At 73.6% G+C, this 55,222-nt stretch carries 55 protein-coding genes, 1 pseudogene and 1 riboswitch (1 of these 57 cut by a window edge); of the genes and pseudogenes, 33 read left to right on the plus strand and 23 right to left on the minus strand.

The annotated features are described in order from the left end of the window. The first annotated feature begins 136 nt into the window (after positions 1 to 136). Genes ACFT5B_RS14615 through ACFT5B_RS14625 form a run of 3 tightly spaced genes read left to right on the plus strand, consistent with a single transcriptional unit; the run spans position 137 to position 2,744 of the window. Complete coding sequence (locus ACFT5B_RS14615; protein ID WP_386799454.1) at positions 137 to 1,285, plus strand: methionine ABC transporter ATP-binding protein; 1,149 nt, start codon at positions 137 to 139, stop codon at positions 1,283 to 1,285. Next, positions 1,285 to 1,965, plus strand: coding sequence for a methionine ABC transporter permease (locus ACFT5B_RS14620; RefSeq protein ID WP_386799457.1), 681 nt, complete (start codon positions 1,285 to 1,287; stop codon positions 1,963 to 1,965). The genes ACFT5B_RS14615 and ACFT5B_RS14620 overlap by 1 nt, the downstream gene beginning before the upstream one ends. Beyond that, the gene (locus tag ACFT5B_RS14625) at positions 1,962 to 2,744 is read left to right on the plus strand and encodes a methyltransferase domain-containing protein (protein ID WP_386799459.1); all 783 of its coding nucleotides are present in this window, start codon (positions 1,962 to 1,964) and stop codon (positions 2,742 to 2,744) included. Before ACFT5B_RS14620 ends, ACFT5B_RS14625 begins: the two co-directional genes overlap by 4 nt. A gap of 9 nt (positions 2,745 to 2,753) precedes the next feature. Here ACFT5B_RS14625 and ACFT5B_RS14630 read toward each other — a convergent pair whose 3' ends face one another. The 3 genes from ACFT5B_RS14630 to pgi form a co-directional block, all read right to left on the minus strand. After that, positions 2,754 to 3,194, minus strand: a complete 441-nt coding sequence (locus ACFT5B_RS14630) for a YdeI/OmpD-associated family protein (RefSeq protein WP_386799461.1) — start codon at positions 3,192 to 3,194, stop codon at positions 2,754 to 2,756. Between the two features lie 94 nt (positions 3,195 to 3,288). Further along, on the minus strand, positions 3,289 to 4,386 hold the full coding sequence (locus ACFT5B_RS14635) for a fatty acid desaturase family protein (protein ID WP_386799463.1): 1,098 nt from the start codon (positions 4,384 to 4,386) through the stop codon (positions 3,289 to 3,291). Between the two features lie 295 nt (positions 4,387 to 4,681). Then, positions 4,682 to 6,433, minus strand: a complete 1,752-nt coding sequence (gene pgi / locus ACFT5B_RS14640) for a glucose-6-phosphate isomerase (protein ID WP_386799465.1) — start codon at positions 6,431 to 6,433, stop codon at positions 4,682 to 4,684. Positions 6,434 to 6,517: 84 nt separating this feature from the next. On the opposite strand from pgi, the gene ACFT5B_RS14645 reads away from it, so the two are divergent. Next, positions 6,518 to 7,882: a glycoside hydrolase family 15 gene (locus ACFT5B_RS14645; protein WP_386799467.1), complete on the plus strand. Its 1,365-nt coding sequence runs from the start codon at positions 6,518 to 6,520 to the stop codon at positions 7,880 to 7,882. Between the two features lie 136 nt (positions 7,883 to 8,018). Here the strand turns inward: ACFT5B_RS14645 and ACFT5B_RS14650 are convergent, their stop codons facing one another. Beyond that, positions 8,019 to 8,801: a VOC family protein gene (locus ACFT5B_RS14650; RefSeq protein ID WP_386799469.1), complete on the minus strand. Its 783-nt coding sequence runs from the start codon at positions 8,799 to 8,801 to the stop codon at positions 8,019 to 8,021. A gap of 102 nt (positions 8,802 to 8,903) precedes the next feature. Here ACFT5B_RS14650 and ACFT5B_RS14655 point away from each other — a divergent pair, with 102 nt between their 5' ends. Continuing rightward, positions 8,904 to 9,347, plus strand: a complete 444-nt coding sequence (locus ACFT5B_RS14655; protein ID WP_386799471.1) for a VOC family protein — start codon at positions 8,904 to 8,906, stop codon at positions 9,345 to 9,347. A gap of 196 nt (positions 9,348 to 9,543) precedes the next feature. Next, positions 9,544 to 10,455: a phosphotransferase gene (locus tag ACFT5B_RS14660; RefSeq protein ID WP_386799473.1), complete on the plus strand. Its 912-nt coding sequence runs from the start codon at positions 9,544 to 9,546 to the stop codon at positions 10,453 to 10,455. Between the two features lie 48 nt (positions 10,456 to 10,503). On the opposite strand, the gene ACFT5B_RS14665 is transcribed toward ACFT5B_RS14660, so the two are convergent. Further along, positions 10,504 to 11,490: a 5'-3' exonuclease H3TH domain-containing protein gene (locus tag ACFT5B_RS14665; RefSeq protein WP_386799475.1), complete on the minus strand. Its 987-nt coding sequence runs from the start codon at positions 11,488 to 11,490 to the stop codon at positions 10,504 to 10,506. Between the two features lie 125 nt (positions 11,491 to 11,615). Here ACFT5B_RS14665 and ACFT5B_RS14670 point away from each other — a divergent pair, with 125 nt between their 5' ends. The 4 genes from ACFT5B_RS14670 (at position 11,616) to ACFT5B_RS14685 (ending at position 14,752) form a co-directional block, all read left to right on the plus strand. Continuing rightward, positions 11,616 to 11,981 (plus strand): hypothetical protein, encoded by a 366-nt coding sequence (locus tag ACFT5B_RS14670; RefSeq protein ID WP_386799477.1) that lies wholly within the window; start codon positions 11,616 to 11,618, stop codon positions 11,979 to 11,981. Between the two features lie 137 nt (positions 11,982 to 12,118). After that, positions 12,119 to 13,606, plus strand: a complete 1,488-nt coding sequence (locus tag ACFT5B_RS14675; RefSeq protein ID WP_386799479.1) for a sensor histidine kinase — start codon at positions 12,119 to 12,121, stop codon at positions 13,604 to 13,606. Then, the gene (locus ACFT5B_RS14680) at positions 13,603 to 14,301 is read left to right on the plus strand and encodes a response regulator (RefSeq protein ID WP_386799481.1); all 699 of its coding nucleotides are present in this window, start codon (positions 13,603 to 13,605) and stop codon (positions 14,299 to 14,301) included. The genes ACFT5B_RS14675 and ACFT5B_RS14680 overlap by 4 nt, the downstream gene beginning before the upstream one ends. Before the next feature lie 148 nt (positions 14,302 to 14,449). Further along, a complete protein-coding gene (locus ACFT5B_RS14685) occupies positions 14,450 to 14,752 on the plus strand; it encodes an SHOCT domain-containing protein (protein WP_386799484.1) in 303 nt (100 codons plus the stop codon). Here the strand turns inward: ACFT5B_RS14685 and ACFT5B_RS14690 are convergent. From ACFT5B_RS14690 to ACFT5B_RS14715, 6 genes are all read right to left on the minus strand, one after another. Continuing rightward, the gene (locus tag ACFT5B_RS14690; protein ID WP_386799486.1) at positions 14,736 to 15,077 is read right to left on the minus strand and encodes a hypothetical protein; all 342 of its coding nucleotides are present in this window, start codon (positions 15,075 to 15,077) and stop codon (positions 14,736 to 14,738) included. The two genes, ACFT5B_RS14685 and ACFT5B_RS14690, sit on opposite strands and share 17 nt — an antisense overlap. 526 nt (positions 15,078 to 15,603) lie before the next feature. Next, positions 15,604 to 16,371 carry a respiratory nitrate reductase subunit gamma gene (gene narI / locus ACFT5B_RS14695; RefSeq protein WP_386799488.1) on the minus strand — a complete coding sequence of 256 codons (768 nt, stop codon included), beginning with the start codon at positions 16,369 to 16,371 and terminating at the stop codon, positions 15,604 to 15,606. Next, positions 16,368 to 17,108, minus strand: coding sequence for a nitrate reductase molybdenum cofactor assembly chaperone (gene narJ / locus ACFT5B_RS14700; RefSeq protein ID WP_386799491.1), 741 nt, complete (start codon positions 17,106 to 17,108; stop codon positions 16,368 to 16,370). Before narJ ends, narI begins: the two co-directional genes overlap by 4 nt. After that, a complete protein-coding gene (gene narH, locus ACFT5B_RS14705; protein WP_386799493.1) occupies positions 17,108 to 18,817 on the minus strand; it encodes a nitrate reductase subunit beta in 1,710 nt (569 codons plus the stop codon). The genes narJ and narH overlap by 1 nt, the downstream gene beginning before the upstream one ends. A 14-nt stretch (positions 18,818 to 18,831) precedes the next feature. After that, positions 18,832 to 22,635 (minus strand): nitrate reductase subunit alpha, encoded by a 3,804-nt coding sequence (locus tag ACFT5B_RS14710; protein ID WP_386799495.1) that lies wholly within the window; start codon positions 22,633 to 22,635, stop codon positions 18,832 to 18,834. After that, positions 22,632 to 23,927 carry a nitrate/nitrite transporter gene (locus tag ACFT5B_RS14715; RefSeq protein ID WP_386799497.1) on the minus strand — a complete coding sequence of 432 codons (1,296 nt, stop codon included), beginning with the start codon at positions 23,925 to 23,927 and terminating at the stop codon, positions 22,632 to 22,634. The genes ACFT5B_RS14710 and ACFT5B_RS14715 overlap by 4 nt, the downstream gene beginning before the upstream one ends. 126 nt (positions 23,928 to 24,053) lie before the next feature. Between ACFT5B_RS14715 and ACFT5B_RS14720 the strand changes: the two genes are divergently transcribed. The 3 genes from ACFT5B_RS14720 to ACFT5B_RS14730 all read left to right on the plus strand — a co-directional run bounded on the left by ACFT5B_RS14720 (position 24,054) and on the right by ACFT5B_RS14730 (position 26,481). Beyond that, positions 24,054 to 24,548, plus strand: coding sequence for a hypothetical protein (locus tag ACFT5B_RS14720; protein ID WP_386799500.1), 495 nt, complete (start codon positions 24,054 to 24,056; stop codon positions 24,546 to 24,548). 230 nt (positions 24,549 to 24,778) lie between these two features. Beyond that, entirely contained in the window at positions 24,779 to 25,603 is an 825-nt protein-coding gene (locus ACFT5B_RS14725; protein ID WP_386799502.1) for a hypothetical protein, read from the plus strand. A gap of 32 nt (positions 25,604 to 25,635) precedes the next feature. Beyond that, positions 25,636 to 26,481 (plus strand): phosphotransferase, encoded by an 846-nt coding sequence (locus tag ACFT5B_RS14730; RefSeq protein WP_386799504.1) that lies wholly within the window; start codon positions 25,636 to 25,638, stop codon positions 26,479 to 26,481. Positions 26,482 to 26,500: 19 nt separating this feature from the next. Here the strand turns inward: ACFT5B_RS14730 and ACFT5B_RS14735 are convergent, their stop codons facing one another. Continuing rightward, positions 26,501 to 27,211, minus strand: a complete 711-nt coding sequence (locus ACFT5B_RS14735) for an SDR family NAD(P)-dependent oxidoreductase (RefSeq protein ID WP_386799506.1) — start codon at positions 27,209 to 27,211, stop codon at positions 26,501 to 26,503. A 114-nt stretch (positions 27,212 to 27,325) separates the two neighbouring features. On the opposite strand from ACFT5B_RS14735, the gene ACFT5B_RS14740 reads away from it, so the two are divergent. After that, positions 27,326 to 28,186, plus strand: a complete 861-nt coding sequence (locus ACFT5B_RS14740) for a helix-turn-helix transcriptional regulator (protein ID WP_386799508.1) — start codon at positions 27,326 to 27,328, stop codon at positions 28,184 to 28,186. Positions 28,187 to 28,192: 6 nt separating this feature from the next. Here the strand turns inward: ACFT5B_RS14740 and ACFT5B_RS14745 are convergent, their stop codons facing one another. Then, positions 28,193 to 29,527 (minus strand): RNA polymerase sigma factor, encoded by a 1,335-nt coding sequence (locus ACFT5B_RS14745; RefSeq protein WP_386799510.1) that lies wholly within the window; start codon positions 29,525 to 29,527, stop codon positions 28,193 to 28,195. Then, complete coding sequence (locus ACFT5B_RS14750; protein WP_386799512.1) at positions 29,524 to 29,868, minus strand: YciI family protein; 345 nt, start codon at positions 29,866 to 29,868, stop codon at positions 29,524 to 29,526. The genes ACFT5B_RS14745 and ACFT5B_RS14750 overlap by 4 nt, the downstream gene beginning before the upstream one ends. A 107-nt stretch (positions 29,869 to 29,975) precedes the next feature. Here ACFT5B_RS14750 and ACFT5B_RS14755 point away from each other — a divergent pair, with 107 nt between their 5' ends. Then, positions 29,976 to 31,262, plus strand: coding sequence for an amidohydrolase (locus tag ACFT5B_RS14755; RefSeq protein ID WP_386799514.1), 1,287 nt, complete (start codon positions 29,976 to 29,978; stop codon positions 31,260 to 31,262). 542 nt (positions 31,263 to 31,804) lie between these two features. Beyond that, positions 31,805 to 32,461 carry a GNAT family N-acetyltransferase gene (locus ACFT5B_RS14760; RefSeq protein WP_386799516.1) on the plus strand — a complete coding sequence of 219 codons (657 nt, stop codon included), beginning with the start codon at positions 31,805 to 31,807 and terminating at the stop codon, positions 32,459 to 32,461. A gap of 81 nt (positions 32,462 to 32,542) precedes the next feature. On the opposite strand, the gene ACFT5B_RS14765 is transcribed toward ACFT5B_RS14760, so the two are convergent. Continuing rightward, the gene (locus ACFT5B_RS14765) at positions 32,543 to 34,009 is read right to left on the minus strand and encodes a dicarboxylate/amino acid:cation symporter (RefSeq protein ID WP_386799518.1); all 1,467 of its coding nucleotides are present in this window, start codon (positions 34,007 to 34,009) and stop codon (positions 32,543 to 32,545) included. A 477-nt stretch (positions 34,010 to 34,486) separates the two neighbouring features. Here ACFT5B_RS14765 and ACFT5B_RS14770 point away from each other — a divergent pair, with 477 nt between their 5' ends. Further along, positions 34,487 to 35,275, plus strand: coding sequence for a TetR/AcrR family transcriptional regulator (locus ACFT5B_RS14770; RefSeq protein WP_386799520.1), 789 nt, complete (start codon positions 34,487 to 34,489; stop codon positions 35,273 to 35,275). A 62-nt stretch (positions 35,276 to 35,337) separates the two neighbouring features. Further along, positions 35,338 to 36,081 (plus strand): glucose 1-dehydrogenase, encoded by a 744-nt coding sequence (locus ACFT5B_RS14775; RefSeq protein WP_386799522.1) that lies wholly within the window; start codon positions 35,338 to 35,340, stop codon positions 36,079 to 36,081. A 7-nt stretch (positions 36,082 to 36,088) separates the two neighbouring features. Here ACFT5B_RS14775 and ACFT5B_RS14780 read toward each other — a convergent pair whose 3' ends face one another. Then, positions 36,089 to 36,445, minus strand: coding sequence for a TraR/DksA family transcriptional regulator (locus tag ACFT5B_RS14780; protein WP_386799524.1), 357 nt, complete (start codon positions 36,443 to 36,445; stop codon positions 36,089 to 36,091). Positions 36,446 to 36,896: 451 nt separating this feature from the next. Here ACFT5B_RS14780 and ACFT5B_RS14785 point away from each other — a divergent pair, with 451 nt between their 5' ends. From ACFT5B_RS14785 to ACFT5B_RS14820, 8 genes are all read left to right on the plus strand, one after another. Beyond that, a complete protein-coding gene (locus ACFT5B_RS14785) occupies positions 36,897 to 37,742 on the plus strand; it encodes a hypothetical protein (protein ID WP_386799526.1) in 846 nt (281 codons plus the stop codon). A gap of 265 nt (positions 37,743 to 38,007) precedes the next feature. Continuing rightward, positions 38,008 to 38,805, plus strand: coding sequence for an alpha/beta fold hydrolase (locus tag ACFT5B_RS14790; protein ID WP_386799528.1), 798 nt, complete (start codon positions 38,008 to 38,010; stop codon positions 38,803 to 38,805). 121 nt (positions 38,806 to 38,926) lie between these two features. Next, positions 38,927 to 39,625 carry a hypothetical protein gene (locus tag ACFT5B_RS14795; RefSeq protein WP_386799530.1) on the plus strand — a complete coding sequence of 233 codons (699 nt, stop codon included), beginning with the start codon at positions 38,927 to 38,929 and terminating at the stop codon, positions 39,623 to 39,625. A 95-nt stretch (positions 39,626 to 39,720) separates the two neighbouring features. Then, positions 39,721 to 40,905 carry a MalY/PatB family protein gene (locus ACFT5B_RS14800; RefSeq protein WP_386799532.1) on the plus strand — a complete coding sequence of 395 codons (1,185 nt, stop codon included), beginning with the start codon at positions 39,721 to 39,723 and terminating at the stop codon, positions 40,903 to 40,905. Between the two features lie 67 nt (positions 40,906 to 40,972). Further along, complete coding sequence (locus ACFT5B_RS14805) at positions 40,973 to 41,248, plus strand: type B 50S ribosomal protein L31 (protein ID WP_386799535.1); 276 nt, start codon at positions 40,973 to 40,975, stop codon at positions 41,246 to 41,248. A 118-nt stretch (positions 41,249 to 41,366) separates the two neighbouring features. After that, positions 41,367 to 41,537 (plus strand): 50S ribosomal protein L33, encoded by a 171-nt coding sequence (gene rpmG, locus ACFT5B_RS14810; protein ID WP_386799537.1) that lies wholly within the window; start codon positions 41,367 to 41,369, stop codon positions 41,535 to 41,537. Continuing rightward, on the plus strand, positions 41,537 to 41,842 hold the full coding sequence (gene rpsN, locus ACFT5B_RS14815; protein WP_386799539.1) for a 30S ribosomal protein S14: 306 nt from the start codon (positions 41,537 to 41,539) through the stop codon (positions 41,840 to 41,842). The genes rpmG and rpsN overlap by 1 nt, the downstream gene beginning before the upstream one ends. Before the next feature lie 28 nt (positions 41,843 to 41,870). Beyond that, positions 41,871 to 41,993 carry a ribosomal protein bL36 gene (locus ACFT5B_RS14820; protein ID WP_386799542.1) on the plus strand — a complete coding sequence of 41 codons (123 nt, stop codon included), beginning with the start codon at positions 41,871 to 41,873 and terminating at the stop codon, positions 41,991 to 41,993. Between the two features lie 87 nt (positions 41,994 to 42,080). On the opposite strand, the gene ACFT5B_RS14825 is transcribed toward ACFT5B_RS14820, so the two are convergent. From ACFT5B_RS14825 to ACFT5B_RS14835, 3 genes are read right to left on the minus strand one after another with little or no spacing between them, the layout of a single operon-like run. Continuing rightward, positions 42,081 to 42,980, minus strand: coding sequence for a metal ABC transporter permease (locus ACFT5B_RS14825; protein WP_386799544.1), 900 nt, complete (start codon positions 42,978 to 42,980; stop codon positions 42,081 to 42,083). A gap of 2 nt (positions 42,981 to 42,982) precedes the next feature. Continuing rightward, positions 42,983 to 43,822, minus strand: coding sequence for a metal ABC transporter ATP-binding protein (locus tag ACFT5B_RS14830; protein WP_386799546.1), 840 nt, complete (start codon positions 43,820 to 43,822; stop codon positions 42,983 to 42,985). Further along, the gene (locus tag ACFT5B_RS14835; protein WP_386799548.1) at positions 43,809 to 44,762 is read right to left on the minus strand and encodes a metal ABC transporter solute-binding protein, Zn/Mn family; all 954 of its coding nucleotides are present in this window, start codon (positions 44,760 to 44,762) and stop codon (positions 43,809 to 43,811) included. The genes ACFT5B_RS14830 and ACFT5B_RS14835 overlap by 14 nt, the downstream gene beginning before the upstream one ends. A 182-nt stretch (positions 44,763 to 44,944) precedes the next feature. Between ACFT5B_RS14835 and ACFT5B_RS14840 the strand changes: the two genes are divergently transcribed. From ACFT5B_RS14840 to crcB (ACFT5B_RS14855), 4 genes and pseudogenes are all read left to right on the plus strand, one after another. Then, complete coding sequence (locus ACFT5B_RS14840; protein ID WP_386799550.1) at positions 44,945 to 45,226, plus strand: HU family DNA-binding protein; 282 nt, start codon at positions 44,945 to 44,947, stop codon at positions 45,224 to 45,226. Positions 45,227 to 46,057: 831 nt separating this feature from the next. After that, positions 46,058 to 46,672 (plus strand): annotated as a pseudogene (locus ACFT5B_RS14845) (YibE/F family protein); the annotation flags it as partial. A gap of 146 nt (positions 46,673 to 46,818) precedes the next feature. Then, positions 46,819 to 46,948: riboswitch (Fluoride riboswitch) on the plus strand. A 23-nt stretch (positions 46,949 to 46,971) separates the two neighbouring features. Continuing rightward, positions 46,972 to 47,442 carry a fluoride efflux transporter CrcB gene (gene crcB, locus ACFT5B_RS14850; protein WP_386799552.1) on the plus strand — a complete coding sequence of 157 codons (471 nt, stop codon included), beginning with the start codon at positions 46,972 to 46,974 and terminating at the stop codon, positions 47,440 to 47,442. Further along, positions 47,439 to 47,822: a fluoride efflux transporter CrcB gene (gene crcB / locus ACFT5B_RS14855; protein WP_386799554.1), complete on the plus strand. Its 384-nt coding sequence runs from the start codon at positions 47,439 to 47,441 to the stop codon at positions 47,820 to 47,822. Before crcB (ACFT5B_RS14850) ends, crcB (ACFT5B_RS14855) begins: the two co-directional genes overlap by 4 nt. Before the next feature lie 33 nt (positions 47,823 to 47,855). Here crcB (ACFT5B_RS14855) and ACFT5B_RS14860 read toward each other — a convergent pair whose 3' ends face one another. Continuing rightward, the gene (locus ACFT5B_RS14860) at positions 47,856 to 48,758 is read right to left on the minus strand and encodes an alpha/beta hydrolase (protein WP_386799556.1); all 903 of its coding nucleotides are present in this window, start codon (positions 48,756 to 48,758) and stop codon (positions 47,856 to 47,858) included. Positions 48,759 to 48,826: 68 nt separating this feature from the next. Here ACFT5B_RS14860 and ACFT5B_RS14865 point away from each other — a divergent pair, with 68 nt between their 5' ends. Further along, complete coding sequence (locus tag ACFT5B_RS14865) at positions 48,827 to 49,297, plus strand: MarR family winged helix-turn-helix transcriptional regulator (RefSeq protein ID WP_386799558.1); 471 nt, start codon at positions 48,827 to 48,829, stop codon at positions 49,295 to 49,297. Between the two features lie 111 nt (positions 49,298 to 49,408). On the opposite strand, the gene ACFT5B_RS14870 is transcribed toward ACFT5B_RS14865, so the two are convergent. After that, a complete protein-coding gene (locus ACFT5B_RS14870) occupies positions 49,409 to 49,906 on the minus strand; it encodes a MarR family winged helix-turn-helix transcriptional regulator (protein WP_386799560.1) in 498 nt (165 codons plus the stop codon). A gap of 52 nt (positions 49,907 to 49,958) precedes the next feature. On the opposite strand from ACFT5B_RS14870, the gene ACFT5B_RS14875 reads away from it, so the two are divergent. Beyond that, a complete protein-coding gene (locus tag ACFT5B_RS14875) occupies positions 49,959 to 50,732 on the plus strand; it encodes an alpha/beta fold hydrolase (protein WP_386799563.1) in 774 nt (257 codons plus the stop codon). 73 nt (positions 50,733 to 50,805) lie between these two features. On the opposite strand, the gene ACFT5B_RS14880 is transcribed toward ACFT5B_RS14875, so the two are convergent. Then, entirely contained in the window at positions 50,806 to 53,385 is a 2,580-nt protein-coding gene (locus ACFT5B_RS14880; protein ID WP_386799565.1) for a YbhN family protein, read from the minus strand. A gap of 135 nt (positions 53,386 to 53,520) precedes the next feature. Here ACFT5B_RS14880 and ACFT5B_RS14885 point away from each other — a divergent pair, with 135 nt between their 5' ends. Continuing rightward, a complete protein-coding gene (locus ACFT5B_RS14885) occupies positions 53,521 to 54,516 on the plus strand; it encodes an HdeD family acid-resistance protein (RefSeq protein ID WP_386799567.1) in 996 nt (331 codons plus the stop codon). 33 nt (positions 54,517 to 54,549) lie between these two features. Here the strand turns inward: ACFT5B_RS14885 and ACFT5B_RS14890 are convergent, their stop codons facing one another. Next, positions 54,550 to 55,222 carry the 3' portion of a LacI family DNA-binding transcriptional regulator gene (locus ACFT5B_RS14890; protein WP_386799569.1) on the minus strand. It continues 338 nt past the right edge of the window, so the window shows 673 of its 1,011 coding nt (coding positions 339-1,011); the start codon falls outside the window, past its right edge; it ends in the stop codon at positions 54,550 to 54,552.

The following is a 55,222-nucleotide window of genomic DNA, read 5'->3' on the forward strand; positions in this document are numbered from 1 at the left end:
CCCGCATACCTCGCGAGGTATGCGGGATGCCGGGGTACTTCGCGGGGCAGGACGGCGGTCGGGGTGGTGTGATCGTTCGCGGGGGCGTGAGAAGGCGAGACGTGGGCAGGCGAGCCGAGGAGGCAGCGGGAGCCGCATGAGTGCAGCACCAGGAACGACGGGAGAGCGCGCCCGGAGCGGCGCGGGGGCCGACCCGATCATCGTGCTCGACGGCGTGTCCAAGTTCTTCGCCGGCCGCGGCCGGGGCGAGGCGCGGGCCGCGCGGGGCGTGCGTGCCGTCGACGACGTGAGCCTCCGGATCGGGCGCGGCGAGGTCTTCGGGGTCGTGGGGTACTCGGGCGCGGGGAAGTCGACGCTCGTCCGGCTGATCAACGCGCTCGAGCACGCCGACTCCGGCACGATCGACGTCGACGGGCGCCGCGTGACCGAGCTGGGGGAGCGGGGGCTGCGCGAGCTGCGCGCGAACATCGGGATGGTGTTCCAGCAGTTCAACCTGTTCGGCGCCCGGACCGTCGCGCGCAACGTCGAGTACCCGCTGCGGCTCGCCGGCTGGCCGCGTGACAAGCGCCGCGCCCGGGTCGCTGAGCTGCTGGAGTTCGTCGGGCTGACCGAGAAGGCCCGCTCGTACCCGGCCCAGCTCTCGGGCGGTCAGAAGCAGCGCGTCGGGATTGCTCGCGCGCTCGCGACGTCGCCGCACATCCTGCTCGCCGACGAGGCCACCAGCGCGCTCGACCCCGAGACCACGCGCGACGTCCTCGACCTGCTCCGTCGCGTGAACCGCGAGCTCGGCGTGACGATCGTCGTCATCACGCACGAGATGAGCGTCGTGCAGTACGTGTGCCACCGGGTCGCGGTCATGGAGCAGGGGAAGGTCGTCGAGCACGGCGACGTCTACCAGGTCTTCGCCGACCCGCAGACGCCCGCGACCCGGCGCTTCATCCAGACCGCACTCAAGGACCGCCCGGCGCCCGACGTCGTCGCGCGGCTGCGCGAGCGCCATCCCGACCGGCTCGTCGTCGTGACCCTCCCCGACACGGGCCGCGGCTTCGACGTCACCGCCTTCACCAGCGGGCTCGACGCGCGGGCCTCGGTCGTCTACGGCGGCGTCACCGAGGTCGGGGACCGGCCCTTCGGCAGCCTCACCCTCGAGCTCACGGGAGCCCAGGCGGACGAGGCGTTCGAGCGGCTGCGCGCCGCGGCGCCCGTCGTCGACCTCGGGACGGCGGCCGAACCCCGCGACGACGACCGCTGGGTCGCCACCACGCCCGGGAAGGAGGACGCCTGATGATCGTCCACGCCACCAACGAGTGGACCTGGGACTACTACGGTCCGCTGCTGCGCCAGGCCATCGGCGAGACCCTCCAGATGGTCCTCACCGCCCTGGTGATCGGCGGGATCCTCGGCCTCGTCTACGGGCTGGGCCTCTACGCGACCCGGCGTGGCGGGCTCTACCAGAGCCGCTGGGCGTACGGGGTGCTGAGCTTCGTGGTGAACCTCGTCCGGCCGATCCCGTTCATCATCTTCCTCACGGCCGTGCGCCCCGCGACCATCGCGATCACGGGCACCTCGCTCGGGGTGAAGGCCGCGATCTTCCCGATGACGGTCGTGACGATCGTCGCGACCGCGCGGCTCGTCGAGCAGAACCTCGTCTCCGCCGACCCGGGGGTGATCGAGGCGGCCCGTGCGATGGGCGCCTCCAAGGTGAACGCGCTGGTCCGGGTGCTCGTCCCCGAGGCGCTCGCGCCCCTCATCCTCGGGTACGCGTTCCTGTTCGTCGGCGTGCTCGACATGTCGGCCGTCGCCGGCGCGGTCGGCGCGGGTGGACTCGGGAACTTCGCGATCTCCTACGGCTACAACCGCTACAACGACGTCGTCACCTGGGTCGCGGTCGCCGTCATCATCGTCATGGTGCAGCTCGCCCAGATGCTCGGGAACACCCTCGCGCGGAGGGTGCTCCACCGGTGAGCGCGCGGCCGGCCGACTGGGATCCCGCGCACTACCTGCGGTTCTCCGACGAGCGCAGCCGGCCGTTCCACGACCTGCTCGCGCGCGTCCCCGGGGACCCGCACACCGTGCTCGACCTGGGCGTGGGCCCCGGCCACCTGGTCGCCGCGATCCACGCCCGCTGGCCGGGCGCCGTCGTGACCGGTGTCGACTCGTCGCCCGCGATGGTCGAGCAGGCACGGGCCGAGCACGGAGCGGAGGCGACCTTCGTCCTCGCCGACCTCGCGACGTACGTGCCCGACGGCGTCCCCGACCTGGTCGTCAGCAACGCCGCCCTGCAATGGGTACCCGGGCACCTGGACGTGCTCGCCCGCTGGCGGGACGTCGTCGGGCGGGGCGCCGGTGGGACGCTCGCGGTCCAGGTGCCCGCGAACCAGGACGCTCCGAGCCACACGATCCTCAACGAGCTCGCGGCGGCCGACCCGTACGCGCGGTGGACGCAGGGCACCGCGCGCGTGCACGTGCACCGCGCCGAGGAGTACCTCGAGGTCCTCGCCGGGCCCGGCTGGACCGTGGACGCCTGGGAGACGACGTACCTGCACGTCCTCCAGGGCTCCGACGCGGTCTTCACCTGGATCTCCGCGACGGGCGCACGCCCCGTCCTCGCCGCCCTGCCCGACGACGTCCGGCCGGGCTTCGAGGAGGAGTACAAGGCGCGGCTCCACGCCGCATACCCCGAGCGGTCGTACGGGACGGTGCTCCCGTTCCGCCGGACGTTCGTCGTCGTGACGCGCGACTGACCGCCTCGGTCAGCGGGACGTGAGGTCCGCCACCGCCTTGGCGATGCGGCGCTCGCGCGTCTCGGGCGCCTTGGCCTGCACGACCGGGTCGACGTAGCGCCGCTTCCCGCTGAACGACAGGGCGTCGAACGCGGCCCGCGCGCCCGGCTCGGCGTCGAGCGCCTGCGACAGGTCGCCCGGGACCTCGAGCTCGCGCGGCGCGTCGTCGCGCTCGATCTCGACGTCGACGACGTCGCCCGCGGCGATCCCCGCCCGGGCCCGGTTCTCCGCGCTCACGGGGATCAGGGCGCGCCCGTCCATCGCGCCGATCGTCGTGCGGTACGTGTGGTCGCCGATGGCCACCGTGACCGCGGGACGCCGGCCGCCGCCGAGCGCCTCGACGACGTCCGGCGGCACCTCGATCCCGGTGGCCGTCCTCCCGTTGAGCTCGAGCGTCGCGCGGAACCTCATTCGTCTCCCCTGCCCTCCGTCGGGTGCGCCGCTTCGATCCTCGCGCGCACCGGACGACCGCACAACGCCACGGGCGTGAGCCCGGGCGCGTCCCTCACTGGCGGCGGAGCGTCCTGAACGTCGGGCAGTCGAACGGGTCGCGTGCGGCGAGGCCCACCCGGTTGAGGTACTTCACGACGATGCCGTAGGACCGCAGCGTCGTCGTCTCCGTGTAGGGGACGCCGATGCGCGCGCAGTGCTCGCGGACGATCTCTCGTGCCCGCGCGAGGTGCGGCCGCGGCATGCTCGGGAACAGGTGGTGCTCGACCTGGAAGTTCAGACCGCCGTACACCGCGGTGAGCCCCCGGTCCGTGACGAGCCGGCCGCCCACGATGTTCCGCGACGTCAGCACCTGGCGCGACAGGAAGTCGAGCTTCGAGTCGTGGGGGATGATCGCCATGCCCTTGTGGTTCGGGGCGAACGATGCGCCCATGTAGACGCCGAACACCGCGAGGTGGACCCCGACGAACGCCGCCGCGATCCCGGGCGGCAGCAGCCAGAACACGACACCCAGGTACACGGCGAGCCGGACGGCGATCGTCACGACCTCGCGGACCCAGCCCTCGCGACGGTCCGTCACGAGGCTCTTGATCGACGCGACGTGCAGGTTCAGCCCCTCGAGCGTGAGGAGCGGGAAGAACATCCAGCCCTGACGCCGCGTGAGCACGGCCCGCCAGCCGGTCTGCCTCGCGGCCTGCTCCTCGGTGAAGGAGATCGTGTCGAACTCGATGTCCGGGTCCTTGCCGAGCTTGTTCGGGTTCGCGTGGTGACGGGTGTGCTTGTTCATCCACCACGAGTACGAGATCCCGACGACGCCGTTCGCGAGCCAGCGGCCGACGCGGTCGTTGACGGGACCCGACGTGAAGATCTGACGGTGCGAGGCCTCGTGGCCGAGGAACGCGAACTGCGTCAGCACGACGCCGAGGACGCCCGCGAGGGCGAGCTGCCACCAGGTGTCGCCCAGCAGCACCACCCCGACGAAGACGCCGGCGAAGACGGCGCCGAGGACACCCGCCGTGGTGCCGTAGAACCCCAGGGTGCGGCGCAGGAGGCCCGCGTCGCGCACGGTCCGCAGCAGCGATGCATACGTGCCGGTCGCCGCTTCCTTGGGGGACGTCGCCAGGGCCGGGACGGTGGGGATGAGTGCGGTCACGCTGCCTCGCAGGTGCTCGGGTCGACTTCCCAGCCTGGAGTTGAGCGGACGCTCGTGGTGCGGATCACCCGCACTCTACGTGGTGGACCTGAACTATGGCTGGGTCCGGGGTGGCTGGGTGCGGGGCGGGGAGCGGCGGCCTGCCCGACGACGCTCGGGCTTCCATCCGCCTCGCTCGTTCCTCGCTCGGCTCCCGCCAGGCCCACCACGCCCTTCGCCGCCGTCGGGCAGGCCGCCGCTCCCCGCCCCTTCGCCGTCGGCTCGCCCCCCGCGAGTGGCGGGGGGCGAGGGGCCGTCAGGACTCGCGCAGCTCCAGGTACTTCGCGATGAGCGCCTTCGTCGACGGGTCCTGGGCGTCGAGCGCGGCGGTGTCGCCCTCGACGGCCGGCGCGATCTCGAGCGCGAGCTTCTTGCCCAGCTCGACGCCCCACTGGTCGAACGAGTCGATGCCCCAGACCGTGCCCTCGACGAAGGTGATGTGCTCGTACAGCGCGATGAGCTGCCCGACGACGGACGGCGTGAGCGCGGGCGCCAGGATCGACGTCGTCGGGCGGTTCCCGGAGAACACGCGGGCCGGCACGATCGCCTCGGCCGTGCCCTCGGCGCGGACCTCGTCGGCGGTCTTGCCGAACGCGAGCGCCTTGGTCTGCGCGAAGAAGTTCGCGAGGAAGAGCGCGTGCACGTCGGCGCCCGCGGCCACGGCCCCGCCGTCGCCCGTGCCGTCCTTGAGCGGGCGGGCGGGGTTGGCGACGGCGATGAAGTCCGCGGGGATCAGACGCGTGCCCTGGTGGATGAGCTGGTAAAAGGCGTGCTGGCCGTTCGTGCCGGGCTCGCCCCAGAAGACCTCGCCGGTCTCGGTCGTCACGGGCGTGCCGTCCCAGCGGACCGACTTGCCGTTGGACTCCATGGTCAGCTGCTGCAGGTACGCGGGGAAGCGGTGCAGGTACTGGGCGTAGGGCAGGACGGCGTGCGTGTGCGCGTCGAGGAAGTTCGTGTACCAGACGTTGAGCAGGCCCATGAGGACGGGCACGTTCTGCTCGAGCGGCGTGGTCCGGACGTGCTCGTCGATCGCGTGGAACCCGGCGAGGAACTCCTCGAAGGCGTCCGGCCCGACGGCGATCGCGACCGACGTGCCGATCGCCGAGTCCACCGAGTAGCGGCCGCCGACCCAGTCCCAGAACCCGAAGGCGTTCGCGGGGTCGATGCCGAACGCGGCGACCTTGTCGAGCGCCGTCGAGACGGCGACGAAGTGCTTGCCGACGGCGGCGGTGCGGGCCTCGTCGGTGTCCTCGATCGCACCCTGCTCGACGAGCTTCTCCCACAGCCACTGGCGGGCCAGGCGCGCGTTGGTCAGGGTCTCGAGCGTGCCGAACGTCTTCGACGCCACGATGAACAGCGTCGTCTCGGGGTCGAGGTCGGCCGTCTTCTCGTACACGTCGGACGGGTCGATGTTCGACACGAACCGCGCCTCGAGGCCCGGCTGTACGTACGGCTTGAGGGCCTCGTAGACCATGACCGGCCCGAGGTCCGACCCGCCGATGCCGATGTTCACGACCGTCTCGACGCGCTTGCCCGTGACGCCCGTCCACTCGCCCGAGCGCACCTTGTCCGCGAACTCGTACACGCGGCCGAGGACCTCGTGGACGTCGTCATCGACGTGCTGGCCGTCGACCACCAGCGGCGTCTCGGCGGCGTCGTCCTCGGGTGCAGGGCGGCGCAGGGCGGTGTGCAGGACGGCGCGGTCCTCGGTCACGTTGATGTGGTCGCCGCGGAGCATGGCCGCGTACCGGCCGGGCACGTCGACGTCGCGCGCGAGGGCCACGAGCTGGGCGAGGACCTCGTCGGTCACGAGGTTCTTCGACAGGTCGACGGTGAGGTCGCCGGCCTCGAGCGTGAGGCGCTCGGCGCGGCCCGGGTCGGCGGCGAACCAGCCGCGCAGGTCCGGGGCGAAGCCGTCGCGGAGGCCGGTCAGGGCCGTCCACGACGCGGTGGTCGTGGCGTCCACGGGGGCGGCGGGGGAAGCAGGCGCGGAGGAGTTCTCGGTCACGGTTCGACGATAGCCGGACGCGAGTTCGTACGTGGCCCTGCGTTGGGCTGCGGAGTAGCCCTCCGACGGGCGTAGGGTTCGTCGGTGGCCAGTGCGCGTCGAGCGGGTGAACGGCGGTGGTGGCGCCCCGAGCTCGCGCTCGTCGTCGGCGCCGCGCTCGTCGTGACGCTCGGCGTCGCGGGCACCAACCACCTGGGCCGCACGCCCTACTCCGACCGGCCCCTCTACCTCGCGACCATGGCGCTCGACGCGGACGGCAGTCTCGTCCGAGTCGACGTCGACGGCGACGCCGACGACCTCAGCCTCCTACCCGGCACGCGCGCGGTCGCCGGGGCCACGACGGAGGCCGCGGAGCAGCGGGCGTGGGTCGCGTCCGGGGACGTCCCCGGGGCGGGTACCCGCTGGGAGGGCATGGCCCGCGACGCCCTCCTCGACCTGCGCACCATGACCCTCGACGACGGCGCCGTCCTCGCCGCCGGTTCCGGCCCCTGGCGGTACGCGTGGCCGCGCGACGGGGCGTTCGTCGCCGTCGCGTACGCCCGCACCGGGCACCTGGACGACGCCCGACGCGTCCTCGCCTTCTACCAGCGCGCGCAGGCCGCCGACGGCACCGTCGAGGCCCGCTACCTGCCCGACGGCAGCGGCCCGCCCGACGGCCGCGCGCCGCAGACCGACGGCATCGGCTGGCTCCTGTGGGCCCTCGGCCAGACCGTCGACGCGGCCCCGGCCGCCGACCGCCCCGCCGTCCTCGCGCAGTTCCAGCCCCTCCTCGACCGTGCCACGAACGCCGCGGTCCGCGCCGTCGGACCGACCGGCCTGCCCGCGCCGTCGCCGGACTACTGGGAGAAGCGCGAGTCCGCGGTCACGCTCGGCACCGCTGCGCCGCTGCTCGCGGGGCTCCGCGCCGCCGCGCACCTGTACGGCCTCCTCGACGACGGCGGCGGTGTGTCTGCCGCGAGCGCGTCCGCGCAGCGGCTCGACGCCGCGATCGAGGCCGGGTTCGCGCCGTCGTACGGGCGGTACCCGGGCAGCGGCGCGCGCGACGCCGCCGTCGCCTTCCTCCTGCCGCCGTTCGTCCCTGCGAGCGACGCGGCCGCCGCCGGCTACGGCGGCGTCGACGTCGACGAGGCCGAGGTGCGGGACGCGCTGCACGCCGCCGCCCAGCAGATGGCCCGGCCGGGCGGCGGGCTCGCTCCGGGGGCGCACTGGCCGCAGGACGGCGTGAGCTGGACCCCGGAGACGGCGCTCGTCGCGCTCGGGGCGGCGTCGGGCGGCGCTGCCGACCGGGCGTTCGCGACGCGCCTGCTCGACTGGCTCGACGACCACCGCACCGTCGCCGGGTCGTTCCCCGAGAAGGTCCTGCACGACGGCAGCCCCGCCGGGACCGCGCCGCTCGTGTGGACCAGCGCGACCGTCCTGCTCACGCTCGCCACGCTCGCGGCGCGCTGACCACCGCCGCGTGCTGCGCCGTCGGGCATGCGACCCCGTGCGCCGACGTAGCGCTTCTCGCCCGAGGTAGCGCGGACTCCGTGCTACCTCGGGCGAGAAGCGCTACCTCGCGGCGGGTGGGTCCGCGACGGCGTCGTCAGCCCTGAGGCGTCTCGCCGATGTTCGGGCCGATCGCGGAGAACTCGGAGCCGCGCGGGTCCCTCGCGTTGACGAGCCGCCCGTACGGGGTGTCCTCGGGGCCGCGGACGACCGTCCCGCCGAGCTCGGTGATCCGGGCGGCGGTCGCGTCGGCGTCGTCGGTGCCGAAGTACGTGAGCCAGTACGACGGCCCCGGGATGCCCGAGCGCGGGTCGTCCATGATGCCGGCGAACTGATGGTCGTCGACCTCGTCGACGGCGTACCGGAACTGCGGCTCGTCGGACATGAGCTGGGTCGTCCAGCCGAGCGCGTCGTAGAAGGGCAGCACTTCGTCGAACCCCTGCGTGTGCAGCTCGTGCCAGCCGGGCGCGCCGTGCTCGGCGACGACCTCGAATCCCTGGTGCGTCCCGGGCTGCCACAGCGAGAACGCCGCGCCGGCCGGGTCGACGACGACTGCCTGCTTGCCGAGGCCCATGACGTCCAGGGCGTCCATGAGCACCGTGCCGCCGGCGCTCCGTGCGGCATCGACCGCGGCCGCGATGTCAGGCGCGTGCAGGTGCACCGACCACACGAGCGGCTGCTCGGGGCTCATGGGCGGCATCACGCCCGCGACGGGCTTGCCGTCGAGCGAGAACGTGCCGTAGTTCCCGTACTCCTCGCCGTGGCCCTCGTGGGTCCAACCGAAGAGTCCGGCGTAGAACGCGACGGTGGCGTCGAGGTCGTCCGTCGTGAGGTCGTTCCAGATCGGGGCGCCCGCGGGCACCGGTCCACGTGCAGGCATGATCACTCCTGGGTGTGCGGATGGGGTTGTGCCTGTTACGACTGTGCCCCCGCGTGGAACTCATCGCGCGTCGGTGCGAGGCTCGACGCGGAGGTGGTACCGATGAGCGAGAGCAGCACGACGACGCCCGCGCCCGTCCCGCGTATCCGGCAGGTCGTCCTCGACACGACCGACGCGCGCCGGCTGGCCGAGTTCTACCGACAGTTCTTCGACCTCGAGTACCGGCGGGGCGACGAGCCGCCCCCACCGGGCGAGCCGGACCCGAACGGAGCCGACTGGCTGGTGCTGCACCGGCCGGGCGAGGACTTCGGGCTCGCGTTCCAGCAGGTCGAGTCGTTGCCGCGGTCCACGTGGCCGGACGCCGCGGTGCCCCAGCAGCTCCACCTCGACACGACCGTCCCGGACGTGGCGACGCTCGACGCCCAGCACGAGCGGGCGCTCGCGCTCGGCGCGACCCTGCTCCTCGACCGCACCGACGACCCGGACGAGCCGCTGCGCGTCTACGCCGACGCCGACGGGCACCCGTTCTGCGTGTTCGTCGGCTGAGGGTGGCGCCGAACTGACCCAGATCGTCGCGCCGCCGGGGGGAGAACGACGATCTCGGTCAGTTCGATCGCGCCGCCCCGCTCCTCGCCCGACGCCGCCCGCGCGCGAGCGTGCGGCGTGCCTGTCATGTGAGGGTTTCGTCGGGCCTCCGGTGCCGCCCTCCCCACCTGGCCGGCCGGCCCGTAGGTTGCTCCGCATGACGCACACCGACACCGCAGTCACTGAGGAGCTCGTCCGCGACCTGCTGCGGGACCAGCACCCTGATCTGGCGGAGCTGCCGCTGCGCGAGGTCGACGGCGGCTGGGGGAACCAGATGTGGCGTCTCGGCGACGACCTGGCCGTGCGGGTCCAGCGCATGGACCCCTGGCCCGCCGCCCAGCTCAAGGAGCGCCGCTGGCTTCCGGTGCTCGCGCCGCGCCTGCCGCTGCCGGTGCCCGTCCCGGTGCGCAGCGGTGTGCCGTCCGAGCGTTTCCCCAAGACGTGGACCGTCATGACGTGGGTTCCGGGACGCCCGTTGGACCTGGGCACGATCACACGCGCCGACGACGCTTCTGACGCGCTCGCCGCCTTCCTCCGCGCGCTGCACGTCGAGGCGCCCGCCGACGCCCCGGCCGACACCGGCCGCGGCGCGCACCCGCGCGACAGCCAGCAGGGCTTCGACCACTTCCTCGGCTCGCTCGACGCAGCAGCCATCGGTCCCGACGCGGCGGCCGTCCGCGAGATCTGGGACGACGCCGTCGCGGCCCCCGCGTGGGACGGGCCGCCCGTGTGGGTCCACGGCGACCTGCACCCCGCGAACGTCGTCGTCGCGGACGGCACGCTCGCGGGCGTCGTCGACTTCGGCGACCTGTTCGCCGGCGACCCCGCCGTGGACCTCGCGGCCGCGTGGGTGCTGCTGCCCGCGGGCGCCGGCGAGCGCTTCTTCGCCGCTTACGGCGACGTCGACCAGGCGACGCTGCGCCGGGCTCGGGCGCACGCCGCGGTGAAGAGCCTGTTCCTCCTGGTCATGGGCCAGAACGGGGAGCGCGGACTGCCCGGCGGCAAGCCGGCGTGGGGTCCGGCGGGACGCGCGGCGCTCGACCGGGTCCTGGCCGGTCGCACGCGCTGAGCCCAGCGGCGTTCGGTGATCCTGCGCGTCGTTCGGCCGGCGGCGGGCTCAGGCCGGGGCCGCGAACGCCTCGGTGACCCGTCGCACGCTGGACGCCAGCCCCCACCGCTCGACGAGCGCCGCGAGAGCCTCGGGGTCCGCTGGGGCGCCCGGGACGTCGTCGGGCACGGGGTGGGCCGCGGTGGGCGACGGGAGCGCGACGGGCGCGGTCCGCACGACGCGCACGACGCCGGGGGCGACGTCGAGGTAGTCGGAGGCCTCGGTGAGCCGGCGGCGCTGCGCGGCGGTGAGGCCTGGGTCGACCCCGTCGCGGGCCGCGAGGATGCCGTCGAGCGTGCCGTACCGGCCGATGAGGGTCGCGGCGGTCTTCTCGCCGATCCCCGCGACACCCGGGAGGCCGTCGGACGGGTCCCCGCGCAGGATCGCCATGTCCGCGTACGCGGCCCCGCTGGGGACGCCGTACTTCTCGCGCAGCACCGTCTGGTCGACGGCGAGCAGGTCCTTGACGCCCTTGACGGGGTAGAGGACGCGGACGCCGGCGTCGTCGTCGACGAGCTGGAAGAGGTCGCGGTCGCCCGTGACGACGTCGACGAGGTCGCGCTCCGCGGCCGGCCGCGCGACCTCACGGGCGGTGAGCGTGCCGATGACGTCGTCGGCCTCGTACCCCGGCGCCCCGACGCGCGCGATCCCGAGCGCCGCGAGCGCCTCGACGATCACGGGGACCTGCGCCACGAGCGCGGGCGGCACCTCCTCGACCCAGTGCGCGTCGCCGTCCGGCCCGACGACCTCCGCCTGGACGCGGTGCGCCTTGTACGAGGGGATCGCGGCGACGCGGAACGCGGGGCGCCACGCGTCGTCCCAGCACGCCACCAGGCGGGTCGGCCGGTGGTCCGTGACGAGCGTCGCGATCATGTCGAGCAGCCCGCGCACCGCGTTGACAGGCGTGCCGTCGGGCGCGCGGACGGAGTCCGGGACCCCGAAGTACGCGCGGAAGTAGAGGCTCGCGGTGTCGAGGAGGAGCAGGCGGCCGGTCATGCGCCCATCCTGCCCGGTCGGTACCGACACCACGACCCGCGGACATGGAGGAGGCAAGGGGCGTCGAGAAGTGCCGAGCGGACGTGGCGAGGCGGACGGACACTGGCTCGGTGCAGTCGGACGCTGTGGCGAGCGGGCTCCTCATCGGTCTGTCCGTGGGCGGCGGCCAGGCCTTCGCACGGCAGCGCTTTCGGCCTCGGCCCCCGCCGCCGCGCCGCCCGCTCGTCTTCCTGACGAGCGTCGTCGCGGGCTGGCTGGCTGTGCTCACGTTTGTGTGGTGGTTGGTGCCCGGCGACCTCTGGAAGGCGTGCGTCATCGCCAGCGTGTGGGGGTTCGTCGCGGGGGTCCTCGTGCGCGCCGTGGTGCCGCCGAAGCGGGACCTCGTCGAGGAACGGGCATCCTGGCGAGACCAACGCACGACGGTCTCGGTCGTGCGCGTGCTCCTGGTGCTTGCGTTGGCACTGACGATCACCGCGTTGCTGGCGAGGTAGTGGAGGCTCGGGGTGGCGGAAGGACGGCACGAGGCCACGGCGCGGGCAGGCGCCCCGCCGCGCCAGCACCCGGGTACCGCTCCGGGTAGTACCGCGGTCCGACGCGCCGCGCCCGACCCGCCAATACGGTGGGGGACATGACCGCGGCGGGCACGACGAGCCCGGGCGCGCCGGCGACACCCGGCCCGCTCGACCGCCGCCGCCCCCGGGTGTTCTTCGCGATCCTGCTCGCGTTCGTGGCCGTCGTCGGGACGGTGGGGGCGTCGCACCGCTTCCCGCACGGGGCGCGGGCGCTCGACCTCGGGGCCTTCCTGCTGCTCGCCGTCGCGCCGCTCGTCGTGGGGTTCGCGCTGCGGCGGCGCGTGACCGCCGTCGTCGTCACCGTGGCCGCGCTGACCGCGTACGTGCTCGCGGGCTACCCGCTGGGCCCGGTGTTCGGGTCGACCGAGGGCGTGCTCGTCGCCCTCGTGCTGAGCGGGCCCGCGCGGTCCGGGCGGATCGCCGCCTGGTCCGGCCTCGGGGCGCTCGCGGTAGCCGTGCCCCTCGCGTTCACGGCCCGTGACGAGGGATTCCCGTCGCCGGCCGCCATCGCGGGTGGGCTTGCGTGGTCGTGCGTGCTGCTGCTGCTCGCGGGCGCGATCCGCGGTCGGTACGACCGGCTCGCCGAGCGGCGCGGCCGTGCCCGCGAGGCGGCCGCCCGTCGCGAGCACGACGCCGTCACCGCCGAACGCCTCCGCATCGCCCGCGAGCTCCACGACGTCCTCGCGCACTCGCTCTCCGCGATCTCCGTGCAGGCGGGCGTGGGCCTGCACCTGCTGGACCGCGACGTCGAGCAGGCGCGCTCCGCATTGACCCAGATCCGCGCGACCAGCAGCGAGGCGCTCGGCGAGGTCCGCGCGGTCCTAGGGATCGTCCGGGCCGACGACGGCACGTCCGCGGGCGGACACGCGGCACCGGGTGCGGGGCAGGGTGGGGGCCAGGTGGCCGACCCGTCAGCGGGCGACCCCGACGACCCTGCGGACGCCCCCCGTGCGCCCCGGACACCGTCGTGGACGCTCGACGCGCTCCCGCGTCTCGTGGACGAGTTCACGGTGCCCGGCGGGCCTGTCGCGACGCTCGACCTTGCCCTGGACCCCGGGGTCCGGGCGCACGTGCCGCCGCACGTCGCGGGTGTCGTGTTCCGGGTGGTGCAGGAGGCGCTCACGAACGCGCGCCGCCACGCGGCCGGGGCGACGCGCGTCGAGGTGCGGGTCGCTGGGGACGCCGGGGCGCGGGAGCTCGTGGTGCGCGTCCGCGACGACGGTGTCGGCGCTCGGACAGATGCCGCGCCCGGGGCGACCTCGGATGCGGGGGAGGGCGCGCCGTCGTCGGGGTACGGGCTGCGGGGGATGCGCGAGCGGGTCGAGGCCGCGGGCGGCGTCGTTCGGGCGGGGGCCCGTGGCGACGGTGCGAGGGGCTTCGAGGTCGAGGCCCGCGTCCCCCTCGCGCCCCCGGACCTGTCAGAACGTGGCGGCACTCTGCTGCCGCGAGCTTCTGACAAGCCGGCGGAGCAAACCGAGTTGTCAGAACATGGCGGCACTCTGCTGCCGCGAGCTTCTGACAACTCGGGAGGGGAGGACGGATGAGCGGGGGAACGGGCATGCCCGACGACGGCGCGATCCGGGTGCTGCTGGCCGACGACCAGGTGCTCGTCCGGGGCGGGTTCCGGGCGCTGGTCGACTCGGAGCCCGACATGACGGTCGTCGGCGAGGCGTCGACCGGCGACGACGCCGTCCGGCTCACGCACGACCTCCGGCCCGACGTCGTGCTCATGGACATCCGCATGCCCGGGCTCGACGGGCTCGAGGCGACCCGCCGGATCGTGGCCGACCCGGCGGCGTCGGGCACGCACGTGGTTGTCGTGACGACGTTCGAGCTCGACGAGTACGTGGCCGAGGCGATCCGGTCGGGCGCGAGCGGGTTCCTCGTCAAGGACACCGAACCCGCCGACCTCGTCCGGGCCGTCCGGGTGGCCGCCCGCGGTGACGCGCTCCTCTCGCCGACGGTGACGCGCCGCCTGCTCGCGCGCGTCGCCGACGCGACCCGGCCCGTCCAGGCGCCGCCCGGCCTCGACGACCTCACGCCGCGCGAGCGCGAGGTGCTCGTCGAGGTGGCGCGCGGGCTGTCGAACGACGAGATCGCCAGGACGCTGTACCTGTCGGAGTCGACGGTCAAGACGCACGTGTCCCGCACGATGACGAAGGTCGGGGCCCGGGACCGCGCGCAGCTCGTCGTGCTGGCGTACGAGGCGGGGCTCGTCCGGCCGGGCTGGACCGACTGACCTGCGCCACGGACGGCACGAGCGAGGTACGCGGTCGCCAACCCTCGGGGGACGACCCGACCACCCTCGCCGAGCGACGGTGAGGGTGCGGCTGAAGCGGCCGTCGTCGGGACCGGAGAGCGGTGCCGGCGTGACGGAGGAGGTCATCATGCTCAGCGCACTCGTCCCGGCCACGGCGACCGTGGTCGCGCACCCCTACTGGAACGGCGGCGGCCCCGGCTTCGGCTGGTGGTTCATCTTCCCGCTGCTGTGGTTCCTGCTCTTCGCCACGGTCGTTTTCCTCGTCGCGCGGGGTGCCCGTCGTCGCTGGCAGTCCGGCGGCGCGTACGGGCCGCCGTGGGCGCGGGGGAACCAGACGGCGATCTCGGTCCTCGGCGAGCGCTACGCGCGCGGGGAGATCGACGAGGCCGAGTACCGCGCTCGGCTCGAGGTGCTCACGCGCCAGCAGTGACCGAGGGCCGTGCTCGTGGGCGCGCCGCGTCGCGGGTCTCCGTCATCCGAACGGCGAGGAACCCGGCACCGCCCGCCACGAGCACGGCCCCGGCGACGCCGACGACGATCAGGTCGTCCCGGTCCTCGACGCCCGACGCCGCGTCGGCGAGGTCCGGGAACGCCATCACGACGCTCGGGTCGGACGGCAGGTACGTGACGTCGAACGTCCCGCGGTAGGGGCTCCCGGCCGGCGGAGCGCCCCATTCACCCTCGGGGATGCCGTCGGTGTCGGGGAAGACGCCGTGGAGCTGCAGCCGCTCGGGACCCGTCGAGAGGTCCACCACGGCGCGGACCGAGTCCGTGTCCCAGCACGACCTGCAGCTCCGTGCGTGGTAGATCTCGGCGTCGTGCGTCGTGCGCCGTCGTCCTGACGCCGAACGCTGTCAGCTGGTGCGCTCGCTGCTCGTCGGCGCGGTCGGTCCACCATGACGTCGCGCCGACCAGCACGCCGATCCCGCCGAGCACGGCAGCCCCTTGGCACACGCGGAGGCCGAACCGCCTGCGGTTGCGGCGTCGTCGGGCGCGCGGGGACATCATCGGTTCGCGGTGACGGCCGCCCGTCGTGCCCATGGGCGCACCTCCTGTCGGGCGCTCATGATGCCACGCGGCCGGCGCGCCCCGCCGAGTTGTCAGAAGCTCACCGCACTCCACTGCCGTGAGCTTCTGACACACCGGACGCGCGCGGGGCTTGTCAGAAGCTCACCGCACTCCACTGCCGTGAGCTTCTGACACACCGGACGCGCGCGGGGCTTGTCAGAAGCTCACGGCGCTCCACTGCCGTGAGCTTCTGACAAGTCGCGGGCTGGATGTTCAGCGGCGGGACGTCGCGCCCGGACGCTCGGAGGGATCCCACCCTCGCCGCGGTGCGCGCGCGGCGACGGCGGTGTCGCGGGCCCGGTAGACGATGTACGGCCGGAACAGGTACGGCACGGGCGCGGAGAACGCGTGCACGAGCCGGGTGAACGGCCACAGGCAGAACAGCGCGAGCGCGGCGAGGATGTGGAGCTGGAACGCGGCGGGCACGCCGGTCATGAGGGACGGGTCGGGCTGCAGGTACCAGAGCGACCGGAACCACGGCGAGATGGTCTCGCGGTAGTCGTAGCCGCCGCTGCCCTCGAAGAGCTGCGTCGCGACGGTCGCCCACGCGCCGAGCAGCGCGGACGCCGCGAGGAACACGTACATCGTCTTGTCCATCGTCGTGGTCGCGAGGAACACGGGCCCGGTGGTCCGGCGGCGGTAGATCAGGATGACGAGCCCCGCGACGAGCGCGAGCGCCCCGACCGACCCGAGGTAGGTGGCGAGCGCGTGGTAGATCGTCTCGTTGACGCCGACGGCCTCGGTCCAGGACTTCGGGATCACGAGCCCCACGAAGTGGCCCACGATCACCGCGAGGAGCCCGAAGTGGAACAGCGGCGACCCGAGCCGCAGGAGCCGGTTCTCGTACAGCTCGGACGACCGGGTCGTCCAGCCGAACTTGTCGTACCGGTAGCGCCAGATCGACCCCACGACGAACACCGCGAACGTCACGTACGGGAAGACGACCCACAGGAGCACCTGGGCGGTGGTCGCGTCGCTCATCGGGGGTCTCCTCCTGGGGCACCGGACAGGACGTCGGACGCGGTGGGCGCGTACGGCTCGAGGGGCCCGAGGGCGGTGAGCCCGACCATCTCGGTGGGCGGCCCGTCGGTGACGAGCGCGGTGTACCGGGCCTCGGTCTCGGGGTCGAGCGGCGGCAGCGTGAGGCACACGGCCTCGACGACGTCGCCCCACGGCTGCGTCCCCGCGAGCGCGGACCGCAGCACCTCGATGCCCTCGCGGTGCGCGCCGAGGAGCCCCGCGGCGATGCGGGCGTCGTCGCCGGACGTCCGGGCCGACAGCTCGAGCACGGTGGGCAGGTAGTCGGGCAGCTCCTCGCTGCCGAGCTCCCACCCGGCCGCGCGGTACGCCTCCACGAACCGGACGAGTGCGACCCCACGCCGTCGGGTGTCGCCGGCGACGTAGTACGTGAGGTACATCGAGCAGCGTCGCTTGAGGTCGAACGTCGCGACGTAGCGTGTCTCGAGGACGGTCGCGGCCTCGTCGTCGGCTTCGCCGAGGGTCGCGCACGCGCGGCCCAGGCGTTCGGCGACGGGTCCGGGCAGCCCGACGACGGCGTCCCCGAGCTCGCGCGCGGCCTCGCGCGTCCCGGCGTCCGGGTAGGCGAGCAGCACGGACGCGGCGAGGTGGGCGAGCCGCCGCTGGCGGTCGTCGAGGGCGACGGGGGCCAACGGGTCGAGCTTCGGCGTGCGCTTCGACAGCGTGAGGAACGAGCGCATCACACGCCCCCGCCCGGACCGGACCCGCCGCCGGGGCCACCGCTCCCGCCGTCGCCCGACCCGGCGTCGTCGTGCCCGGGCGGGAAGAGGCCGGAAGGACGCCCGTTGCCGTCCCAGTTGAGCAGGTTGACCCGGCCGGGCGTGGACGGCCCGTACGGGGAGTCGGCGGTCTGCCGCGCCTGCAGCACGTGGAAGTTCTCCACCGCGACCGGCGCCGGGTGCCCCGACGACGTCCCGAACGGCCCCGCGCCGCCCATCCCGGGCCCGCCCTCGTAGTCGAGCGAGCAGCTCAGCTCGTCGAGCTCCCGGGCGATCTCGGTGTGCGCGGCGGGGATGACGTACCGGTCCTCGTACTTCGCGACCGCGAGCAGCCGGTACATCTCCTGGACCTGCTGACCCGTCATCCCGACGGCGCTCGCGGTCTCCTCGCGGGGGTCGTTGCCGAGGTTCACGTCGCGCATGTAGGAGCGCATCGCGGCGAGACGTCGCAGGACGCGCTCGACGGGCGCGGTGTCGCCGGCGCTGAACAGGCCGGCGAGGTACTCGAGGGGGATCCGGAGTCGGGAGATCGCCGCGAACAGGGTGCGGGCGTCCTCGCCGTCGTTGCCGGAGCTCGCCACGACGTCGACGACGGGCGACAGCGGCGGCACGTACCAGACCATGGGGAGCGTCCGGTACTCGGGGTGCAGGGGGAGCGCGAGCTCGTACTTGCTGATCAGGGCCCACACGGGGGAGCGCTGGGCGGCGTCGATCCAGTCGTCCGGGATGCCCTCGGCGCGGGCGCCCGCGACGACCTCGGGGTCGTTCGGGTCGAGGAACACGGACCGCTGCGCGGCGAGGAGGTCGTGCTCGTCCTCGACGGCGGCGGCCTCGCTGACCTTGTCGGCGTCGTACAGGACGAGGCCCAGGTAGCGCAGCCGTCCGACGCACGTCTCCGAGCACACCGTCGGCAGCCCGACCTCGATGCGCGGGTAGCAGAGCGTGCACTTCTCGGCCTTGCCGGTCTTGTGGTTGAAGTAGACCTTCTTGTACGGGCAGCCCGTCACGCACATGCGCCAGCCGCGGCACTGCTCCTGGTCCACCAGGACGATGCCGTCCTCCGCCCGCTTGTACATCGCGCCCGACGGGCACGACGCGACGCACGCCGGGTTGAGGCAGTGCTCGCAGATGCGCGGCAGGTAGAACATGAACGTCTGCTCGAACTCCGTGGCGACGTGATCGCTCATGTGCTTGAGGATCGGGTCGTCCTGCATGGTCGCGGTCGAGCCGGCGAGGTCGTCGTCCCAGTTCGCGGACCACTCGATCCGCATGTCGTCGCCCGTGAGCAGCGACTTGGGGCGGGCGACGGGGGTCTGCTTGCCCTGCGGCGACGACAGGAGCATGTCGTACTCGTACGTCCACGGCTCGTAGTAGTCGTGGATCGACGGGAGCTTCGGGTTGGAGAAGATCGTCGCGAGCTTCTTCAGCCGCCCGCCCGCGCGCAGCTTCAGGCGGCCGCGCCTGGTCCGGACCCAGCCGCCCTGCCAGCGTTCCTGGTCCTCGTGGGTGCGCGGGTAACCGAGCCCGGGTCGCGTCTCGACGTTGTTGAACCACACGTACTCGACGCCCGTGCGGTTCGTCCACGCCTGCTTGCACGTGACCGAGCACGTGTGGCAGCCGATGCACTTGTCGATGTTCATCACCATCGACATCTGAGCCATCACTCGCATGAGAACCGCACCCCTCAGTACTCGACCGACTGGGAACGTCGACGGATGGTCGTGACCTCGTCGCGCTGGTTGCCCGTCGGGCCGAGGTAGTTGAACGCGAAGCTCAGCTGCGCGTACCCGCCGATCAGGTGGCTGGGTTTGAGCAGGATCCGCGTCAACGAGTTGTGGATGCCGCCGCGCAGGCCCGACGCCTCGGCGATCGGCACGTCGATCGTCCGGTCGGTCGCGTGGTGCATGTAGACCGTGCCCTCGGGCATCCGGTGGCTGACGACGGCCCGCGCGACGACGACGCCGTTGCGGTTCACCGCCTCGATCCACTCGTTGTCCTTGACGCCGATCTTGTCCGCGTCCTTCGGGGACATCCAGATGTTCGGGCCGCCGCGCGACAGCGACAGCATGAAGAGGTTGTCCTGGTACTCGGAGTGGATCGACCACTTCGAGTGCGGCGTGAGGTACCTCACAGCAACAGTCTGTGCACCGCGACCCAGGCCGTCCGCCGTGCCTGTCGTCTCACCGATCGGGGGCGAGTCCGGGAACAGCCGGTGCAGGTCGAGCGGCGGGCGGAAGACCGGGAGCTGCTCGCCGAGCTCGGCCATCCAGTCGTGGTCGAGGTAGAAGTGCTGCCGGCCCGTGAGCGTGTGCCAGGGCTTGAGCCGTTCGACGTTGATCGCGAACGCCGTGTAGCGGCGCCCGCCGTGCTCGGACCCCGACCACTCGGGCGACGTGATGACCGGCGTCGGGCGGGACTGGACGTCCGCGAACGTGACGTGCTTGCCCTCCTCGTCGCGCGCGAGGTCGGCGAGCTGCGTGCCCGTCCGCTTCTCGACGTTCTCGAACCCCTGGACCGCGAGGCGCCCGTTCGTCGTGCCGGACAGCGCAAGGATCGTCTCGCACGCGAACGTGTCGCGGTCCAGGCGCGGGCGCCCGGCAGCCGGCCCGTCGGTGACGAGACCGTTCCGGTCGCCCAGCGCCTTGACCTCGACGTCGGGCTTGAAGGCGACGCCCTTGGTCGCCATCCCGGCGCCGTCGGTGAGCGGGCCGAGCGCGGCCATCCGCGCGGCGAACGCCGGGTAGTCCCGCTCGACGACGACGAGCTTGGGCATCGTCTTGCCCGGCACGAGGTCGCGGTCGGCGAGCGGGGTGTCCCAGTCGGTCGGGGAGCCGTGCGCGACGGCGAGCTCGTCGGGGGTGTCGTGCAGGAGGGGCGCCGCGACGAGGTCCTCGCGGACGCCCAGGTGCACGGCGGACATCGCGGCGACCTGCTGCGCGAGCAGGTGGAACGTGTCGAAGTCCGTCTTGGTCTGCCACGGCGGCGCGATGGCCGGGTTGAACGAGTGCACGAACGGGTGCATGTCCGTGCTCGACAGGTCGTGCTTCTCGTACCAGGTGGCCGCGGGCAGGACGACGTCGGAGAACAGGGTCGTCGACGTCATGCGGAAGTCGAGCGTCGTGAGGAGGTCGAGCTTGCCGCGCGCCGCCTCGTCGTGCCAGACCATCTGCGCGGGCCGGCGCTCCGGCCCCGCCTCGTCGGCGAGCACCGCGGAGTCCGTGCCGAGCAGGTGCTTGAGGAAGTACTCGTTGCCCTTGCCGGACGACCCGAGGATGTTCGCCCGCCAGATCGTGAGCACGCGCGGGAAGTTCTCGGGGGAGTCGGGGTCCTCCGCGGCGAACCGCAGCGACCCGGCCTTGAGCTGCTCGACGACGTAGTCCGCCGGCTCCTTGCCTGCGGCCCTGGCCTCGTCCACCAGCTCCAGGGGGTTGCGAGAGAACGTCGGGTAGCTCGGCATCCAGCCGCGCCTCGCCGACTCGACCAGGCAGTCGGCCGTCGTCCGGCCCTCGAACACGCCCGGCCCGGTCGGCGACGACAGCGACGCGGCGGGCAGGCCGTCGTAGCGCCACTGGTCGGTCGCGAGGTAGAACCAGCCGGTCCCGATCATCTGACGCGGCGGGCGCGACCAGTCGAGGCCGCCCGCGTACTGCGCCCAGCCCGTGATGGGTCGGCACTTCTCCTGCCCGACGTAGTGCGCCCAGCCGCCGCCGTTGACGCCTTGACAGCCGGTCATGGTCGTGAGGGCCAGGAACGCGCGGTAGATGGTGTCGGAGTGGAACCAGTGGTTCGTGCCGGCGCCCATGATGATCATCGAGCGGCCGCCCGAGTCCTCGGCGTTCTGCGCGAACTCCCGCCCGATCCGCTCGGCCGCGGCGGCCGGGACGCCCGTGAGCTGCTCCTGCCAGGCCGGCGTCGCGGGGGTCGAGGCGTCGTCGTAGCCCGTCGGCCACTGGCCGGGGAGCTCGAGCTCGGCCCGGTTCACGCCGTACGCGGCCAGCATGAGGTCGAAGACCGTCGTGACGAGCCGGTCGCCCACCCGGGTCACCGGCACCCCGCGCACGACGACGCCCGAGCCGCCCTGGTGCTCCTGCCCGGGCTCGGGGACGACGTCGAACCGGGGGAGGAGGACCGCCGCGGTGCCGCGCTCGAGGATCGGGGCGGCGGACGCCCCCGCGAGGTCGGCGACGGACAGCAGCGGGTCGGTGTCGCCGAGGTCGAGGTTCCAGCGGCCTGCGTCGGCGTCGCCGTAGCGGTGGCCGAGCGTCCCGTTCGGGACGGTCGGGGTGCCGTTCGCGTCGAGCAGGACCGTCTTGAACGCGGCGTTGGGCTCGTCCTCCCGGCCCGCGAGGTCCGCGGCGGTGAGGAACTTGCCCGGGACGCGGGCGGCGTCGTCGGGCAGGCCGGAACCGGCCCCCACGCCCGACGGCGCCGGGTCGAGCGAGACCAGGAACGGCCCGTCCGTGTACCGCTTGAGGTAGTCGACGAAGCGCGGGGTCCGGCGCTCGACGAGGAACTCCTTGAGCACGACATGCCCCATCGCGAGGGCCAGCGCGCCGTCGGTGCCGGGCTGGGGCGCGAGCCACTCGTCAGCGAACTTCGTGTTGTCCGCGTAGTCGGGCGAGACGACGATCACCTTCTGCCCGCGGTACCGCGCCTCGGTCATGAAGTGCGCGTCGGGCGTGCGGGTCACGGGGATGTTCGAGCCCCACATGATGCAGTAGGTCGAGTTGAACCAGTCCGCCGACTCGGGGACGTCCGTCTGGTCGCCGAAGACCTGCGGGGAGGCGACCGGGAGGTCCGCGTACCAGTCGTAGAAGCTCAGCATCGTCCCGCCGAGGAGCTGCACGAACCGGGCCCCGACGCCGTGCGAGACCATCGACATGGCGGGGATCGGGGAGAAGCCGGCCACCCGGTCGGGCCCGTGCTTCTTGATCGTGTGGACGTGCGCCGCGGCGACGATCTCCGCGGCCTCGTCCCAGCTCGAGCGGACCAGCCCGCCCTTGCCCCGCGCCTGCTTGTACCGGGCCGAGGCCTCCGGGTCCGCCGTCAGCGCCTCCCACGCGAGCACGGGGTCGCCCCCCACGCGCTCCTTCGCCGCGCGGTACTCCCGCAGCAGCGCGCCGCGCACGTAGGGGTAGCGGACGCGGGTCGGCGAGTACGTGTACCAGGAGAACGCCGCGCCGCGCGGGCAGCCGCGCGGCTCGTACTCGGGGGAGTCCGCGCCGACGCTCGGGTAGTCGGTCTGCTGGGTCTCCCACGTGATGATGCCGTCCTTGACGTACACCTTCCACGAGCACGACCCGGTGCAGTTCACGCCGTGCGTCGAGCGGACGACCTTGTCGTGCGACCAGCGGTCCCGGTAGAAGACGTCGCCCTGGCGGCCGCCCGTCAGGAACACCTGGCGCAGGTCCTCGGAGACCTGCCCCTTGTGCAGGTGCTTCCCGAAGCGGATCAGGCCGTCCTCGAGCGGGTCGTCGAGCGTCGTCATGCGGCTGCGCCTCCCGTGGCGTTCTGCTGGGCCGCCCGGCGTCGCACCGGGCCGAGGGTGAAGAGCATGGTCAGCAGCGCGATGATCGCGAGCAGGATGAAGCCGAGGTCGTAGTCGCCCTGCGCCCCGTAGACGGCGCCCATGATGAGCGGCGGGATGAACCCGCCCAGCCCGCCCGCCGCGCCGACGAGCCCCGTGACCGCCCCGACCTTCCCGGGAGGCGCGACCTTCGCGACGAGCGCGAACGTCGCGCCCGACGACGCCCCCAGCACCGCGGCGAGCCCGAGGAACCCGACGGTGCCCCACAGGTCGAGCGACGGCTGGAACGACTCGATGAACGCGAGCACGGCCGCGGCGCCGAAGCACACGACGGACACGGGCACGCCGCCGAACCGGTCGGACAGCCACCCGCCGATCGGGCGCGCCACGACCGCGAGGATGACGAAGCCCGCGGTCCGGTTGGCCGCGTCGGACGTGGACAGCCCGTAGGCGTTGTGGAGGTCCGTCGGCAGGTACACGGAGAACGCCACGAACCCGCCGAACCCGATCGCGTACAGCCACGAGAGCTGGAGCGTCGCGGGAAGCTTGAACGTCGACCAGGTCCGGCTCCAGAACCCCTCCGCGGCCGTCGACGGCGACGGCGCCTTGGCGTCCCGCAGCAGGAACCAGGACACCACGGCGAAGGCGGCGAGGACGATCGCCACGATGACGAACGGCGCCTTGTCGCCCTGCGCGTCGGCGATCTTGACCGTCGTGAAGGCCGAGATCGCGGTGCCGCCCATCCCCATGCCGAAGATCCCGATCGCGGTGCCGCGCCGCTCGGGCGGGTACCAGGCGTTGACGAAGGGCACCCCGATCGCGAACGTCGTCCCGCCGAGGCCGAGGAAGAAGCCGCCCAGGAGCATGAGCGGGTACGAGTCCGACGCGAGGAAGCCGATGAAGAGGACCGGCACGATCGTGGCCGCCGTGACCAGCGGGAACATCAGCTTGCCGCCGTACCGGTCGGTCAGCGCACCCACCGGGATGCGGCCGAGCGACCCCACGATCACGGGAACCGCCACCAGCACCGACTGCTGGAAGTCCGAGAGCCCGAGCGTCTCCTTGTAGTGCGCGCCCAGCGGGCTGATGAGCGCCCACGCCCAGAAGTTGATCGCGAACCCGATCGTCGCGAGGGCCAGCATGAAGCCGGCACGGGCTGCGGGCGACGGCGGCGTGCCGGGGGTCTCGGAGCGTGACGCGGCGGCGTCCGGCGCCGGGGCTGCGTCGCCCGGGGCGGGCTGTGACATCGACATTCGCGTGCTCCTCTGGGGGGCCGCTCGGGGTGCCCGGGCGGGGAGGAAGTGCTGCCGGTCTCGCCTGAAACACGCTAACGGGCGGGTCGCGGGCCCGCAGGTCGGAACGCCGGATAAGTTCCCGGCATGACACGAAAGGCGTGGCGCGTCGTCGGCCTCGCGCTCGGCGGTCTCGTCGTGCTCGCGGGGGTCTTCGGCCTCGGCGTCCGGTGGTCCTCCGACCACGGGCCGGACGTCGCCCTCCCGCCCGTCGACGCCCCGCCTGGGCAGGTCGTGCAGGCGTACCTCGACGCCGTGAACGCCGACGACGAGCGCGTGCTCCGCGCGGTCACGACGCCGGCGATGTTCGACGGCGTCCGGGAGGCGTGGCTGGATCGCGGCTTCGTCGGGCTCGGGCCGCGGTCAGGGTTCGGGGACCCGACGATCGTCAAGGTCCTCTCGGGCGACGACGTCGCCGAGATCACGGGGAGAGACCCCGACCTGGTCGCGGACGTCGTCGTGCGGTTCGAGGCACGCGGGCACGACGACACGATCGGGCCGGGCGCGGTGACGTGGAGCATCGAGCTAGGGCGCGACACCCCGACGTCGCGCTGGCTCGTCTACGACCAGGGCGAGGGGTGAGGGGAAGAGGCATGCGGAACGGTGTATGGGTGAGCATCGTCGTCGGTGCGGCGCTCACGCTCGCTGGCGCGAGCGGATGCGCCCGGGCAGGTGCGGCGGACCCCACGACCGCGACTTCCTTGTCGCAGCTCGGCGCGGAGTTCGGTGCGTGCAGTGAGACGGGCGCAGAATATGCGGAGCCTCGGCAGTTCCTCGCCCACGACGTCGAGCGTTGGGTTCAGGTCGCCAAGGTGGACTCTGCGACCCGCGAAGCGGACGAGAACCTGCACACGTTCCCCGCGACCGTCACCACGGCGGACGGCGCGTCGGAGCACGTGAGGATCCACAACACCTTCTGGGCGGGCGTCGACTGGGGCCTCGCCCACGACTCGACCGTGTGGTTCGGCCTCGGGTCGAAGGAGTACGGCGATCCGACCCTCGTGATGGCGGCCATGGTGGTCACCCCGGATGATGTGTTCTTTCCCGGTGACTGCCAGGACGTGAGCATGACCGAGCCCCTGCACGCCAGCCTCGGGGCGCGGGCGCACGACGTGCTCGCTTCGCTTCCCACGACTGACTCGTCGAAGGTGGACGCTCTGCTCGGCCTCGAGCCCGCGCCCACACCGTCCGGCCCGACGATCCTCAACCCGCAGGACGCGTCCCAGGAGCTGCTCGACTCGCTCAGCTCGGTCGCACTCCGTGCGCGGATCACCGATCCGCTCGGAAAGGGGGAGACGAGCCCTTCGCTGTGCACCCACATCGCCGAGGGTTGGGGGGACTGCGTGATGACCGACGACTCGACCGTCGAAGGGGTGGACTTCAGCGCCTACGCGAACACGCGCGGAGAGGTCGAGGTCTGGCTTCTCGACGGCAACGCGGACGTCACTCAGCCGATTGGCTACCTCGGTTCGATCACGCTCCCGCCGACCCGAAGCGACACGAGTCCGGACAAGCTCGCCTCGCACACGGTCGAGCTGGTCGTGGACACCTCGAACCTCGACCTGTCGAGCCTCCCCGACACCGCGGTGACCACCGAGGCGAACAAGGGGCGGGTGACCTTCAGCGTCGTGAAGTAGGCGGGACGTCGACGGCTGCGTAGGGTCGCGGGGTGAGCGACCCCACCAGCCACGCGACCGATCCTGACGAAACCGAGACCCTGCTGCCCGGCGGGGACGTGACGGTCGGGGTGGTGCGGGTCGGGGCGACCGTGCGCCGTCCGACGAACCCGAACTCGCCGTACGTGCACGCGCTCCTGCGCCACCTCGAGGCCGTCGGCTTCGACGGCGCGCCCCGGTTCCTCGGGCTCGACGCGCAGGGCCGCGAGACGCTGACGTTCGTCGACGGGGAGGTCGCGGGCCGGCCGCGCCCCGACTGGATCGCGGACGAGGACCGGCTCGTCTCGCTCGCCCGGCTCGTGCGCCGGTACGACGACGCGACGTCGTCCTTCGTCCCGCCCGACGACGTCCGGCCGGACCGCGGGATCGCGGACTCGCCGGGCACGCCGCCCGAGCCCGCGGGGGAGCCGGAGATCGCCGGGCACCTCGACATCACGCCGGAGAACGTCGTGTTCAGGGACGGCCGGGCGGTCGCGCTCATCGACTTCGACCTCGCCGGCCCGGCGACGCGCGCCGACGAGCTGGTCAACCTGCTGCTGTGGTGGGCGCCGTTGTTCGACCCGGCCGACCGCGACCCCCTGCTGCGCGACGTCGACGTGGAGCGCCGGGTGCGTCTCGCGCTCGACGCCTACGGGGCGTCGGACGCGGACCGGGAGCGCGTCGTCGACGTCGCCCTCGCCCGGACGGCCCGCGCCTGGTTCCTCATGCGCCACCGCGCCGAGACGCTCGGGGGCGGCTGGGCCCGGATGTGGGACGAGGGCGTCGGGGACGTGATCCTGCGCCGTCGGACGTGGCTCGAGGAGAACGGCGACGCGCTGCGCGCGGCGTGCGCCCGCTGACGCACGCCGCGCGCACGCCTCACCAGCCGAGCTCGCCGTCGTCCTCCTGGAAGGTGCCGGTCGGTCCGTCGGGGCCGATGGTCGCGAGGCGCGCCACGACCTCGGCGCTCTCAGCGGCGGGGCGGCCCGGGTGGTTCTCCACGCCGCCGCCACCCAGCTCGGTCGCGGTGATGCCCGGCTCCACGGCGTTGAACTTCACCTCGGGGACGGCCTTCGAGTACTGGACGGTGATCATCGAGACCGCCGCCTTGCTCGACCCGTAGACGATCGACGGGAACCGCGACGCGGGACGCGACGGCTCGTGCACGGCCCAGAACGAGCCGAGCGCGCTCGAGACATTCACGACCACCGGGTTCGCGGACCGGCGCAGCAGCGGCAGCGCGGCCTCGGTGACCCGGACGATCCCCGCGGCGTTCGTGTCGAAGACCGCGAGGACGCTCGGACCGTCGAGAGCCTCGGCGCCGCCGTCGCCCGTGCGCAGCGCGATGCCGGCGTTGTTGACGAGGACGTCGAGCCCGCCGTCGGCCTCGATCTGCTGGAGCGCGGCGGCGACGGAGGCGTCGTCGGTCACGTCGAGCTGGACGAAGCGGGCGCCGAGCTCGTCGGCGGTGGCGCGGCCGCGGGCCTCGTCCCGCGAGCCGACGTAGACGGTGTGGCCCGCGGCGAGGAGCAGGCGGGCGGTTTCCTTGCCGAGGCCCTTGTTGGCCCCGGTGATGAGTGTTGTCGTCATGTCCTCCAGCGTGGTCCGGGCTGCGGGGGACAGGGAGTCGTCCGGTTGTCGTAGGACTGCCAGGGCCAGGATCGCGGGCCCGCGCGCGGACCGGGGCCCGGCAGACTGGAGAGCATGGAGGCGGGCGGCGTGCAGGCATGGGACTTCGGCACCGCGGTGCGCCGGTGGCGCGACCGGGCCGCACCGGAGTCGGTCGGTGTGCCTGTGGGGCGTCGTCGGCGGGCGGCCGGGCTGCGGCGCGAGGAGCTCGCCGGGCTCGCCGGCATCTCGGTCGACTACCTGACCCGACTCGAGCAGGGGCGCGCCGTGTCGCCGTCGGGCCAGGTCGTCGAGGCGCTCGCGCGGGCGTTGCGGCTGTCGGACGGCGAGCGCGACGTCCTGTTCGAGCTCGCCGGGCTCGTGGCACCCGGGTCGGGGCTCGTGCCCGGCCGGGTCACCCCCAGCGTCCAGCGGCTCCTCGACCGCCTCGACCACACGCCCGTCATCGTGCAGGACGCCGCCTTCAACTTCGTGACCGCCAACGCCGCCTACGACGCGCTCATGGGCGACACGTCCGCGTGGCGCGGCAACGAGCGCAACGGCGTCTGGCGCAACCTCGTCGGCCCCGGCACGCGCGCCGTCCACGCGCCCGACGAACGGCAGGCGTTCGAGGCGCGCATGGTCGCCGCCCTGCGACTGACGGCGAGCCGGTACCCCGCCGACCCGGCGCTGCGCAGGCTCGTCGGCGAGCTCGAAGCAGCGAGCCCCCGGTTCCGGGAGCTCTGGGACACCGCCGAGCTCGGCGACGCCCTCGACCCCACCCGGCACAAGGTGATCGACCACCCCGCGGTGGGCCTCATCACGCTCGACTGCGACAACCTGTCCGTCGCGCGCGACGACCTGCTCATCACCGTCTACACCGCCGAACCCGGGACCGAGGACGCCGAGCGGCTGGCGCTCGCGATCGTCCTCGGCACGCAGCGCGTCGCCGGCTGACGGCGGTCAGACGTCCCGCGAGGCGGCGACGGCGAGCCCCGCGAGACGGTCGGCGAGGAACTCCCGCTCGGCGTCGTTGGCAGTGAGGGCGAGCGCCTCGCGGTAGGCCGCGGCGGCGTCGTCGGGCCGGTCGAGCCGCCGGAGCAGGTCGGCGCGGACGGCCGGGAGGTACGGATAGCGCTCGAGCTGGGGATCGCGGGCGAGCGCCTCGACCTCCGCGAGCGCGACCGCCGGCCCTCGCGCCTCCGCGAGCGGAACGGCCCGGTTGAGCGCGACCACCGGTGAGGGCCACAGTTCGAGCAGCCGGTCGTAGAGCGTGACGAGCTGCGGCCAGTCCGTGTCGGCGTACGTCGGGGCGTCGGCGTAGAGCGACGCGATCGCGGCCTGCAGCGCGTAGCGTCCGGCGCGCCCGGAGCGGAGCGCGCCGACGACGAGCGCGTCGGCCTCGGCGAGCGCCTCGCGGTCCCAGCGCGTGCGGTCCTGGTCCTCGAGCCGGACGAGGCGGCCGGCGTCGTCGACCCGGGTCACGCGGCGCGCGTCGGTCGCGAGGATCAGGGCGAGCAGCCCGCCGACCTCGGGCTCGTCGGGCATGAGGCGGTGGAGCCGGCGCGCGAGCCCGAGCGCGCGGTCCGTCACGTCGCCGCGGACGAGCTCCGGCCCCGACGGCGCTGTGTGCCCGGCGGTGAACAGCAGGTGCACGACGCCGAGCACCGCCGGCAGACGCTCGGGCAGCTCGGCCGCGCGCGGGGTGCGGAACGGGATCCGCGCCGCCGTGATCTTCTTCTTGGCCCGTGTGATCCGGGCCGCCATGGTCGTCTCGGACACGAGAAGCGTCCGCGCGACGTCGGGGGTCGCGAGCCCGCAGACGAGCCGCAGCGTGAGCGCGAGCTGCGCCTCCTGGGCGAGCGCCGGGTGGCAGCACAGGAAGACGAGGCGGAGCAGGTCGTCGGGGGCTCCGACGTCGGTCAGGCCCTCCGGCTCCGCGGCCGCCAGCTCCGCCGGGTCGTCGGGATCGGCGCCGTCAGGCACCTCGACGAGCAGCGGCAGCCGCGCCCGGAACGCCTGCTCGCGGCGGATCGCGTCGAGCGCCCGGCGGCGCGCGACCGTCGTCAGCCAGGCCGCCGGGTTGCGGGGCACACCGTCGAGCGGCCAGCCCGCGAGGGCCGCGGCGTACGCCTCCTGGACGCACTCCTCGGCGAGGTCGAGGTCCCGGGCGGTCCGCACCGTCACGGCGAGCACGGTCGCCCACTCGTCCCGGTGCGCCCGGACGACGGCGGCGCGCGCGTCGTCCTCGGCGTCCGGACGGGGCGCGGCGGACGGGCCGCCCGGGGCGCTCGTCATCGGGCCGGGGTGAAGCTGCCGCCGACCGGGCGGACCTCGAGGCCGCCGCGGCCCCACGCGACCGCCGGGTTGGCCCGCGCCAGGTCGAGGGCCGCGTCGAGGTCGGGCGCCTCGACGACGTAGAACCCGGCGACGACCTCCTTGCTGTCGACGAACGGGCCGTCCGTCACGAGGTCGCTCCGCAGCGACGTCGCGGTGTCCGCGCCGTGCAGCGCGAACGCGGTGACCATCGCACCCGACGCGACCAGCTCGTCGGCGTAGCGCTTGCTCGCCTCCTGCTGCTCGGGGGTGTAGTCGCCTGCGGTCGGGTCGTCGAAGATCAGGATCGCGTACTGGGCCATGGTGTCAGTCTCCTCGGTCGGTTCGGATGGCGTCCGGTCCGGACGTCCTTGCACCCTGACGTCGGACGGGGTCGGACGGAATCGACAGCCGGGCGAAGATGGACCCCATGAGCAACCCTCACGAGAACCGTCCGACCACCCGTCCCCTCGCGACCCGCCGCGGCAGCGTCGCGATCACCAACGCGTACGTCGTGCCCGTCGCCTCGCCCCCGATCGAGGGCGGGACTGTCCTCGTGACGGACGGCGTCATCGAGGCCGTGGGGCCGTCGTCCGAGGTGACGGTGCCCGACGGCGTCCGCGTGGTCGATGCGGGCGGCCGGTGGGTGCTCCCGGGGTTCGTCGAGTCGCACGGGCACGTCGGCGTCCACGAGGAGGGCGAGGGCTGGGCCGGCAACGACACCAACGAGATGACCGACCCCAACGGGTCGCACCTGCGCGCGCTCGACGGCATCAACGTCGAGGAGGAGGGCTTCCGCGACGCGCTCGCGGGCGGCGTCACGACGGTCGTCGTCAAGCCTGGCTCGGGCAACCCGATCGGCGGCCAGACCGTCGCGATCAAGACGTGGGGCGGCCGGACCGTCGACGAGCAGATCGTCTCCGACGCGGTGTCCGTGAAGTCGGCGCTCGGCGAGAACCCCAAGCGGGTGTACGGCGACCAGAAGAAGACGCCGGCGACCCGCCTCGGCGTGGCCGCGGTCATCCGCAAGGCGTTCGTCGACGCGCAGAACTACGCCGCCAAGCGCGATGCCGCCGAGCAGAAGGGCGAGCCGTTCGACCGCGACCTCGGCAAGGAGACGCTGGTCCGCGTCCTGCAGGGCGAGCTCGCGTGGGACCAGCACACCCACCGGGCCGACGACATCGCGACGGCCCTCCGCCTCGCGGACGAGTTCGGCTACCGGCTCGTGATCAACCACGGCACCGAGGGGGCGGAGCTCGCCGACGTGCTCGCGGAGCGCGACGTCCCGGTGATCTTCGGGCCGATGTTCACGAGCCGGTCCAAGGTCGAGCTGCGGCAGCGCGCGATCGCGAACCTCGGGCGCCTCGCCCGCGCGGGCGTCCGCGTCGCGATCACGACCGACCACCCGGTCGTGCCGATCAACTTCCTCGTCCACCAGGCGTCGCTCGCCGTCAAGGAGGGCCTCGACCCCGACGTCGCCCTGCAGGCGCTCACCGTCAACCCGGCGTCGTTCCTGCGGCTCGACGAGCGCGTGGGCGCCCTCGCGCCGGGCCTCGACGGCGACGTCGTCGTGTGGTCGGGGGACCCGCTCGACGTGAACAGCCGCGCCGAGCAGGTCTTCGTGACGGGTGCCGAGGTGTACCGCTGGGACGCCGACGCGAACGCCGGCCGCGGTGCCGGCGTCGTGACGGAGCGCTCGGAGCGCTTCACCGCCTGATCGTCCCGACCGCCGAGGGTGACGCTGGGTTCGCCGGGGGTGACGCTGAGTTCGCCGGGGGTGACGCTGCGTTCGCCGGGGGCGACGGGCCGACCATGTGATCACCCACCGGGGTAGGCGCCGACCCTACGGTTCCACCTCGAGGGCGCCGAACAGGTGTCAACCCCGGTCGCCGAGCGTGGTGGTGCTCAGCCGCATGCTCGATGACCGTCCTGGACCGCCGGGCGCTGGGCGTGTCGGTGGGGGATCGGTCGAGCGGGCCGGGGGCGGGGAGGTGTCGAAGGACGTCAAGGAGCGCGCACGGCCTCCAGGGCCGAAGCACGACCGTCCGAGACAGCTCACCGCCCCCGCCCGCAGAACCCGACCACCACCGCCCACGTCGCCCTCGGCGAATCCAGCGTCACCCCCGGCGAACGCAACGTCACCCTCGGCGAACGCGGCGTCACCGTCGGCGAATCCAGCGTCACCGTCGGCGAACGCGGCGTCACCCTCGGCGGTGGCTGGGCCTTGTCGTGGGAGCGCTCCCATGGCAGGCTCGCCCGGTGACCGACGCCGCTGCTGCACCCGCGCCGACGCGGGCCCTGGTGACCCTGCGCCCCTACCGCCCGTCCGACGCCGACGACCTCTACGACGTCTGCGTCCGCACCGCCGACGCCGGCGGGGACGCGCGCGGCCAATACGCGTCGGACCGGCTCGTGGGCGACCTGTTCGCCCTCCCGTACGCGACGCTCGAACCCGACCTGGCGTTCGTCGTCGACGACGGCTCCCGGGTCGTGGGGTACGTCGTCGGGACGGCTGAAACGCCCCGGTTCGTCGAGCGCTACCGGGACGAGTGGATCCCGGCGATCGCGGGCCGGTACCCGTCGGCGCCGGCGGAGCTCACCGACGACGCCGCCTCCGACGACGTCATGCACTACCTGCACGAGCATCCCGAGCGCCTGCTCGTGCCGGAGCTCGCGCCCTACCCGGCGCACCTCCACATCGACCTCCTGCCGGGCTTCCAGGGGCAGGGTGTGGGCCGACGCCTGCTCGAGACGTTCGCCTCCGCCGCCGCAGACGCGGGCGCCGACGCCGTGCACGTCGGGATGGTCACGGCCAACAGCGGTGCGCGCCCGTTCTACGACGCGCTCGGCTTCCACGTGATCGACGTGCCCGACGCCGGCCCGCTCACCTACCTGGGCCGCGCCACCCGTCCCTGACGCGCCGGCCCCCGGGAACGCGCGAGGGCGACGCGACCAGGTCGCGTCGCCCTCGGCGTGCGGTGCGGATGCCCGACGACGTCAGCGGGCCGAGCCCACCAGCTCGCCTTCCGGCTCGGTCGCCTCGGTGTCGGTGGCCGGAGTGTCCGGGGTCGACACCTCGTCGTCCCCGAACAGGTCGTCGGCGGTCGCCGAGTCGTACTTCGCCTGGTCGAGGATGCCCTCGCGCTTCGCGACGACGACCGGCACGAGCACCTGGCCGGCGACGTTGGTCGCGGTGCGGCCCATGTCGAGGATCGGGTCGATCGCGAGGAGCAGCCCGACGCCCGCGAGCGGGAGGCCCAGCGTCGAGACGGTGAGCGTCAGCATGACGAGCGCGCCCGTGAGGCCGGCGGTCGCGGCGGACCCGACCACGGACACGAACGCGATGAGGATGTAGTCCGTGATCGACAGGTGGATGCCGAAGAGCTGCGCGATGAAGATCGCGGCGACCGCGGGGTAGATCGAGGCGCAGCCGTCCATCTTCGTGGTGGCGCCGAGCGGCACGGCGAACGACGCGTAGGACTTCGGCACCCCGAGGTTGCGCTCGGTGACCCGCTCGGTGACGGGCAGGGTCCCGATCGAGGACCGCGACACGAACGCGAGCTGGATCGCGGGCCAGGCGCCGCGGAAGTAGCTCGAGACCTTGAGACCGTTGCTGCGCAGGATCACCGGGTAGACGACGAACAGCACGAGCGCGAGTCCCACGTAGATCGCGATCGCGAAGCGCGCGAGCGGGGACAGCAGGTCCCAGCCGTACGAGGCGACGGCGTTGCCGATGAGGCCGAGCGTGCCGAGCGGCGCGAGGCGGATGATCCACCACAGCACCTTCTGGACGATCGCCAGGGCGGAGCGGCTGAACGTGATGAACGGGTCGGCCTTCTTGCCCGACTTGTAGGCGGCGATCCCGACGACGATCGCGATGACGACGATCTGCAGGACGTTGAAGCTCACGTTCGTCTCGGCGGCGCCGTCGGTGATCTGCGTCGACGCGCCGATGCCGAGGAAGTTGCCCGGGATCAGGCCGGTGAGGAAGTCGATCCAGGTGCCGGTGTGGCTGGGGGCGGCGCCCTGCGAGATGTCGAGCGACGTGTGCTTGCCCGGCTGGAAGATCAGGCCCATCCCGATACCGATGGCCACGGCGATCAGGGACGTGATCGCGAACCACAGGAGCGTCTTCCAGGCGAGGCGGGCCGCGTTGGCGACGCCCTTGAGGTTGGCGATCGAGACGACGATCGCGAGGAAGACGAGCGGCGGGACGACGGCCTTGAGGAGGGTCACGAAGTCGGAGCCGATGGTGCCGAGGGTCGTGGTGAGCCAGTTCGGCGTCTCGTGGCCGGCGGGGCCGACCTCGCCCATCGACCGGGCGACCCAGCCGAGGAGGAGGCCGAGCACGAGGCCCGCGATGATCTGGACGCTGAACGACGGCCAGCGCAGGCCGCGCTTCGGCTGGGGGGCGTCGGGTGCCGCGACGGCGTCGGGCCGCGCGGCGGGGGAGGTCGAGGACACAGGGGTTCCTTGTCTGTGGTGAGGGGTCGTGCTGCTGCGGGGTGTGCGAGCGCACGCACGCGGAGGCGCGGGGTGCTGCACGGGGATCGACCGGCCGCACGACGACGGCCGCGCGGGTGTGCGCGGCGGAAGGGGTCGGGCGGGGGTCGGGTGAGCGGGGGCCGCTCGGCGCTGCCGGCGTCGGTGCCGGTGGCGGGGTGCTCGCGGGGGAGCGCTACCTGTTCAGCGACACAGCGCGCTGGCGACGCGTCGGAAGTCGACGTCGCGGCGCGCGGTGAACAGGCGCTGGAGCACGGGGTCTCTCCTGAGGAGCGAAGGCAGGTACCGGTCGGTACGAGGAGCGAGCGTAACAGCAGGTCCATCAATTGGACAAAGGTCCCGGGAGGCGAGACGAAACGTTCCGAGAGTAGGCGACAGGTGTTGCCTAAAGTGCCTCGGCAGGCGTAGGCTCGACGGGACGTCGACGAAGGAGGTGTCGTGGACCGCAGAACCGTCCGCACGCGGGCCGCGCTGCGCGCCGCGATCCTCGAGCTCGCCGCCCAGCAGGACGTGTCTGAGCTGTCCGTCGTCGAGGTCGCGAGGCGCGCCGGGATCAACCGCGTCACGTTCTACGACCACGCCACCAGCCCCGCGGCCCTCCTGGTCGCCGTCCTCGCGGACGAGCTCGACCAGATCCGCGCGGCGCTCCTCGAGCCCGACGTCGCCGGCGGCGGGGAACCGGCCGCGACGCCCGACCCGCTCGAGCTCGTCGACCGGGTCGCCCGCGCCGTCGCGGCGCACGTCGAACGGCACGCCACGATCTACGAGCGTGCGCTCGTCCACGAGCGCGACGCGGGCCCGAGGACGGACCCGCACGGCGACGAGACGGTCGTCGCCGCGACGCTCGGCGCACCGCTGTCGACCCTGCTCGCCGACCACTTCACGCGGACCCTCGAGACATTCCTGACCCGGCACCCCTGGCTGCGCCCCCCGGAGTCGCTCCGCCCGACGACGCCCGGTGTCGCCCCCGGCGGGACCAGCCAACCGGGCCCCGGGCGAGCCGCGACGGAGGTGGACGTCCCCGCGGACGCGGGCGACGTCGTCGGACCCGCGGAGGCGCGCGAGGTCCGCGCCTACGCGCGGTACGTCGCGCTCGGCTCGGTCGGGGCGCTCGAGACGTGGCTCGCGTCGCCCGCGCCCCGCGACCCCGACTTCTTCCCGCGGGTCGCGCGCGCCGCGCTGCCCGCCTGGTGGACGACGTCCCCGCAGGACGCGTCCACCCCCTGAGACCACCCGCGAACCACGGGACCACCGACACCCACGAGGTGTCCCACGAGAGGAGCCCCACCATGGGCCGAGTGCAGGACAAGGTCGCGATCGTCACCGGCGGGACCGGCGGCATGGGCACCACGCACGCCAAGGCGCTCGTCGCCGAGGGCGCGAAGGTCGTGATCGCCGACCTCGACGACGCGAAGGGCGCCGCGCTCGCCGCCGAGCTGGGCGATCACGCCCGCTACGTGCACCTCGACGTGACGAGCGAGGACGACTGGGTTGCCGCCGTCGCCGCGACGGTCGACGCGTTCGGCACGGTCGACGTGCTCGTCAACAACGCCGGCATCGCGAACGGCGCCGCCATCACGGAGTTCACGCCGGCGATGTGGCGGAAGATCATCGACATCAACCTCACCGGCACGTTCCTCGGGATCCACGCGGTCTCCGGGATCATGGCGAAGGCCGGGTCCGGGTCGATCATCAACGTCTCTTCTGTCGAGGGCCTGCGCGGCAGCCCCGGCCTGCACGGGTACGTCGCCTCGAAGTTCGGCGTCCGCGGGCTCACCAAGTCCGTCGCGCTCGACCTCGGGCCGCGCGGCGTGCGCGTCAACTCGATCCACCCCGGGTTCATCGAGACGCCCATGACCGCGTCCCTCAACCCCGACGACCTCATGATCCCGCTCGGCCGCGCGGCCAAGCCGGAGGAGGTCTCGCAGCTCGTGGTGTTCCTCGCGTCCGACGAGTCCAGCTACTCCACCGGCTCCGAGTTCGTCGTCGACGGCGGGCTTGTGGCCGGCGTCCCGTCGCGCGCGCACCACTGACCGCGGCTCACCTCCGCTCGACGGCGGCCTGGCAGTCCACGCACAGCCGCGCCGTCGGGCGGGCCGTCAGCCGGGCGTCCGGGATCGGTCGCCCGCAGCGCTCGCACCGCCCGTAGGTGCCGTCGTCGAGCCGGGCCGACGCCGCGTCGACCTCGTCGAGCTGGCGGCGGGCGTCGGCGGCGAGCACCGCGGCCTGCGCACGGTCGAACGCGAGCGTCGAGCCCTCCGGGTCGTGCTCGTCGTCGGAGTTCGCGTCCCGGCGGGCGACGGCGATGTCGTCGAGCTGGTCCTCGAGCGACGCGAGCCGGCGGGCAGCCTCGCGCCGGAGCTCCGCGAGCCGCCGGCGTACCGCTGCGTCGTCCATGCCTCGAGTGTCCCCCAGCGGCCGGGGCTGACAGCCCCGACCCGCGAGGTAGCGCTTCCCGCTCGAGGTAGCACGGACTCCGCGCTACCTCGAGCGGGAAGCGCTACGTCGCGGGGTGCAGTTCGGTCGCAGCCGGGAGCGGTGCGTCCTCGTGAAGGTCGACGCCGCGCCTGTGGACGATGCGTCCTGTCCACAGGCGCCGTCGGGCGGAGGCTTCTCGCCGTGGGCCGGGGCCGACCATGACGACATGCCCACCTTCGCCCCAGCCCCAACGCCGATACGTCCCCCTGCTCCCGAGACCCCGACGGCACGCCGGGGGAAGGGCGTACCGCTCGAGAAGCCACCGCTGCCGGACGTCCGCCGGTTCGACCCTGAGCGCCGGGCCGAGCACGACCGGTCCTTGGCCGACGGGTCTCTGCTCCGGGTCAGAGCGGGTGTCTACGCGGCTCCCGTGACGGCCGTCGGTCCTGCCCGTCGCCAGAAGGACGAGGTCCTGCTGGGCGTTCGGGCGGCCCTGGAGAAGCTGCGTGCGGAGTTCTGGTTCAGCCACGACACCGCCGCACTGCTGTGGGGGCTGTGGACGTGGCGCCTCTCGGGCCAGGTCCATCTGACGCACCTGCGGAACCCGCACGTCGATGCCGCCCGGGAGGGAGCGACGGTGCGTCACTGGGCCGACCTGCCCGAGCCGCAGCGATCCACCTGGGTCGACGCCGGGACCGGGCTCGTCGTCCCCGCGACGAGCCTGGAACGGACGATCGTCGACTGCGCGCGGACCCGCCCACCGGATGCAGGGCTCGTGATCGCCGACGCGGGGCTCCGCCTCGGTGCGAACCGCGAGCTGGTCGAAGCGATCCTGCAGGAGGCGGCGGGAGGGCGTGGCGTGCGGCGTGCGCGCCGGGTCGTCGCTGCAGCGGACCCACGATCGGAGTCGCCGGTCGAGAGCGCGACCCGGTGGGTCGTCGTCGACGCCGGGCTGCCGACGCCGCAGCCTGCCATCGAGCAGCGCACCTGGTCCGGGCGCTACTGGGTCGACCTCGGGTGGCCGGAGCTCAAGGTCGGCATCGAGGTGGACGGACTCGAGAAGTACTCGGGCCTGTACGGCGACCCGAGGCAGGTGCTCCTGGACGAGAAGCGCCGGCACGACGCGCTCGTCGAGGCCGGCTGGCTGCTCATCCGGGTGACGGTCGACGACCTGCGCGATCCCGACCGCCTGGTCGCGCGGATCGTCGCGGCGCTGCGGTCGCGCGGCTGGCAGGGGGCGCCGACGCCGCGAGATAGCGCGTCTCGCCTCAGGTAGCAGGGATTTCGCGCTACCTCGGGCGAAGAGTGCTACCTGGCGGGCGGGCGGCGTGCTCTGCGGGGCGGGTCGCTGGTGACGGGAGGGCAGGGGCGGGGGCGCGGGGGTCGGGCGGGTGAAACGCGACGAACCCGCGTCACGTTCGCTCGGAGGACCGCTCCCCTCTGCGTAGTCGGACCCGTGCGCAGGGGCGCGGCGCCCGAACGGCCCCGGGACTACGGGAGTGCAGGACGTGACGGACGCGCGACGGGATACGACGACACGGGTGGCGACCTGTGTCGGCGACCTGTCCGTGCGCGTCGTCGGGAGCGGGCCGCCGGCGCTCCTGTGGCACAGCCTGCTGGTGGACTCGTCGTCGTGGTGCCGGGTCGAGGACGACCTCTCCGAGCGCCGGACGCTCGTCATGCTCGACGCCCCGGGCCACGGGCGGAGCGCCTGCCCGCCGCGACGGTTCGGGATCCACGACTGCGCCGCTGCGGCCCTCGACGTCATGGACGCGCTGGGACTCGCGGTCGTCGACTGGCTGGGCGTCGCGTGGGGCGGCCGCGTGGGGCTGACGTTCGCGGCGACGTACGGCGAGCGGGTCCGGTCGCTCACGACCTTCAGCGCGTCGCCCTACCGGCTGCCGGCGGTGTGGCGGCACCTGTCGGCGTCGCTGCTGGTCCCGTACCGGGTGCTCGGGCCGCTGGCGCCGGTGACGGAGGCCGCGATGACCGAGCTGCTGGGCGAGCGCGCCCGCCGGATGGACGTCGAGGCAGCGATCCTCGTGAGCCGCGCGTTCCTCGGCGCCGATCGTGCGGGCATGACCCGGAGCGTCCGCAACACGCTGCTCAGGCCCGAGGACCTGAGCGACCTCCTCGGTCGGGTCAGCACCCCGACGCTCGTGGTCGCGGGCGGCGACGACGACACGTTCACGGCCGACGACGCCGCGTTCGTCGCGGGCTCGATGCCGCGCGCGCGGAGCGACGTCCTGGACGCGGTGTTCCGGCTCGCACCGCTCGAACGGCCGCAGGAGACCGTCAAGCTCGTGCTCGAGCACTGGGACGAGACGGACTGGCTCTGAACCCACCTCGGTCCCACCGTTGCGGGGGCGTGAGACGCGCGCGACACTGGAACCACCGGCGCCCCGACGCGCCGGGTGTTGGCTCCTGAACCGTGCTGACCGACCCGAGGGGGTGGCCCTCATGGCTACCGCGTACGACGTCCTGCCGATGCTGGGACGTGGCAAGCACCGCAACCCGCGCAAGGGCGCCTGCTTCATGGAGCTCGCGTCGTACCTGGCGGGTGAGAAGTGGTCCGACCACCCCGCCTGCACGCATCCGCTCCTGGCGATGCTGGCGCGCGCGGTGAACGACCTGACGTCCGACTCCGGCCGACCCGAGCTCGCCCCGCTGATCCCGTCGGTCATCGGAGTGAACAGCGACGACGCGCACTGGGACATCCAGATCGCGCTCGACGCGGCCGTGGCGGCACTGCCCGACGCACCCGAGTACCGGCAGCGGACCCTGGCCGTCGCGATCATCGCGTGCGAGCGGATCCTCGACGACCTCGACGCCCGCGAGCCGGGCACGAGGTCGCTCGCGGCGCAGTCGGCGCTCGCGGAGGTCCCGGCGACGACGGCGTGGGCCGAGGAGTTCTGCCGCGGCTCGATCGCGAAGCCGGCGCGGTTCGTGCGCGACGCGGCGCCGAGCATCGTCGGTTCGGCGGTCCTGGCGATCGCGGAGTCGGCGACCCCCGACGTGGACGCGCGCCTGCGCCGTCTGCTCGACACGACCATCACGCAGTGCCGCGCCTGGGCTGCCGTGGACGGCGACGAGCCGCGAGCGCTCGCGCCGGACGTCTGGCGCGACGTCGTCCGTGCGGTGCCGGTCGAGGCGGTCTGACTCCGTCCGTCGCGGCCGACGCCGCACCCGCACCCCGACCCTCGAACGCGCCCCCCGGGGCGCGTTCGTCGTGTGCGACCTCGTAGCCTCGTCGTGTGACGACGACGCCCCGGACGAGCTCCGACCCTCTCAACACGCTCACCCTCGACCAGCTCCGCTCGCGCACGAGCGTGAAGTGGCGCGAGTACGCCCCGGACGTCCTGCCGGTGTGGGTGGCGGAGATGGACGTCGTCCTGGCGCCGGGGATCGTGGAGGCGGTGTCGCGGGCCCTGCGGGACGGCGACACGGGCTACGACCACGGTTCCCGGTACGCGGAGGCGTGGGCGTCGTACGCGGCGGACCGCTGGGGCTGGGACGTCGACCCGGCCCGCGCGATGACGGTCGCGGACGTCATGAACGGGATCGTCTGCGCGCTCGGGGTGCTCACGGAGCCGGGCGACGTGGTCGTGGTGAGCCCGCCGGTGTACCCGCCGTTCTACCAGTTCGTGCCGGGGGCGATGCGTCGCACGCTCGACGCGCCCCTGACGCCCGACGGGAGGCTCGACCTGGCCGACGACGGCGCGCTCGCCCGCGCGTTCGCCGAGGCCCGGTCGGGTGGTCGCGCGGCCGTGTACCTGCTGGCGAACCCGCACAACCCGACCGGCACCGCGCACACCCCGGACGAGCTGGAGCGCCTGTGCGCGCTGGCCGATCGCCACGGTGTGCGGATCGTGTCGGACGAGATCCACGCACCCCTGAGCGGGCGCCCGGGCGACGGGGTGCCGGGGTTCACGTCGGTCCTCGCGGTCCCGGGCGGCGAGCGTGCGCTCGCGCTTGTCTCGCCGTCGAAGGCGTGGAACCTCGCGGGGCTGCGCGCGGCCCTGCTGGTCGCGGGGAAGGACGCGGCCGCGGATCTGGCGCGGGTCCCGGAGCACGCGCTCGACGCCGTCAACCATGTCGGCGTGATCGCCCAGGTCGCGGCGCTCGAGACGGGCCGGGAGTGGCTGGACGAGGTGCTCACGTCGCTCGACGCGAACCGCGCGCTCCTCGCGGACCTTCTGGCGGAACGGCTGCCGCGGGTCCGCTACCGGCGCGAGCATGCGACCTATCTCGCGTGGCTCGACTGCCGTGACCTGGGGCTGGGCGACGACCCGGCGAGCACCTTCCTCGAGCGGGGCCGCGTCGCGGTCAACCCGGGACCGTCGTTCGGCGCGGGCGGGGCCGGGCACGTGCGGTTCAACCTCGGGACGTCGCGCGCGATCATCACGGAGGCCGTCGACCGGATGGCGTCCGCCGTCTGACGGGAATGGTGTGGTTGCCGCTCCTGTTGTGCGGGGGCAGGCTGGAGCTGGCCGGAAGGAGCCGAGCATGAAGAGCGAGATCCACCCCGAGTACGGCTGGGTGGTGTTCAGGGACGCGTCGGCGGACTTCGCGTTCCTCACCCGGTCGACGCTGGCCGGGAACGCCGCCGGAGGTCCGGGGCGCCCCGAGAAGACCGTCGAGTGGACGGACGGCAACACGTATCCCGTGATCGACGTCGAGATCTCGTCGGCGAGCCACCCGTTCTACACGGGTACGGCGCGCGTCGTGGACACCGCCGGTCGCGTGGAGAAGTTCAACCGCCGGTACGGCCGCAAGAGCTGACGCCGCGCAGTCCTCGAGGACGGGTCGACCGGGAATCGGTCGGCCCGTCCTGGTGTTGTTGGGAACGGTTCTCAAGAGCATCGAGACCGACCGGCACCACCAGCAACAGGAGGGCCCCGTGGCCACCAAGCACGCCGACCTGCGACCCGTCGTCAAGCTCCGCTCGACGGCAGGCACCGGGTTCACCTACGTCACCACCAAGAACCGCCGCAACGACCCCGACCGGCTCGTGCTGCGCAAGTTCGACCCCGTCGTCCGCGAGCACGTCGACTTCCGCGAGGAGCGCTGATGGCGAAGGTCTCCAAGATCGCGCGCGACGAGCAGCGCCGCGCCGTCGTCGAGCGCTTCGCCCGGCGACGCGTCGAGCTCAAGCGGCTGATCGCCTCGTCGCACGCGACCCCGGAGGCCCGCCGGGCCGCCGTCGTCGAGCTGCAGCGGCAGCCGCGCGACGCGAGCGCCACCCGGGTGCGCAACCGCGACGTCGTCGACGGGCGCCCGCGGGGCTACGTCGGGGCGTTCGGGCTCAGCCGCATCCGGCTGCGCCAGCTGGCGCACCGGGGCGAGCTGCCCGGCGTCACGAAGTCCAGCTGGTGACCTGCACACGCAAGGAGAGGAGCACCCCATGAAGGTGCGTGCATCGATGCGTTCGCTCAAGGGCCGGGACGGCTCGATCGTCGTCCGGCGCCGGGGGCGGACGTTCGTCGTCAACAAGCGCAACCCGCGCTGGAACGGCCGCCAGGGCTGACGCCCGCCCGGCCGTAGCGGCACAGACCGGCCGCCCGTCTACCTCGCGAGGCAGACGGGCGGCCGGTCCGTTTCGTGGGACGGGCGGTCAGGCGTGGACCGGGTGCTCCTCGGTCGCGCGCGAGGGGGCCCCGACGATCGCGCCGCCGGCGCGGTGCGAGGCCCGCGCGGCGAGCCAGACCGCGAACCAGACGAGGCACGCGATCGTCACGACGACGAAGCTCGGCGGCAGGTTGAGCATCGCCGAGAACGCGAGCCCCGCCCACACCGAGACGAGCGAGATGGCGGCGGACACGGCCATCGCGCGCTTGGGCCGCGGTGTGAGCTGGATGCCGGTGGCGGCGGGCGTCACGACGAGCGCGAACAGCAGCAGCGTCCCGACGACCTGCACGGCCATGGTGATGACGAGCCCGAGCAGCGCCATGAACACGACGGACAGCGTCCGCACGGGCACCCCGCGCGCCTCGGCGACCTCGGAGTCGACGGACGCGAACAGCAGCGGCCGGTAGATCAGCCCGACGGCGACGGCGAGCGCGACGAGCATGACCGCGAACACGACGAGCTGCTCGTTCGTGATGGCGAGCAGGTTGCCGAACAGGACGTTCGTCATGGTCGACGACGACTTGGTCGCGAGCGAGTTGAAGTACAGGCCGAGCCCGGTCGCGAGCGCGAGGACGGTGCCCGTCGCGACCTCCCGGTCGGCCGCCTTCTTGCCGAGCGCGCCGATCACGAGGGCGCCCCCGACGGCGAAGATCCCGAGCCCGAGGCTCACGGGGATCCCGACGAGGACGGCGCCCGTCGCACCCGGGAGGCCGATGTGGGCGAGCGCGTGCGCGGCGAACGCGGTGTTGCGGACGATCACGAAGTAGCCGATGAGGCCCGCCGCGAGCGCGACGATCGTGCCGCCGAGCAGCGCGTTGCGCATGAAGTCCGAGGTGAGGATCTCCCACCAGTTGTCCTGGTAGGTCACGAGGTCGACGGTCCGCACGATCACACGCTCCTCATGAACATCTCGCCCTGCGGGGTGCGCACGACCTCGATGCGCGTGCCGTACAGGTGGCTGAGCAGGTCCTCGTCGACGACGCCGGACAGGGGCGCGTGGTGCGCGTGACCGTCGAGCAGGTACACGGCGCCGTCGAGCACCGACAGCAGGGGGTTGAGGTCGTGCGCGACGACCAGGATGGTGACGCCCAGGTCCTTGTTGAGGCGGCCGAGCAGGTCGACGATCTCGCGCTGGTTGCGCAGGTCGAGCGCGGCCAGGGGCTCGTCGAGCACGACGAGCCGCGGCCGCGACACGATCGCCTGGGCGATGGCCACGCGCTGGCGCTGCCCGCCCGAGAGCTGCGAGACGCGCCGGTTCGCGAACCCGGTGGCGTCGACGGCGGCGAGGGCCTCGTCGACCCGGTCGCGCTGCTCGCGCGTGGTCCGGGAGAACGCCCAGCGGTTGCCGGTGAGCCCGAGCAGGACGGCGTCGCGCGCGCGGATCGCCTCGCCCGCGGTGGACGTGTAGTCCTGCGGGACGTAGCCGATGTCGCCTCTGCCCGAGGCGCCGCCGTCGCCCGGGGTGTGGCCGAGCACCTCGACCCGGCCCGACGACGTCGGCACGAGGCCGAGGATGACCTTGAGCATCGTCGTCTTGCCGGAGCCGTTGGACCCGATGATCGCGGTGACCGAACCGGACGGGATCTCGAACGTGCCCTCCGACCAGACGAGCCGCCCGCCCCGCACGACGCTCACGTCGTCGAAGACGAGCGCCGGGGTCGCGGGGGTGTCGTCGGGTGCGGCCGTGGCCGGCGCAGGCGCCGGGGCGGCGGCGTCAGGCGTCGACACCGAGGGCCTTCGCGAGCGCGGTGAGCTGGGACACCTGCCAATCCTCGAACGACGTCGCACCGGGCGCCACCGTCTCGGTGACGTCGACGATCGGCACGCCCGCCTTCTCGGCGGCCTGGTGGACCTGCTCGGGGATCGAGCCCTCGGTCTGCGTGTTGTAGATCAGCACGTCGATCCGGTGCTCGGCGAGCGCGTCCTGGAACGCCTTGAGGTCGGCGGGCGACGGGTCGGACTCGTTGGCGGCCGCGCGCGCGAACCCGGCGGGCGTCTTGTCGACGAGCCCGACGGCCTGCGCCATGTAGTCGAAGACGCCCTCGGTCGCGCCGTAGGTCTTGCCGGCCGCCTCGGTCTTGAGCTTCGCGACGAGGTCGGTGTACGGCTTCAGGGTGGCGGTGAGCGCGGTGCGCTGCTGCGCGAAGTAGCTCTTCGCGTCGGGCGCGAGCGTCTGGAGCTGCTGCGTGACGGCGTCGGACACCTGGGTCACGTAGTCGGGCGAGTACCAGAGGTGGGGGTTCGCGCCGTCCGCCGCGCCCACGACCTGGCCCGCGTCGAGGAGGCTGGCGTCCTTCGCGGCGGTCGCCGCGAGCTTGGAGGCCCAGGGGTCGTAGTCGGCCCCGTTCACGACGACGAGGTCCGCCTTGACGAACTTCCCGGCGTCCGCGGGGGTCGGCTCGTAGTCGTGGGGGTCCACGGACGAGCTGGCGATGAGCGTGGTCACGTGCGTGCAGTCCCCGCCGAGCTGGCTCACGAGGTCGCCCCACTGGTCGACGCTGACGACGACGTCGAGCGGCTTCGTGGGGCAGTCGCCGGCGTCGTCCGCGGCGTCGGTGCCCCCGGAGGAGGAGCAGGCGGTGAGCGCGAGCAGGGCGGCCGCGGCGAGCGCGGTGGTCCCGGCGAGGAGGCGTCGACGGTGTCGGGCGGGGGAGGCGGGGCGGCTCATGGAGATAACCATAATGAGAATCTTTCTCGGGAAGCAAACCGCGTGATGGACCTCCCGGCCTGTCGAGTGCGCATCGAGGCCCGGCATTCCCTAGAGTTGGGCCGACGTCCGGCGGTCCCGGACGGGCCGCCCGAGCCGGCACGAAGGCCGCCGGCCCTGGTCCACACGATGAAGGGAATGGCATGTCGCTCAACAAGTCCGAGCTCGTCTCGGCCATCGCGGAGAAGTCCGGCCTCACGAAGGCCGACGCCGAGAACGCGCTGAACGCGTTCCAGGAGGTGCTGATCGAGTCGCTGGGCAAGGGCGAGGCCGTCAAGCTCACGGGCCTGCTCTCGGTCGAGCGTGTCGAGCGCGCCGCTCGCACGGGCCGCAACCCGCGCACCGGCGAGGAGATCGCCATCCCCGCCGGCTTCGGCGTGAAGCTCTCGGCCGGCAGCCTCCTCAAGAAGGCCGTCTCCGCCTGAGACCAGCACCACCGGCGCCACCCCTGACCGGGGTGTCGCTCGCCCGAGGGGTCGCACGTCCGCGTGCGGCCCCTCGCTGCGTCCTCCGGCCTCCTGCGCGCGTCGCGGTGCCGGCTCCCAGTCGGGAGTGCGAGCATCGCCCCCGTGAGCAGCCCCCGGCACGCCGAGCGGCCACGGCCCTCGGCTCACCCTGAGAGATCCGGGCACGCGCACGGGCACGGGCACGACCCGGCGCTCGCGGGTTCCGTCCGCACGACGCCGCGGACCCGGGCCGTCGTGCTCGCGCTCCTGCTGCCGGTGCTCGTCGCGACCGTGGTCGGTGCCGTCGTGCTCTGGCCGAGCGGCGATCGTCTGCCCGACAAGATCGCCGGCTCCGTCCCGGGTGCCGTGCTGCTGCACGGCACCGTCGCCGGCCCGGCGGACGACAAGGGGAACGTGCCGGTGCGCGTGACCCGGGTCGGGAAGCCCGCGCCCGACCCGACGGCGCCGTCGTCGGACCCGAGCCCCGCGCCCGTGAAGGCCGGCCAGACGGTCGAGGCCAACGCCCCGACGGAACTGGTCCAGTACGGGTTCGAGGCGGGCCAGAAGGTCACCGTCCTGTACCTGCCGACGGGAGCCGCCGACGGGTCGGCCGGCGACGGGTCGGCCGGCGACGGGGCCGCGGACACCACGGGGGACCAGGGCGACCCGGGCGCGGACGGCGACGGGGCCGGCGCGCCCGTCGACGGCAGCGTCGACCTGGGGAGCCAGAGCGTCTACGGCATCGTCGACTTCGACCGCTCGTTCCCCGTCGGGCTCCTCGCCGCCACCTTCGCGGTCCTCGTCGTCGTGGTGGCGCGCTGGCGCGGTCTCGCTGCCCTGGCCGGCCTGGCCGTGGCGCTCGTGACGGTCGCGTTCTTCACGGTCCCGGCGCTGCTCGAGGGCCGCTCGGCGCTGGGGGTCGCGCTCGTCACCGCGGTCGCGGTCATGTTCGTGACGCTCTACCTCGCGCACGGCTTCACGATCCGGACGTCGACGGCCCTGCTCGGGACGCTCGCGGGCATCGCGATCGCCGGCGCGCTCGCCTGGTGGGCGTCGGGTGCCGCGCAGGTCACCGGCGCGACGAGCGAGGAGTCGTACTGGCTCCCCAGCCAGGCGCCGCACGTGAGTCTCGCGGGAGTCGCGCTGTGCGGGATGATCCTCGCCGGCCTCGGCGCGCTGAACGACGTGACGATCACGCAGGCGTCGTCCGTCTGGGAGCTGCGAGCCGTCGCCCCCGGTGCGAGCCGGAGGTCGCTGTTCACCTCCGCGCTGCGCATCGGGCGCGACCACATCGCGTCCACCGTCTACACGATCGCGTTCGCGTACCTCGGCGCGTCCCTCCCGCTCCTGCTCGCGGTGTGGCTGCAGGAGCAGCCGCTCAGCATCTCCCTGACGACCGGCTCGATCGTCGAGGAGGTCGTGCGCACCCTCGTCGGCACCATCGGGCTGGTGCTCGCCATCCCGCTCACGACGGCGATCGCCGCCGTGTGCGTACCGGGCGGTCCCGCCGCCTCGCGACCTGCGGCGACGGCGCCGGACGACCGGCCGGTGGAGGCGTCGGCCCCGGTAGACTCGGCCGCGGCGATGGATCCCGCCGAGGTCGTCGTCGCCGGCACCGGCCAGATGAGCGATGCGGAGTTCTGGTCCGACCGGCGTCGCCGCGCCTGAACCGCCCTCCCGGCTGATGGTTCCTGTCTGCACGCTTCCCCGCGGATAGGAGAGTCATGCCCGTCGCGAGACGACGCCCCCACCACCTGGACCCCGTGCTGCTGCTCGTGGTCGCCGTCGGCGGTGGCGTCGGCACGTGCGCGCGGTACGCGCTGTCCAACGCCCTGCTGCCCGAGCACGGGCTCCCGGTCGGCACGCTCACCGCCAACCTCGTCGGAGCGTTCCTGCTCGGCGTGCTGCTCGAGCTCCTCGTCCGTGCGGGGCGCGAGACGCGCGGGCGCCGGGTGCTTCGCCTCGGCGTCGGCACCGGATTCATGGGTGGCTTCACGACGTTCTCCAGCCTCGCGCTCGAGGTGGAGCGGCTCCTGCAGGACGGCCGCGTCGGCCTCGCTCTCGCGTACGGGCTCGGGAGCGTCGTCGTCGGGTTCGCCCTGTGCCTCGCCGGCGTCATGCTTTCCGCTCGGCACCACCGACGGCTCGGCGTGCTGCTTCCCCGCGATCCCGACGCCCCGGAGCCCGGGCTGTGAACGGCACTCTCGCCTGGGCGCTCGTGTGCGTGCTGGGCGGCGTGGGCGCCGTCACGCGGTTCGTCGTCGACGGCGCGATCAAGGGCCGCTGGACCCACGCCTTCCCCGTCGCGACGTTCCTCATCAACGTGAGCGGCTCGTTCGTGATCGGCGTCCTCGCGGGCGCGCTCGCGTACGGGCCGCTCACGCCGGACGGCTACCTGCTGCTCGCCACGGGCTTCTGCGGCGGGTACACCACGTTCTCGACGGCGATGGTCGAGACCGTGCGTCTCGTCCAGGCCGGGGACGTGCGGCGGGCTGTCGGCAGCGGGCTCGGCACGCTCGTCGTGTGCGTGGGGGCCGCGGCGCTGGGCGTGGGGCTCGCGGCGCTCGTCTGGTGACGACCGCCGCGGCCTCCCGCCCGACCGGCATGCTCAGCGGGCCCGCAGGCGCTGCGTGACGAACAGCGCTGCCCGGTCGAGGGCCTCGTCCGCCTCGTCGAGCGTCCCCGCATACGCCTGGAAGACGTGCGGCACGTCGGCCGTGACGTCGAGGACGACGTCCACCCCTGCGTCCCGGGCGCGGTCCGCGAGGCGGACGGCGTCGTCGAGCAGCAGCTCGTTGGTCCCGACCTGCAGCAGGACGGGCGGGAAGCCGGTGAGGTCGGCCAGGACCGCGGGCGCCGCGAGCGGCTGCGCCGCGTCCTGGTCGCCGAGGTAGACCGCGCCCATCCAGTCCATGTCGGCGCGCCTGAAGAACGGGTCGATGCCCTCCTTCGTCGTCATCGACGCGCCGGACCGTGTGTGGTCGAGGGCCGGCGAGAACGCGACGATCCCCGCCGGGACCGGGAGCCCGGCGTCCCTCGCGGCCAGGGTCGTGGTCACCGCGAGGTTGCCTCCCGCGGAGTCGCCCGCGACCACGATCGACCCCGGCGTGGCGCCGTCGTCAAGCAGGGCGCGGTAGGCGGCGACGCCGTCCTCGATCGCGGCCGGGAACGGGTGCTCGGGCGCGAGGCGGTAGTCGAGCGAGACCGCCCGGACGCCTGTGCGGCGCACGAGCTGCGCGGTCAGGGGCATCGCGGTGTCAGGAGAGCCGAGCGAGAACGACCCGCCGTGGAAGTAGAGGATCGTCCCGGGCGCGGGCTCGCCCTCCGGCTCGACGACGACGGCCGGGCGACCGGCGAGCGTCGCGGGCTCGCGCCGGACGTCGGTGGGGACGGCGAACGAGCCCATGAGGGCGGCAAACCCGGCCCGCATCGCCTCGATCGGAGCGGGACCGTCGGGGTGCGGGGCTCGCTGGAGCGTCTCGTCGAGCGTCCGTCGCTGCTGCCTGCTCATGGGTGCCTCCTGGCGTCGTGGATGCCACGGAAGTAGATGCCGTGGCATGTAGATGTAGACTCTATGCCGTGGCATCGACTCTGGCAAGCGCCCCCCGGCTCGCGTTCTTCGACGACCTCGTCCGGTGCGAGACGCGCCTCTACAACGCCGTGGGCGAGCGGCTGCGCGTGGAGCACGGCCTCACGACGGCGCAGTACGAGCTCCTGCACCGGCTCGCCGACCGTCCCGCCTCCCGTGTCGCCGACCTCGCCGCCTACTTCGCGGCGGGCGTCGGCGCCGTCAGCAAGATGGTGGACCGGTCCGAGGCGCGGGGGTGGGTGCGGCGGGTGCCGAACCCGGACGACCGGCGGTCGTCGTTGATCGAGCTCACCGCGACCGGCGCCGCGCTCGTCGTCGAGGCGCGGCGCACGTTCGACGCCCGGCTGCGCGAGCTGCTCGAGCCGGCGCTCGCGCCCGGCGAGGTCGCCGTCGTGGCGTCCGCGCTCGCCCGGTTGCGGGGCTCGCTGGAGGAGGCGCGGGTCGGGCTCCCGGTCGGCTGACCCCCTCGACCCTCCTGGCCCCGTTGCCCCCGGCTGGTTGACCTCGTCGCCGCGAGGTAGCGCTCTTCGCTCGAGGTAGCGCGAAGTCCGTGCTACCTCGGGCGAACAGCGCTACCTCGGCGCGGGGGCCGGGGTCGAGGCCGGCGCTGAGGTCGAGGCGGCCGAGGCTGCCGTGGCCGACGGCATGTCGGGACCGAGGATCGCGGCGAGCAGGTCGCCGAGGCGGTCACGGCCGGCGTCGTCGAGCACACGGAACGACTCTCCCAGGACCCTGTCAGCCTCCCGCTGCGCCTCGGCGCGCAGCCTCTCGCCCGTCGCGGTGATGCGGTGCCGGACGGCGCGGCCCGGGCCGTCGACCCGCTCGACGAGGTCGCGGGCGACCATGCGGGTCGCGAGCGTGCCCATCGACTGGTCGGTCTGGAACGTGAGCACGGCGAGCTCGTGCAGCGAGGCGTCGGGGTGCAGGTGCAGGTGGCGCAGGGCGTCCCACTGAGCGACCGTCAGCCCGAGCGGGGCGAGCCGTGCCTCGAGGGCACGGTGGTGGCGCACCTGGAGCCGCTTGATCGCGAGCCCGAGCCGGCCGGCGCTGTACGAAGTCCCGTCTGCCATGGCCGCAGCGTATCAGGTTGCTGATATAAGGATGCTGAGATAGCCTCGCCGCATGATCATCGACGCCATCCCCCTGACCCTGTCCGACGTCGGCACGGGCGTGCCCGCGCTGCTGCTCCACGGCGGAGGCGGCCCCGCGTCGGTCGCGCCGTTCGTCCCGCTCCTGGCCGAGCGGCTGGGCGCCCGCGTGCTCACACCGACCCATCCCGGCTTCGCGGGCACCGAGCGCCCGGACGAGCTCACCACCGTCCGGCAGCTCGCCGAGCTCTACGCCCGGCTCCTCGACGAGCTCGACCTCGACGACGTCACCGTCGTCGGGAACTCGATCGGCGGCTGGGTCGCGCAGGAGCTCGCGCTCCTCGGCTCGCCGCGCGTCGGGCGGGTGGTCCTCGTCGACTCGGTGGGTGTCGAGGTGGCGGGGCACCCGGTCGCGGACTTCTTCGCGCTGACCTTCCCGGAGCTCGCGGAGCTCAGCTACCACGACCCCGAGCGGTTCCGGATCGACCCCGACGCGCTCCCGCCCGAGGCGCGCGCCGTCCTCGCGGCCAACCGCGCCGCCCTCGCCGTCTACGCGGGCGCCGGCATGACGGACCCGACGCTGCTCGCGCGCCTGCGCGACGTCTCGGTGCCGACGCTCGTCGTCTGGGGCGAGGACGACCGCATCGCCGACCCGGTCTACGGGCGGGCGCTCGCTGACGCCATCCCGGGCGCGGAGCTCCGCGTCCTTCCCCGCACGGGCCACCTCCCGCAGCTCGAGACTCCCGACGTGCTGGCGGACGTCGTCGCCGAGCACGTCGCGGCACACCCGGCGCCCGCCGCGAGGTAGCGCTTCTCGCTCGACGTAGCGCGAAGTCCGCGCTACCTCACGCGAGACGCGCTACCTCGCCGGGGGCGGGGGCTTACAGGTCGCCCGTGCGCTGCAGGTACCTCATGACACCCCAGCCGATGGGGATGCGGGCCCAGTACGTCGCGACGCGGAACAGCACGACCACGGACGTCGCGATCGGCGCCGACACGCCGGCCGTCGTGAGCCCGAGGATCAGGGCGGCCTCGATCGCGCCGATGCCGCCCGGCGTCGGGACGGCGGACCCGGCGGCGTTGCCCACGAGGTAGATGACCGCGACGTCGACGAGGTTGAGGCTCTGCCCGAACGCGGCGAGCGCGGCGTCGAACGCGAGCACGTAGCCCATCGACAGCAGGACGTTGCCGCCGACGCCGAGCGCGAGCCGTGAGGGCTGGCTGAGCATCTGCGAGAGGCGGGGCCAGACCTGCTGGAGCGTCGGGCCGACCCGCTTGACGATCCATCGCCGCACCGCGGGCACGAGCAGGGTCGACGCGGCCAGCGCAGCCAGCCCGCCGATCGCGATCATGATCGTCGTGGACGGGAGCGAGACGAGCGCGCCGCCGTCGCCCGACGCGAGCGACAGGACCAGCAGGATCCCGACGGTCACCGCGAACTGCGTGAGCTGGACGAGCGCCACGGTCGCCAGCGCGAGCGACGTCGTGACCCCGCGCCGCGTGAGGAGCCGCAGGTTGAGCGCGGCCGGGCCGATCCCGGCGGGCGCCGCGAGCGCGACGAACGAGCCGGCGATCTGCGTGAGGAACGTCCGGATCCACGGGATCTTGACGGGCGAGAACGCGACGAGCGTGAGCGCCGCGCCGATCCACGTGAGGATGCCGAGCGCGAACGTCGCGACCGCCCACCACGGGTTCGCGTCGGCGAGCGCGGAGGTGATCTCGTCCGCGTTGATCGTGGTGATGATGACGGCGACCGCGACGACGGTCAGCGTGAGCGTGATGATCGTGCGGACGGAGAACCGGGTGAGGTTCTCGGGCTCGAGGTCGGCCTCGGGCATGCGGTCGACGATCTCGGCGCGGAGCTGCTTGAGGATCGTCTTGTCGGAGCGGACCTCCTCGCGCGTCGGCGCGGGGAGCGCGATCGACTGGAGGATCGGACCCACGGACTCGAGGTCCTCGGGGCTGAGCGCGCGGGCTGCCGACTCGACGGCGCGCTGCGCGCCGACGGCGAGCGCGAGGAGCGCGAGCATCTGCGCCAGGTCGAGGCGTCGCGCGAGCTCGGGCGACGCGACCTCGCCGGACTCCCAGCCCGTGAGCCAGACGTGGGGAGGCCGGCCGTCCTCGGCACCGACGAGGACGACGTCGGAGGTGAGCGCACGGTGCGTGAGCCCCGCGTCGTGGGCCGTGCGGAGCTGCAGCCAGGCGTCGGCGAGGACGTCGTCGTCGAGCAGGTCGTGGTCGACGTCGCGCAGCGAGACGATCCCGTCGACGTGCTCCTGGACCAGCAGCATCGAGTCGACCGACTCGGCGACTCCCAGGAGCCGCGGGGTCCGGACGCCCGCCGACGCCGCGGCGTAGCTGAGCAGCGCGGCGCGCTCCGCGGCGGCGCGCAGCGAGATCGCGTTCCGCGCCTCGAGCCCCCGGAGCCGGAGCGAGCGCCACAGGCGGGTGAGGAACCCGACGACCTGCCGGTCGCCGTCGAGCACGACGACGTCCCGCCGGTCGCCGTCGGACGTGAAGAGCGCGTAGACGCGGTTGTCGCCCGCGCGGGTCAGGGCGACCGCGGCGGGGTCCCAGGTCGCGACGATCGCCTCGGCGGGGTGCCGGACGGTCTGCGCGACGGACGGGTGCTCCCCGGTGCGCAGGTCGGCGACGTCGACCTCGCCGGTGACGTGCCCGTCGGTGACGCTCGTGACCTGCTGGCGGCGCAGCACGCCCTGCGGGTCGGCGACGTCGCGCACGCGCACCAGGTAGGTGGGGGTGAAGCCGGCCCGCCGGACGCCGTCGACGAGGTCGGGGCCGTAGGCGCGCTCGCTGCGCACGCCCGACAGGTAGCGCACGCCCTGGCCGGCCATCCGGCCGAGCAGCAGGACGATCACGGCGCCGGGCAGCGTGATCTGCGCGGTCACGAAGACGACGGCCAGCGCCACCCAGAGCAGATTCCACGACCACTTGACGGTGCGACGGCGCGACCGCGGCCCGGCCACCGTGAGGAGCCCCGCGATGCCCGCCACGTACCCCGGGAGCACGACGCCGTAGACGTTCCCGCTCCACACGCTGAGCCCGGAGATCATCTCGTCCGAGCCCCAGGCGCGGATCGCGGCGTCCGCGGCGACCGAGAGCAGCAGGCCGGCGATCCCCGCGGCGAGCGACTCGAGCATCTGCCGGCCCAGCCGGCGGAACGCCAGCTCCGTGAGGACCGCGAGCGGCACGAAGACCGTGACGAGCCCCTCGAGCACGGCGACCGGCACCACGAGGATCCGCGCGAGCAGGCTCGAGAAGCCGTGGATGTCCTGCGCGACGCCCTCCGTCGTGCCGTGGGCGTACACCGCGAGCAGCAGGACGACGACGATCCCCACCGCCGACAGCACCACGCCGACCGCGTCGCTCGGGTGGTGCACGCGCATGGCGGGCGTGTCGACGACGCGCACCACCTCGTCGTCGCGCGCGGTGCCGGGCATGGGGCCGAGTCTAGGTGGCGGGTGTGTTTCCGCCCGGTACCGGACGGGCCGTGTCTCGACGACGTCACCCGGTCGTGCGGACGCCGCCCGGACGTCGTCGGGCGAGCGGAGCGGGGCGTCGGTAGCGTGGCGAGCATGACGGCGACGACGTCCCCGGGGGCCGCGAGCGGCGGCAGCGCGGCGGCCGAGCAGATCCCGCTCGAGTTCCGGCGCGTGTGGCTCGTCGCGATCGTGCGCGGCGTCCTGCTGCTGGTGCTCGGGCTGCTGCTCCTCATCGACCCCGTGCGCACGGACCTGTCGACGATGCGCTGGGTGCTCGGCGCGTTCATGATCGCCGACGGCCTCGTCGCCGCGCTGGCCGCCCTGTGGCACCGCAACCAGGCGAGCTGGCAGGTGTGGCTGACCCAGTCGGCGGTCGACGTGATCCTGGGCCTCGTCGTGCTGGCGTGGCCCGACCTCACGCCCAAGGCGCTCTACTACGTGCTGGCTGCGTGGGTGATCGCGCTGGGTGTGACCCTGCTCGTCACGTCGAGCGTGCTGGCTCGGTCCCGCGACATCGAGTGGTCATGGACGCTGACGGCCGGCGTCGTGGCGTTCCTGTTCGGCATCCTACTCGTGCTGCGGACGGGTCAGGACGAGTCGGACCTCGCGACGACGTCGCTCGTGTTCGCCTTCTTCGCGTGGGTCGCGGGTGCGATCTACGTGGTCACGGGCTTCGCGACCCGGGCGCTCGCCCTCGAGCTGCGGTCGCTGCGGGCGCAGCTCGCCGAGCGGGGCGTCACGGCCGCACCGGCGCGGCTCGTGCTCGGCGGCGTCGGGGAGGGGGCGCCGCGACCGGCCCCACGGCCCGCGAAGCCGCCGCGGACGGCCCCCGGACCGACGAAGGAGCCCACGGAGAAGAGGGCGCGCCCCGAGAAGAAGGCGGACGCGCCGTCGTCGGGGGCGGCACCGGGCGGGACGACGCCGGCGCCTCCGTCCGCGCCGCCGGCGACGGAAGGCGGCTCCGACCGGACCGAGCGGATCCGGCCGGCCACGCCGACCGACCCTCCGACGCGCGTGCTCCCCACGGACGACGACCCGGACCGCGAGGACGGCGGCGCGCCGTCGTCGGGGCCCGAGCGCCCGGCCTGACCCTCGCCCGGCCCGGGCCGACGGAGGGCCGGCTCAGCGCCAGGGCGGCGCCGCGCAGCTCCCGTGCTCGGTGAGCACGGGAGCCAGGAGCCGCGTCTCGGGCGGCAGGTCCTCGTCCTCGCGCTCGACGGCCATGGCGACCGCGGTCCGGCCGAGCTCGACGCTCGGGACGTCGATCACCGACAGCGGGACGGCCAGGTGCTCCGCGAGGCCCTGCGGGCTCACGGCCAGCACGGAGACGTCGCCGGGCACGGAGAGCCCACGCCGGGCCAGGGCGTCGAGCACGCCGGGCATCGCCGCCTCGTTGTGCACGACGATCGCCGTGAGGTCCTCGACCTCGGCGAACGCGCGGTCGACGGCGGCCGCCGCGCCCGGGTAGGTCGCCTCGCAGGGCACGACGGCGTGCCGCGAGCCCGCGCGCGAGGCCTCGCCCCGGAACCCGTCGATGATGCGGACGGCGTAGTTGGCGCTGCGCCGGATCGCGGCGTCGGGGGCGCCGAGGAGGGAGATCGCCTCGTGACCGTGGTCGACGAGATGGCGGACCGCGAGCCGGCCCGCCGCCGTGAAGTCCAGGTCGACGCACGCCAGGCCGTGCGTGTCGCTGGGCACGCCGATGAGGATCGCGGGCTGGCGGACCTGCGCGAGCAGGTCGAGCCGGGGGTCCTCGCGCTCGACGTCCATGAGGACGAGCGCGTCCACGCGCGAT

Source organism: Luteimicrobium sp. NPDC057192 (assembly GCF_042670205.1).
In the GTDB taxonomy this organism is placed as follows: domain Bacteria; phylum Actinomycetota; class Actinomycetes; order Actinomycetales; family Cellulomonadaceae; genus Luteimicrobium.

Coding starts and splice junctions, on each gene's coding strand:
- ACFT5B_RS14755 (WP_386799514.1), top strand. CDS start 29,976: ATGAGCAACCCTCACGAGAACCGTCCGACCACCCGTCCCCTCGCGACC.
- ACFT5B_RS14885 (WP_386799567.1), top strand. CDS start 53,521: ATGACGGCGACGACGTCCCCGGGGGCCGCGAGCGGCGGCAGCGCGGCG.
- ACFT5B_RS14615 (WP_386799454.1), top strand. CDS start 137: ATGAGTGCAGCACCAGGAACGACGGGAGAGCGCGCCCGGAGCGGCGCG.
- ACFT5B_RS14745 (WP_386799510.1), bottom strand. CDS start 29,527: ATGACGAGCGCCCCGGGCGGCCCGTCCGCCGCGCCCCGTCCGGACGCC.
- ACFT5B_RS14880 (WP_386799565.1), bottom strand. CDS start 53,385: ATGCCCGGCACCGCGCGCGACGACGAGGTGGTGCGCGTCGTCGACACG.
- ACFT5B_RS14805 (WP_386799535.1), top strand. CDS start 40,973: ATGAAGAGCGAGATCCACCCCGAGTACGGCTGGGTGGTGTTCAGGGAC.
- ACFT5B_RS14650 (WP_386799469.1), bottom strand. CDS start 8,801: ATGCCTGCACGTGGACCGGTGCCCGCGGGCGCCCCGATCTGGAACGAC.
- ACFT5B_RS14870 (WP_386799560.1), bottom strand. CDS start 49,906: ATGGCAGACGGGACTTCGTACAGCGCCGGCCGGCTCGGGCTCGCGATC.
- ACFT5B_RS14710 (WP_386799495.1), bottom strand. CDS start 22,635: ATGACGACGCTCGACGACCCGCTCGAGGACGGCCTGATCCGCTTCGGG.
- ACFT5B_RS14860 (WP_386799556.1), bottom strand. CDS start 48,758: ATGAGCAGGCAGCAGCGACGGACGCTCGACGAGACGCTCCAGCGAGCC.
- ACFT5B_RS14685 (WP_386799484.1), top strand. CDS start 14,450: ATGCTCAGCGCACTCGTCCCGGCCACGGCGACCGTGGTCGCGCACCCC.
- narI (WP_386799488.1), bottom strand. CDS start 16,371: ATGAGCGACGCGACCACCGCCCAGGTGCTCCTGTGGGTCGTCTTCCCG.
- ACFT5B_RS14835 (WP_386799548.1), bottom strand. CDS start 44,762: ATGAGCCGCCCCGCCTCCCCCGCCCGACACCGTCGACGCCTCCTCGCC.
- ACFT5B_RS14750 (WP_386799512.1), bottom strand. CDS start 29,868: ATGGCCCAGTACGCGATCCTGATCTTCGACGACCCGACCGCAGGCGAC.
- ACFT5B_RS14820 (WP_386799542.1), top strand. CDS start 41,871: ATGAAGGTGCGTGCATCGATGCGTTCGCTCAAGGGCCGGGACGGCTCG.
- ACFT5B_RS14630 (WP_386799461.1), bottom strand. CDS start 3,194: ATGAGGTTCCGCGCGACGCTCGAGCTCAACGGGAGGACGGCCACCGGG.
- ACFT5B_RS14620 (WP_386799457.1), top strand. CDS start 1,285: ATGATCGTCCACGCCACCAACGAGTGGACCTGGGACTACTACGGTCCG.
- ACFT5B_RS14675 (WP_386799479.1), top strand. CDS start 12,119: ATGACCGCGGCGGGCACGACGAGCCCGGGCGCGCCGGCGACACCCGGC.
- narJ (WP_386799491.1), bottom strand. CDS start 17,108: ATGCGCTCGTTCCTCACGCTGTCGAAGCGCACGCCGAAGCTCGACCCG.
- ACFT5B_RS14665 (WP_386799475.1), bottom strand. CDS start 11,490: ATGACCGGCCGCCTGCTCCTCCTCGACACCGCGAGCCTCTACTTCCGC.
- ACFT5B_RS14780 (WP_386799524.1), bottom strand. CDS start 36,445: ATGGACGACGCAGCGGTACGCCGGCGGCTCGCGGAGCTCCGGCGCGAG.
- ACFT5B_RS14775 (WP_386799522.1), top strand. CDS start 35,338: ATGGGCCGAGTGCAGGACAAGGTCGCGATCGTCACCGGCGGGACCGGC.
- ACFT5B_RS14740 (WP_386799508.1), top strand. CDS start 27,326: ATGGAGGCGGGCGGCGTGCAGGCATGGGACTTCGGCACCGCGGTGCGC.
- ACFT5B_RS14720 (WP_386799500.1), top strand. CDS start 24,054: ATGACACGAAAGGCGTGGCGCGTCGTCGGCCTCGCGCTCGGCGGTCTC.
- ACFT5B_RS14875 (WP_386799563.1), top strand. CDS start 49,959: ATGATCATCGACGCCATCCCCCTGACCCTGTCCGACGTCGGCACGGGC.
- rpsN (WP_386799539.1), top strand. CDS start 41,537: ATGGCGAAGGTCTCCAAGATCGCGCGCGACGAGCAGCGCCGCGCCGTC.
- ACFT5B_RS14715 (WP_386799497.1), bottom strand. CDS start 23,927: ATGTCGATGTCACAGCCCGCCCCGGGCGACGCAGCCCCGGCGCCGGAC.
- ACFT5B_RS14795 (WP_386799530.1), top strand. CDS start 38,927: ATGGCTACCGCGTACGACGTCCTGCCGATGCTGGGACGTGGCAAGCAC.
- ACFT5B_RS14680 (WP_386799481.1), top strand. CDS start 13,603: ATGAGCGGGGGAACGGGCATGCCCGACGACGGCGCGATCCGGGTGCTG.
- crcB (WP_386799552.1), top strand. CDS start 46,972: ATGCCCGTCGCGAGACGACGCCCCCACCACCTGGACCCCGTGCTGCTG.
- ACFT5B_RS14655 (WP_386799471.1), top strand. CDS start 8,904: ATGAGCGAGAGCAGCACGACGACGCCCGCGCCCGTCCCGCGTATCCGG.
- narH (WP_386799493.1), bottom strand. CDS start 18,817: ATGCGAGTGATGGCTCAGATGTCGATGGTGATGAACATCGACAAGTGC.
- ACFT5B_RS14840 (WP_386799550.1), top strand. CDS start 44,945: ATGTCGCTCAACAAGTCCGAGCTCGTCTCGGCCATCGCGGAGAAGTCC.
- ACFT5B_RS14660 (WP_386799473.1), top strand. CDS start 9,544: ATGACGCACACCGACACCGCAGTCACTGAGGAGCTCGTCCGCGACCTG.
- ACFT5B_RS14735 (WP_386799506.1), bottom strand. CDS start 27,211: ATGACGACAACACTCATCACCGGGGCCAACAAGGGCCTCGGCAAGGAA.